General features: G+C 68.0%; 54 protein-coding genes and 1 tRNA gene (1 of these 55 running past the window's edge). 28 read left to right on the top strand and 27 right to left on the bottom strand.

Annotation, left to right across the window (positions count from 1 at the left end; all coding sequences use genetic code 11):
* The 5 genes from cbiD to mrdA form a co-directional block, all read left to right on the top strand.
* Positions 1-937, top strand: partial view of a cobalt-precorrin-5B (C(1))-methyltransferase CbiD gene (gene cbiD, locus KBY65_RS03570; RefSeq protein ID WP_255000549.1) — the 3' portion only. The gene continues 245 nt to the left of window position 1, outside the view; only the last 937 of its 1,182 coding nucleotides appear in the window; its start codon lies beyond the left edge, outside the window; its stop codon occupies positions 935-937.
* A gap of 47 nt (positions 938-984) precedes the next feature.
* Entirely contained in the window at positions 985-2,589 is a 1,605-nt protein-coding gene (gene guaA / locus KBY65_RS03565; protein ID WP_255000548.1) for a glutamine-hydrolyzing GMP synthase, read from the top strand.
* A gap of 107 nt (positions 2,590-2,696) precedes the next feature.
* Positions 2,697-3,278, top strand: coding sequence for a hypothetical protein (locus tag KBY65_RS03560; protein ID WP_094558988.1), 582 nt, complete (start codon positions 2,697-2,699; stop codon positions 3,276-3,278).
* Between the two features lie 50 nt (positions 3,279-3,328).
* The gene (locus KBY65_RS03555) at positions 3,329-3,712 is read left to right on the top strand and encodes a hypothetical protein (RefSeq protein ID WP_094558989.1); all 384 of its coding nucleotides are present in this window, start codon (positions 3,329-3,331) and stop codon (positions 3,710-3,712) included.
* Between the two features lie 2 nt (positions 3,713-3,714).
* On the top strand, positions 3,715-5,472 hold the full coding sequence (gene mrdA, locus KBY65_RS03550; RefSeq protein WP_255000547.1) for a penicillin-binding protein 2: 1,758 nt from the start codon (positions 3,715-3,717) through the stop codon (positions 5,470-5,472).
* A gap of 1 nt (position 5,473) precedes the next feature.
* Here mrdA and KBY65_RS03545 read toward each other — a convergent pair whose 3' ends face one another.
* The 3 genes from KBY65_RS03545 to KBY65_RS03535 form a co-directional block, all read right to left on the bottom strand.
* Positions 5,474-6,610: a glycosyltransferase family 4 protein gene (locus tag KBY65_RS03545; RefSeq protein ID WP_094558991.1), complete on the bottom strand. Its 1,137-nt coding sequence runs from the start codon at positions 6,608-6,610 to the stop codon at positions 5,474-5,476.
* A 16-nt stretch (positions 6,611-6,626) separates the two neighbouring features.
* Positions 6,627-7,820, bottom strand: a complete 1,194-nt coding sequence (locus tag KBY65_RS03540) for an NAD-dependent epimerase/dehydratase family protein (protein WP_254988398.1) — start codon at positions 7,818-7,820, stop codon at positions 6,627-6,629.
* A gap of 99 nt (positions 7,821-7,919) precedes the next feature.
* On the bottom strand, positions 7,920-8,750 hold the full coding sequence (locus KBY65_RS03535; RefSeq protein WP_315859730.1) for a thiazole synthase: 831 nt from the start codon (positions 8,748-8,750) through the stop codon (positions 7,920-7,922).
* 58 nt (positions 8,751-8,808) lie between these two features.
* Between KBY65_RS03535 and KBY65_RS03530 the strand changes: the two genes are divergently transcribed.
* Positions 8,809-9,426 (top strand): hypothetical protein, encoded by a 618-nt coding sequence (locus KBY65_RS03530; RefSeq protein WP_233128385.1) that lies wholly within the window; start codon positions 8,809-8,811, stop codon positions 9,424-9,426.
* Positions 9,427-9,445: 19 nt separating this feature from the next.
* On the opposite strand, the gene KBY65_RS03525 is transcribed toward KBY65_RS03530, so the two are convergent.
* Genes KBY65_RS03525 through rpmI form a run of 3 tightly spaced genes read right to left on the bottom strand, consistent with a single transcriptional unit; the run spans position 9,446 to position 10,606 of the window.
* Complete coding sequence (locus KBY65_RS03525; protein WP_094558994.1) at positions 9,446-9,988, bottom strand: tetratricopeptide repeat protein; 543 nt, start codon at positions 9,986-9,988, stop codon at positions 9,446-9,448.
* 19 nt (positions 9,989-10,007) lie between these two features.
* Positions 10,008-10,355, bottom strand: coding sequence for a 50S ribosomal protein L20 (gene rplT, locus KBY65_RS03520; protein ID WP_094558995.1), 348 nt, complete (start codon positions 10,353-10,355; stop codon positions 10,008-10,010).
* Between the two features lie 53 nt (positions 10,356-10,408).
* Complete coding sequence (gene rpmI, locus KBY65_RS03515) at positions 10,409-10,606, bottom strand: 50S ribosomal protein L35 (RefSeq protein ID WP_094558996.1); 198 nt, start codon at positions 10,604-10,606, stop codon at positions 10,409-10,411.
* A 77-nt stretch (positions 10,607-10,683) separates the two neighbouring features.
* On the opposite strand from rpmI, the gene KBY65_RS03510 reads away from it, so the two are divergent.
* Together KBY65_RS03510 and KBY65_RS03505 are read left to right on the top strand one after the other, a co-directional pair.
* Positions 10,684-12,282 carry a SpoIID/LytB domain-containing protein gene (locus tag KBY65_RS03510; RefSeq protein ID WP_255000545.1) on the top strand — a complete coding sequence of 533 codons (1,599 nt, stop codon included), beginning with the start codon at positions 10,684-10,686 and terminating at the stop codon, positions 12,280-12,282.
* Positions 12,283-12,306: 24 nt separating this feature from the next.
* On the top strand, positions 12,307-13,650 hold the full coding sequence (locus tag KBY65_RS03505) for a glycosyltransferase (protein WP_255000544.1): 1,344 nt from the start codon (positions 12,307-12,309) through the stop codon (positions 13,648-13,650).
* Positions 13,651-13,695: 45 nt separating this feature from the next.
* On the opposite strand, the gene KBY65_RS03500 is transcribed toward KBY65_RS03505, so the two are convergent.
* The 5 genes from KBY65_RS03500 to tig form a co-directional block, all read right to left on the bottom strand.
* Entirely contained in the window at positions 13,696-15,513 is a 1,818-nt protein-coding gene (locus tag KBY65_RS03500; protein WP_255000543.1) for a DNA polymerase III subunit gamma/tau, read from the bottom strand.
* 12 nt (positions 15,514-15,525) lie between these two features.
* A complete protein-coding gene (locus tag KBY65_RS03495; protein ID WP_255000542.1) occupies positions 15,526-16,173 on the bottom strand; it encodes a lecithin retinol acyltransferase family protein in 648 nt (215 codons plus the stop codon).
* A 26-nt stretch (positions 16,174-16,199) separates the two neighbouring features.
* Positions 16,200-17,579, bottom strand: coding sequence for an ATP-dependent protease ATP-binding subunit ClpX (gene clpX / locus KBY65_RS03490; protein WP_255000541.1), 1,380 nt, complete (start codon positions 17,577-17,579; stop codon positions 16,200-16,202).
* 78 nt (positions 17,580-17,657) lie between these two features.
* Positions 17,658-18,305: an ATP-dependent Clp endopeptidase proteolytic subunit ClpP gene (gene clpP / locus KBY65_RS03485; RefSeq protein WP_255000540.1), complete on the bottom strand. Its 648-nt coding sequence runs from the start codon at positions 18,303-18,305 to the stop codon at positions 17,658-17,660.
* A gap of 58 nt (positions 18,306-18,363) precedes the next feature.
* Positions 18,364-19,794 carry a trigger factor gene (gene tig / locus KBY65_RS03480; protein ID WP_255000539.1) on the bottom strand — a complete coding sequence of 477 codons (1,431 nt, stop codon included), beginning with the start codon at positions 19,792-19,794 and terminating at the stop codon, positions 18,364-18,366.
* A 216-nt stretch (positions 19,795-20,010) separates the two neighbouring features.
* Between tig and KBY65_RS03475 the strand changes: the two genes are divergently transcribed.
* The 3 genes from KBY65_RS03475 (at position 20,011) to KBY65_RS03465 (ending at position 24,082) form a co-directional block, all read left to right on the top strand.
* Complete coding sequence (locus KBY65_RS03475; protein ID WP_255000538.1) at positions 20,011-21,090, top strand: aspartate-semialdehyde dehydrogenase; 1,080 nt, start codon at positions 20,011-20,013, stop codon at positions 21,088-21,090.
* A complete protein-coding gene (dapA, locus tag KBY65_RS03470; protein ID WP_255000537.1) occupies positions 21,087-21,992 on the top strand; it encodes a 4-hydroxy-tetrahydrodipicolinate synthase in 906 nt (301 codons plus the stop codon). The genes KBY65_RS03475 and dapA overlap by 4 nt, the downstream gene beginning before the upstream one ends.
* A gap of 62 nt (positions 21,993-22,054) precedes the next feature.
* On the top strand, positions 22,055-24,082 hold the full coding sequence (locus KBY65_RS03465; RefSeq protein ID WP_255000535.1) for a ribonuclease J: 2,028 nt from the start codon (positions 22,055-22,057) through the stop codon (positions 24,080-24,082).
* A 19-nt stretch (positions 24,083-24,101) separates the two neighbouring features.
* Here the strand turns inward: KBY65_RS03465 and KBY65_RS03460 are convergent, their stop codons facing one another.
* Positions 24,102-24,719, bottom strand: coding sequence for a hypothetical protein (locus KBY65_RS03460; RefSeq protein ID WP_255000534.1), 618 nt, complete (start codon positions 24,717-24,719; stop codon positions 24,102-24,104).
* Positions 24,716-25,768: a tRNA lysidine(34) synthetase TilS gene (tilS, locus tag KBY65_RS03455; protein WP_255000533.1), complete on the bottom strand. Its 1,053-nt coding sequence runs from the start codon at positions 25,766-25,768 to the stop codon at positions 24,716-24,718. Before tilS ends, KBY65_RS03460 begins: the two co-directional genes overlap by 4 nt.
* A 25-nt stretch (positions 25,769-25,793) precedes the next feature.
* Between tilS and KBY65_RS03450 the strand changes: the two genes are divergently transcribed.
* Both KBY65_RS03450 and uvrB read left to right on the top strand, forming a co-directional pair.
* Positions 25,794-26,579, top strand: a complete 786-nt coding sequence (locus tag KBY65_RS03450) for a DUF561 domain-containing protein (protein WP_255000532.1) — start codon at positions 25,794-25,796, stop codon at positions 26,577-26,579.
* A gap of 16 nt (positions 26,580-26,595) precedes the next feature.
* Positions 26,596-28,602 carry an excinuclease ABC subunit UvrB gene (uvrB, locus tag KBY65_RS03445; RefSeq protein WP_255000531.1) on the top strand — a complete coding sequence of 669 codons (2,007 nt, stop codon included), beginning with the start codon at positions 26,596-26,598 and terminating at the stop codon, positions 28,600-28,602.
* Here uvrB and KBY65_RS03440 read toward each other — a convergent pair.
* From KBY65_RS03440 to KBY65_RS03430, 3 genes are all read right to left on the bottom strand, one after another.
* A complete protein-coding gene (locus KBY65_RS03440) occupies positions 28,599-30,416 on the bottom strand; it encodes an aspartate kinase (protein ID WP_094559010.1) in 1,818 nt (605 codons plus the stop codon). The genes uvrB and KBY65_RS03440 overlap by 4 nt on opposite strands.
* A 74-nt stretch (positions 30,417-30,490) precedes the next feature.
* Entirely contained in the window at positions 30,491-31,471 is a 981-nt protein-coding gene (gene holA, locus KBY65_RS03435; RefSeq protein ID WP_094559011.1) for a DNA polymerase III subunit delta, read from the bottom strand.
* Between the two features lie 11 nt (positions 31,472-31,482).
* Positions 31,483-32,244: a PIN domain-containing protein gene (locus tag KBY65_RS03430; protein WP_254988413.1), complete on the bottom strand. Its 762-nt coding sequence runs from the start codon at positions 32,242-32,244 to the stop codon at positions 31,483-31,485.
* Between the two features lie 115 nt (positions 32,245-32,359).
* On the opposite strand from KBY65_RS03430, the gene KBY65_RS03425 reads away from it, so the two are divergent.
* Entirely contained in the window at positions 32,360-33,037 is a 678-nt protein-coding gene (locus KBY65_RS03425) for a precorrin-8X methylmutase (RefSeq protein WP_255000530.1), read from the top strand.
* On the opposite strand, the gene mutS is transcribed toward KBY65_RS03425, so the two are convergent.
* The 3 genes from mutS to KBY65_RS03410 all read right to left on the bottom strand — a co-directional run bounded on the left by mutS (position 32,995) and on the right by KBY65_RS03410 (position 36,355).
* A complete protein-coding gene (mutS, locus tag KBY65_RS03420) occupies positions 32,995-35,643 on the bottom strand; it encodes a DNA mismatch repair protein MutS (RefSeq protein WP_255000633.1) in 2,649 nt (882 codons plus the stop codon). The genes KBY65_RS03425 and mutS overlap by 43 nt on opposite strands.
* Before the next feature lie 114 nt (positions 35,644-35,757).
* A complete protein-coding gene (locus KBY65_RS03415; RefSeq protein WP_255000529.1) occupies positions 35,758-36,147 on the bottom strand; it encodes a type II toxin-antitoxin system VapC family toxin in 390 nt (129 codons plus the stop codon).
* On the bottom strand, positions 36,140-36,355 hold the full coding sequence (locus KBY65_RS03410) for an AbrB/MazE/SpoVT family DNA-binding domain-containing protein (RefSeq protein WP_255000528.1): 216 nt from the start codon (positions 36,353-36,355) through the stop codon (positions 36,140-36,142). The genes KBY65_RS03415 and KBY65_RS03410 overlap by 8 nt, the downstream gene beginning before the upstream one ends.
* 143 nt (positions 36,356-36,498) lie before the next feature.
* On the opposite strand from KBY65_RS03410, the gene psbZ reads away from it, so the two are divergent.
* Together psbZ and ribH are read left to right on the top strand one after the other, a co-directional pair.
* Positions 36,499-36,687, top strand: coding sequence for a photosystem II reaction center protein PsbZ (gene psbZ, locus KBY65_RS03405; RefSeq protein ID WP_254927806.1), 189 nt, complete (start codon positions 36,499-36,501; stop codon positions 36,685-36,687).
* A gap of 63 nt (positions 36,688-36,750) precedes the next feature.
* Entirely contained in the window at positions 36,751-37,230 is a 480-nt protein-coding gene (gene ribH, locus KBY65_RS03400) for a 6,7-dimethyl-8-ribityllumazine synthase (protein ID WP_255000527.1), read from the top strand.
* A 113-nt stretch (positions 37,231-37,343) separates the two neighbouring features.
* Here ribH and KBY65_RS03395 read toward each other — a convergent pair whose 3' ends face one another.
* A complete protein-coding gene (locus KBY65_RS03395) occupies positions 37,344-37,853 on the bottom strand; it encodes a GNAT family N-acetyltransferase (RefSeq protein WP_255000526.1) in 510 nt (169 codons plus the stop codon).
* Positions 37,854-37,882: 29 nt separating this feature from the next.
* On the opposite strand from KBY65_RS03395, the gene rfbA reads away from it, so the two are divergent.
* Together rfbA and rfbC are read left to right on the top strand one after the other, a co-directional pair.
* Positions 37,883-38,767: a glucose-1-phosphate thymidylyltransferase RfbA gene (gene rfbA / locus KBY65_RS03390; protein ID WP_255000525.1), complete on the top strand. Its 885-nt coding sequence runs from the start codon at positions 37,883-37,885 to the stop codon at positions 38,765-38,767.
* Entirely contained in the window at positions 38,757-39,377 is a 621-nt protein-coding gene (gene rfbC / locus KBY65_RS03385) for a dTDP-4-dehydrorhamnose 3,5-epimerase (RefSeq protein WP_255000524.1), read from the top strand. The genes rfbA and rfbC overlap by 11 nt, the downstream gene beginning before the upstream one ends.
* Here the strand turns inward: rfbC and KBY65_RS03380 are convergent.
* Positions 39,334-39,768 carry a putative toxin-antitoxin system toxin component, PIN family gene (locus KBY65_RS03380; RefSeq protein ID WP_255000523.1) on the bottom strand — a complete coding sequence of 145 codons (435 nt, stop codon included), beginning with the start codon at positions 39,766-39,768 and terminating at the stop codon, positions 39,334-39,336. The two genes, rfbC and KBY65_RS03380, sit on opposite strands and share 44 nt — an antisense overlap.
* Positions 39,765-39,989, bottom strand: coding sequence for an AbrB/MazE/SpoVT family DNA-binding domain-containing protein (locus KBY65_RS03375; RefSeq protein ID WP_255000522.1), 225 nt, complete (start codon positions 39,987-39,989; stop codon positions 39,765-39,767). The genes KBY65_RS03380 and KBY65_RS03375 overlap by 4 nt, the downstream gene beginning before the upstream one ends.
* A gap of 97 nt (positions 39,990-40,086) precedes the next feature.
* Here KBY65_RS03375 and rfbD point away from each other — a divergent pair, with 97 nt between their 5' ends.
* The 4 genes from rfbD to secA all read left to right on the top strand — a co-directional run bounded on the left by rfbD (position 40,087) and on the right by secA (position 46,005).
* A complete protein-coding gene (gene rfbD / locus KBY65_RS03370) occupies positions 40,087-41,013 on the top strand; it encodes a dTDP-4-dehydrorhamnose reductase (RefSeq protein WP_255000521.1) in 927 nt (308 codons plus the stop codon).
* Entirely contained in the window at positions 41,010-42,092 is a 1,083-nt protein-coding gene (gene rfbB, locus KBY65_RS03365) for a dTDP-glucose 4,6-dehydratase (RefSeq protein WP_255000520.1), read from the top strand. Before rfbD ends, rfbB begins: the two co-directional genes overlap by 4 nt.
* A gap of 125 nt (positions 42,093-42,217) precedes the next feature.
* Positions 42,218-43,153 (top strand): GDP-L-fucose synthase family protein, encoded by a 936-nt coding sequence (locus tag KBY65_RS03360; protein WP_255000519.1) that lies wholly within the window; start codon positions 42,218-42,220, stop codon positions 43,151-43,153.
* Positions 43,154-43,218: 65 nt separating this feature from the next.
* Positions 43,219-46,005 (top strand): preprotein translocase subunit SecA, encoded by a 2,787-nt coding sequence (secA, locus tag KBY65_RS03355; RefSeq protein WP_255000518.1) that lies wholly within the window; start codon positions 43,219-43,221, stop codon positions 46,003-46,005.
* A 16-nt stretch (positions 46,006-46,021) separates the two neighbouring features.
* Here the strand turns inward: secA and cysE are convergent, their stop codons facing one another.
* Entirely contained in the window at positions 46,022-46,780 is a 759-nt protein-coding gene (gene cysE, locus KBY65_RS03350; protein WP_409996617.1) for a serine O-acetyltransferase, read from the bottom strand.
* 83 nt (positions 46,781-46,863) lie between these two features.
* Here cysE and KBY65_RS03345 point away from each other — a divergent pair.
* Positions 46,864-46,935 (top strand) — tRNA-Gly (locus tag KBY65_RS03345).
* 24 nt (positions 46,936-46,959) lie between these two features.
* Here KBY65_RS03345 and KBY65_RS03340 read toward each other — a convergent pair.
* Entirely contained in the window at positions 46,960-47,949 is a 990-nt protein-coding gene (locus KBY65_RS03340; protein WP_255000632.1) for a GntR family transcriptional regulator, read from the bottom strand.
* Positions 47,950-48,223: 274 nt separating this feature from the next.
* Between KBY65_RS03340 and KBY65_RS03335 the strand changes: the two genes are divergently transcribed.
* Positions 48,224-48,940, top strand: a complete 717-nt coding sequence (locus tag KBY65_RS03335) for a dienelactone hydrolase family protein (protein WP_255000515.1) — start codon at positions 48,224-48,226, stop codon at positions 48,938-48,940.
* A 19-nt stretch (positions 48,941-48,959) separates the two neighbouring features.
* Here KBY65_RS03335 and infC read toward each other — a convergent pair whose 3' ends face one another.
* Both infC and miaA read right to left on the bottom strand, forming a co-directional pair.
* Positions 48,960-49,556 carry a translation initiation factor IF-3 gene (gene infC / locus KBY65_RS03330; protein ID WP_255000514.1) on the bottom strand — a complete coding sequence of 199 codons (597 nt, stop codon included), beginning with the start codon at positions 49,554-49,556 and terminating at the stop codon, positions 48,960-48,962.
* Positions 49,557-49,591: 35 nt separating this feature from the next.
* On the bottom strand, positions 49,592-50,527 hold the full coding sequence (gene miaA, locus KBY65_RS03325; RefSeq protein WP_255000513.1) for a tRNA (adenosine(37)-N6)-dimethylallyltransferase MiaA: 936 nt from the start codon (positions 50,525-50,527) through the stop codon (positions 49,592-49,594).
* A gap of 140 nt (positions 50,528-50,667) precedes the next feature.
* Here miaA and gyrB point away from each other — a divergent pair, with 140 nt between their 5' ends.
* Both gyrB and KBY65_RS03315 read left to right on the top strand, forming a co-directional pair.
* Entirely contained in the window at positions 50,668-52,638 is a 1,971-nt protein-coding gene (gyrB, locus tag KBY65_RS03320) for a DNA topoisomerase (ATP-hydrolyzing) subunit B (protein WP_255000512.1), read from the top strand.
* A gap of 13 nt (positions 52,639-52,651) precedes the next feature.
* On the top strand, positions 52,652-52,960 hold the full coding sequence (locus tag KBY65_RS03315) for an SH3 domain-containing protein (protein ID WP_255000511.1): 309 nt from the start codon (positions 52,652-52,654) through the stop codon (positions 52,958-52,960).
* On the opposite strand, the gene KBY65_RS03310 is transcribed toward KBY65_RS03315, so the two are convergent.
* Positions 52,957-53,430, bottom strand: a complete 474-nt coding sequence (locus KBY65_RS03310) for a glutathione peroxidase (RefSeq protein ID WP_254987834.1) — start codon at positions 53,428-53,430, stop codon at positions 52,957-52,959. The genes KBY65_RS03315 and KBY65_RS03310 overlap by 4 nt on opposite strands.
* A gap of 70 nt (positions 53,431-53,500) precedes the next feature.
* Here KBY65_RS03310 and mgtE point away from each other — a divergent pair, with 70 nt between their 5' ends.
* A complete protein-coding gene (gene mgtE / locus KBY65_RS03305; protein ID WP_255000510.1) occupies positions 53,501-54,883 on the top strand; it encodes a magnesium transporter in 1,383 nt (460 codons plus the stop codon).
* A gap of 129 nt (positions 54,884-55,012) precedes the next feature.
* The coding region (locus tag KBY65_RS03300; protein ID WP_315860033.1) for a sigma-70 factor domain-containing protein at positions 55,013-55,154 on the top strand (142 nt) is incomplete at its 3' end.

Raw genomic sequence — 55,154 nt, 5'->3', positions numbered from 1 at the left:
GGCCATCGCCCGCTGCGATCCCGGCCCTGGCGTGCTCGATCTCACCCGCGACCTGGCCCTGTGGGTGCTGCTGCGTTGGCAAGAGGGGCCCGGCGACTGGCTCACCTTGCGGGCCGGCGCGGGCGTGGGGGTGCTGCAGGCCAGCGGCGAGCCCTGTCTGTCGACCTATGCCCGCCAGTTGCTGGAGGCCAATCTGCGCCCCCTTGTGCCGCCGGGGCGTCGTTTGGAGCTGCAGGTGGTGATTCCCGAGGGACGCCGGCTGGCGGAGCGCACCAGCAACGCCGCCTTCGGGGTGGTGGAGGGCCTGGCCCTGATCGGCACCCAGGCCGAGGTGCAGCGCAGTGCCGCCCCCGATCAGCTGGAGGCGGCTCTGGCGGCGCTGCGCCAGCGAGCGGCAGCTCCGCAGTTCGCTGGCGATCTGGTGCTGGTGATCGGCGAGAACGGCCTCGATCTGGCGCCGCGTCTGGGCTTGCCGCTCGAGCTGGTGGTGAAGGCGGGCAACTGGCTCGGCCCGTTGTTGGTGGCCGCGGCGGAAGCGGGGGTGCAACGGCTGCTGCTGCTGGGCTACCAGGGCAAGCTGATCAAGCTGGCCGGGGGCATCTTCCACACCCATCACCACCTGGCCGATGGCCGCGCCGAGGTGCTCACGGCCCTGGCGGCCCTGGCGGGCCTGGGGGGTGAGGCGCTGCAGGCCCTGCACGACGCCCCCACGGTGGAGGCGGCCCTGGCCGAGGTGGCCCAGCGCGATCGCCCCCGGGCTGATCAGCTCCGCCAGCGCATTGCCGCGGCGGTAGAGCAGCGCAGCCAGCGCTACCTGGCCCGCTATGGACAGGAGTCGATGGCGGTAGGGGCGGTGTTGTTTGATCGGTCCCGCCAGATCTGCGGCCAGGGCCCGGTGGGTCTGGATCTGCTCACGGCGCTGCGGGGTGTTGCCTGAGGGCGCCGCCTAGTGTGGTCCGAATGCCCCTGGGCCCAGCGTTGTCGATGTCTCAAACCGCGTCTCCCCGGCTCGACGCCGCCTCCCAGTCGACGCGCCATCCGGCGATTGTGATCCTGGATTTCGGCTCCCAGTATTCGGAGCTGATCGCCCGGCGGGTGCGGGAAACGGAAGTGTTTTCCCTGGTGATGGCTTACACCATCACCGCCGAGGAGCTGCGGGCGATTGCGCCGAAGGGGATCATCCTCAGCGGCGGCCCCAGTTCGGTTTACGAGGCGGGTGCGCCGGTGTGCGACCCCGGCATCTGGGAGTTGGGCATTCCGGTGCTGGGGGTTTGTTACGGCATGCAGCTGATGGTGCAGCAGCTGGGCGGCTCGGTGGTGGCCGCGGGTCGCGCCGAATACGGCAAAGCGCCGCTGCACGTGGATGATCCGGTGGATCTGCTCACCAACGTCGACGACGGCTCGACGATGTGGATGAGCCATGGCGACTCGGTGGAGCGCCTGCCGGAGGGGTTTGCGCGCCTGGCCCACACCGACAACACGCCCGAAGCGGCGGTGGCCGATCACCAGCGCCGGCTGTATGGCGTGCAGTTTCACCCCGAGGTGGTGCACTCCATCTGCGGCATGGCGATGTTGCGCAATTTCGTGTACCACATCTGTGGATGCGAAGCCGACTGGACCACTGCCGCCTTCATCGACGAAGCGGTCGCCGATGTGCGCGCCCAGGTGGGCGACAAGCGGGTGCTGTTGGCTCTTTCGGGCGGCGTTGACTCCTCCACCCTCGCCTTTTTGCTGCACAAGGCGATCGGTGATCAGCTCACCTGCATGTTCATCGACCAGGGTTTCATGCGCAAAGGCGAGCCCGAGTTTTTGGTGGAGTTCTTCGACAAGCGTTTCCACATCAACGTCGAATACATCAACGCCCGTGAGCGCTTCATCAGCAAGCTCGATGGCGTGACCGATCCGGAGGAGAAGCGCAAGCTGATCGGCACCGAGTTCATTCGCGTCTTTGAGGAGGAGAGCAAGCGCCTCGGTCCCTTCGACTACCTGGCCCAGGGCACCCTCTATCCCGATGTGATCGAGAGCGCGGGCACGGGCATCGACCCGAAAACCGGTGAGCGGGTGGCGGTGAAGATCAAGAGCCACCACAACGTGGGCGGCCTGCCCAAGGATCTGCAGTTCAAGTTGGTGGAGCCCCTGCGCAAACTGTTCAAAGACGAGGTGCGCAAGGTGGGCCGCAGCCTGGGCCTGCCTGAGGAGATCGTCGGCCGCCACCCCTTCCCGGGGCCGGGTCTGGCGATCCGCATCCTGGGCGAGGTCAACAGCGAGAAGCTCAACATCCTGCGCGATGCCGACCTGATCGTGCGTGAGGAGGTGAAGGAAGCTGGGCTCTACAACGAGATCTGGCAGGCCTTCGCCGTGCTGCTGCCGGTGCGCAGCGTGGGCGTGATGGGCGACAAGCGCACCTATGCCTTCCCGATCGTGCTGCGCTGCGTGTCGTCGGAAGACGGCATGACGGCGGATTGGTCACGCCTGCCCTACGACCTGCTGGAGACCATCTCCAACCGCATCGTCAATGAGGTGAAGGGCGTCAACCGGGTGGTGCTCGACATCACCAGCAAGCCCCCCGGCACAATCGAGTGGGAGTAGGAAGTGGGAGTAGCCCCGGCGGTCGACGTTCGATACCATCGGCTCCCAGCCCAGCCGTCGTGACTGCCGCCTCCGCGCCCCCCAGCTCGACACCCCCGGATCCCGACATGCAGCGCCGGTTGCAGCAGGACAGCATCGTGCTGGGCGGGAAAACGGTTTACCTCAACCCCTTTCTCTACTGGCGCCGCTTCGACGCCAACACCGACCGATGGCTGCGGGAGCCTGGTCAGTTGATGGAGGATCAGATCGCCAGCAATCGGGCGCGCTTCTACCCCGAGATCGACTGGGAGTTGCTTGATGACGCCGAACGGGCTGCCAAGGATGGCGCCGTGGAGATGTTTCTCAAGAGCCTGGAGCTGATCAGCACCTTCAACCCCGAGCTCACGGCCGGCCACCTGCTTGAGGTGGAGCGCAAGATGGCGGTCACCAAGAAGAAGTCGTTTGAGCGCTGGGTGGCCCGCTCCCTGCGCCGGCGCCAGCAGGAGGAGGACAAGGCCCGGCGCCGCTTCGATCGGGAGCGCACCCTGCGGGCCTGGGGCGAGTGGCTGGCCTTGGATGTGACCCGCCAGGCCCTGGTGCCGCTGGCCTCGCTGCTGGTGATCGCCGTGGGGGCAGGCTGGTGGTGGGGCAGCCAGCAGAATTGCCGCCAGGTGATCGTCGATCCGGGCATCCAGCGCCCGGCTCCCTAACGCCGACCCGGCGCGCGTCAGACTGGAGGTCCTGTGCCTGGATCGCCGCCATGGCCACCGACCCCCTCGATGCCCTCCGGCTCACCCTCATGCAGGACGTGCTGCCCGTGGGGCTGGCCGTGGTGGAGCGGGCCCGCAAAGGCGGTGCCCAGGAGGTGATGGCGGCCTTCGATGGCCGCTCCGCCGATCCCCTCGGCACGTTGCGCCAGGAAGGGGAGCCCGCCGCCAGCGAGCTGCGCCAGGGGCTGGATCGTGTGCGGCCCGGCCTGGGCAATCCCGTGATGAAGGTGGAGGTGCACGATGTCGCTGCCGAAACGGCTGATCCCCAGGACGCCCTGGAGCTGCAGCACGGGTTGGCCCGCATTGCCGAGCGGTTGGAGCAGCTGGAGCAGCGGCTCGGCAGCCCAGAGCGTTTGGCCGCCGGCAGCAACTGAGCATGGCGTTTGGTCCGGCAGCGTCGCGCCACACCGGCATGGGCCGTCAACCGGCTGTGTTGCTGGTGGTGGTGGTGCTGTTCAGCAGCGCCATGGTGGCGCGCCTGGCCTGGCTGCAGCTGGCCCACGGCGCTGAGAACCGCGCCCGGGCCGATGAAAACCGGATTCGGTTGATGCCCCGCAATCCAATCAGGGGCCGGCTGTTGGATCGCCATGGCCAGGTGCTGGCCACCAGTCGCCTCACCTACAACCTCTACATCCAGCCCCGGGAGGTGGGCGATGCCCAGTGGCCGGCCCTGCGGGAGCGGCTGGCGGCGGTGATCGGCGTTGCGCCGTCCCAGCTGGAGGAGCGGCGCCGCAGCGGCGCCAATGCGGAAGGATTTCGCATCGCCCTAGCCAGTGGCCTCAAGCCCGAGCAGGTGCTGCGCTTCCGCGAGCAGTCCGCCGGACTGACGGGCGCCGAGGTGGATGTGGACATCCTGCGCAGCTATCCCCATGGTCGGCTGGCGGCCCACGTGCTGGGTTACACCAGCGGCATCACCGAGGAGGAATACGACCAGCTGCAGGCCAAGGGCTACCGGATCCGCGATCGGGTCGGCCGCAGTGGGCTGGAGAAGCAGTTTGAACGCCACCTGCGCGGCGAGTGGGGTGGCCAGCAGGTGGAGGTGAATGCGGCGGGTCAGGTGCAGCGGATCCTGGGGGAGAAGCCCGCCCGGGCCGGCCAGGACCTGCGCCTCACCCTCGATCTGGCCTTGCAGCAAGCGGCGGAGCGGGCCCTCGATGGGGTGCGCAAGGGGGCGATCGTGGCGCTCGACCCCCAGACCGGGGCGATCCGGGCCCTGGCCAGCCGCCCCAGCTTTGATCCCAACGTCTTTTCACCTGGTCCCAGCAGCCGCGAGTGGGCCAATCTCAACGCCCCGGACGCGCCCTTGCTCAACCGCGCCTTCCAGGGCTTCCCCCCCGCCAGCACCTTCAAGATCGTCACCTCCGTGGCGGGGCTGGAATCGGGCCGCTATGCGGCCGATTCCAAGGTGATGACGATGAATTCGTTCTGCTACGCCGGCCTTTGTTACGGCGACCATGGCGCCCATGGGGCCATCGGCTTTCCCTTCGCCCTGGCGGTGAGCAGCAACACCTTCTATTACCAAGTGGGGCTGAAAGTCGGCCCCGATGAGCTGTTCAAGGCGGCGCGTCGCATGGGCTACGGCCGGGTCACCGGCGTGGAGCTGGTGGAGGAGGAGACCCCAGGGTTGCTGGGTGATCAGGCCTGGAAACGGGAGGTGCTGGGTGAGGGCTGGACGCCGGTCGACACCATCACCTCGGCGATTGGCCAGGGGGCCCTGCAGGTGACCCCGATCCAGATGGCCCGGCTCTACGCCGCGGTGGCCAATGGCGGCTGGCTGGTGACGCCCCACTTGGTGGAGCGCCCCGCCGAACGCACCTGGATCGGCCTCAAGCCAGCCACCCTTCAGGTGCTGCGGGATGGGTTGCGCCAGGTGGTGACCAACGGCACCGCCACCATGCTCAACGATCCCAGCCTGCCGCCGGTGGCGGGCAAGACCGGCACCGGCGAGGATCCACCCCGGCCCGACCATGCCTGGTTCGGCGGCTATGCGCCGGCCGACAAACCCACCTTGGTGATCATTGCCTTTGGAGAAAATTCCGGCGGCTATGGCGGCACCGTGGCGGTGCCGATGGTGAAGGCCCTGATGATGACCTGGTTCCGAGGCAGCCTGCCCAGCGCGGCCGCCCGAACCTGATTCAGGCCACCAGCTGCAGTTTCGGTTGCTCCAGCAGCGTGCGGTAGTAGCCGCGCAGCTGCTCGGTGGCCCCGGCCCAACCCCAGCGTTCGGCTTCCTCGCGGGCGTTCTGGCGCAATTGGGCCCGTTGGCTCGCATCCCCGAGCAGGCGTTCCACGGCGGCGGCCAGGCTGCCCTCCTGGTTGGGCTCGTACAGACAGCCGTTCACCCCGTCGCTAACGATGTCGGGAATGCCGCCCCGGTTGGCGCCCACCACCGGGCAGCCTGCAGCCATGGCTTCGAGCAGCACCAGCCCCAGGGTTTCGGTGCTCGACGGGAACAGGAAGGCATCACCGCTGGCGTAGGCGGCCGCCAGATCTTGGCCGGCCAGGTAGCCGACGAAATGGGTGGGGGTGCCGGCAAAGATCTTTTCCAGTTGCTGGCGGTAGGGGCCGTCGCCCACCAGGGCCAGGCGCGCATCGGGCATGGCGTCGAGCACCGGCCGGATCCGCTCGATCTGCTTCTCGGCCGAGAGGCGGCCGATGTAGAGCAGCAGCTTGCCCGTGTCGCGCTGGCCGTTGAGCAGCCGTGCCCGCATGGCGTCGGAGCGCAGCGAGGGCTGGAACAGCTCGGTGTCGACACCGCGTTGCCACAGGTCGGTGTGCTGGATGCCCTTCTCGCTTAGTTCCTGCACCATCGCTGTGGAGGTGCAGAGGTTGAGGCGGGCCTGGTTGTGGGCGGCCTTGAGCAGCTCCCACAGCAGGGGCTCCAGCATGCCCATGCCGTAGTGCTCGAGGTACTTGGGCAGGTGGGTGTGATAGCTGGCCACCAGGGGGTAGGCCTTGGTTTTCGCCAGCCAGATGCCGCCCAGGCCCAGCACCGCCGGGTTCACCACGTGCACCAGGTCGGGCTGGAAGCGATCGAGGGCTTCGGCCACCGCTGGCCGCGGCAGGGCCAGTTTCAGCTCGGGGTAGAGGGGCAGCGGCATGGCCGGCACCCCCACCACCCGGGCTCCCATGTAGGTGTCCGGCGCGCCTTCGGGACAGAAGATCAACACTTCATCGCCGGCGGCCACGAGGTGCTGCACCGTCTTGGTGAGGCGCGTGACGATGCCGTCCACCTTGGGCAGGAAGGTCTCGGTGAAAAAGGCGATCTTCAAGGGTGGGGGGCCGGCGTCAGACCGTTTGGATGGCCTGGGCCTGGGTGCGGGTCCAGGCGGACTGGCAGGGGATGCGGCTGCGGTCGCAGCGGTCGGCCCAGCGGCGGGCCACATCCACCACCTCCGCCAGCAGGCCGTCGTCGAGGGTGGTGGGGTTGAGGCCCAGCTCGATGAAGCAGCGGTTGTCGACGATCAGGTCGTTTTCGACGGCCTCATTGCGGGGGTTGGGCAGGTAGTTGAGCTCGGCACCCGTCAGGGCGGCCACCTTGCGGGCCAGTTCACCCACCTGGTGGCTCTCGGTCATCTGGTTGAAGATCTTGACCCGTTCGCCCCGGGCTGGCGGGTTCTCCAGCGCCAGCTGCACGCACTTCACCGAGTCGCGGATGTGGATGAAGGCGCGGGTCTGGCCGCCGGTGCCATGCACCGTGAGCGGGTAGCCGATGGCTGCCTGCATCAGGAAGCGGTTGAGCACGGTGCCGTAGTCACCGTCGTAGTCGAAGCGGTTGGTGAGGCGCGGATCCCGCTCGGTGGCTTCGGTGTTGGTGCCCCAGACGATCCCCTGGTGCAGGTCGGTGATGCGGATCTGGTCGTTTTTGTTGTAGTAGAGGAAGAGCAGCTGATCCAGCGTCTTGGTCATGTGATAGACGCTGCCCGGGCTGGCCGGGTGCAGGATCTCCTCCTCGAAGCGGCTGCCGTCGGGCTGGGGCACCTCCACCTTGAGATAGCCCTCGGGGATGGTGGCGCCGCGGTGGGAGCCGTAGCCGTACACGCCCATCGTGCCCAGGTGCACGATGTGGATGTCGAGGCCGCTCTCCACAATGGCGGCCAGCAGGTTGTGGGTGCCGTTGACGTTGTTGTCGACGGTATAGCGCTTGGTGGCGCTGCTCTTCATCGAGTAGGGCGCGGCCCGCTGTTCGGCGAAGTGCACCACTGAGTCGGGGCGCTCGGCCACCAGCAGATCCACCAGCCGCTGGTACTCATGGGCCAGGTCGAGGTGCACGAAGCGCATCGACTTGCCGCCCACCTGCTCCCAGGCCCTGAGGCGGTCGCCCATGGTGGCGATTGGGGTGAGCGAGTCGACCTCCAGGTCGACGTCGATCTTGCGGCGGCTGAGGTTGTCGATGATCACCACCTCGTGGCCCGCGTCGGCGAGGTTCACCGCGCAGGGCCAACCACAGAAGCCGTCGCCACCGAGAACGAAGACCTTCATCCCAACCCCCATTCCGACCTCATTCCGAAAAACCCCAGACCCCTGCAGGACGAGCGGATGCTCTGCCTCGCAAGCTACTACAGGCGTTCGGCAGGGAGCTCAGCTGCCCACCCGACCGGCGCTGGGGGAACTGGAGCTGGCCTGGCCCCGGACCGGCAGCCGGCCGGCGTGGAAGGCCGTGCGACCAGCTTCCGTCGCCAGGGCCATGGCGCGGGCCATGCCAGGGGGATCGCCCGCCAGGGCGATGGCGCTGTTGATCAGCAGGGCGTCGGCCCCCATTTCCATGGCTTGGGCGGCCTCACTGGGCACACCGATGCCCGCGTCCACCACCACCGGCACCGTGGCGTTTTCGATGATCAGGGCGATGTTGGCGGCGTTGCGGATCCCCTGGCCCGAGCCGATCGGTGAGCCCAGCGGCATCACCGTGGCGCAGCCCGCCTCCTCCAGCCGCTTGGCCAACAGCGGATCGGCATTGATGTAGGGCAGCACGGTGAAGCCTTCCTTCACCAGTTGCTCGGCCGCCTCAAGGGTGCCGAAGGGGTCGGGCAGCAGATGCTTCGTGTCGGGGATTACTTCCAGCTTCACAAACGTGTTGTCTTCCTGGCCGGCCAACTTGGCCAGTTCCCGCCCCAGGCGGGCTACGCGGATCGCTTCCTCGGCAGTGGCACAGCCGGCGGTGTTGGGCAGCATCCAGATCCGCGTCCAGTCGATGGCGTCCATCAGGCCTTCATGGCCGGCGGCCTGGCTTTGCACACGCCGCACCGCCACGGTGACGATCTCGCAGGCGCTGGCGGCAAGGCTGGCTTGCATGGCCTGCAGGCTTGGGTACTTGCCGGTGCCGGTCATCAGGCGGCTGCGGAAGCGGCGACCGCCGATCACGAGCGGATCCCGGTCGGTGTGCGGATCGCTTGGACGGACGGGGGTGACCACGGAGCAGGCCCAGATCTCGGCAACGGTCCTAGCCTCCCATCAGTTGTTAACCCTTGTCGTGTCCATCGCCGTGCTTCGGGCCGCCTGGCCGTTGGCTGCTCTGCCCCTGGCTGTTCTGCCCCTGGCGGCGTCTGCCGCGATGGCCGCCACCCCCCTGGCCAGCGACGCATTTGTGCCGTTCACGCCCCCTGTTGCGTCAATTCTGGGCGGTGAGTCGCTCAGCGGCCTCGGTGGCGCCGAAACCTTTGATCCTGTGGCCAGAGCTCAGCTGTTGGCGCGGGAGATGCCGCTCAACTGGAGCGGGCGCTATCAGTCGTTTGGCCAGTCCCAGGCCGTCAACGCCGAGCTGCGGTTGGCCAGTGTTGTGCCGATGGGCCAGATGATTGACCTACGCGGTGAGCTCACGCTGGGCGGTGTCACCACGCCGGTGCAGGGCAATCTCAATGCGGAGTCGGACCAGCTCGATTTATTGATGCTCTGCCAGTGCGAGGTGGCAGGTCTCGAGCCCGGCGGGGTGTTCACGGGCTTGCAGGGGCTGCAGCTGTCCGGTTGGCAGGCGCCTCGGCTCACCAACCCAGGCGGGCGTCTGGATCTGAGCCCGGTGAGCGCCAGCAGCGCAGGCAGCCCTGGCGGGATGGGCAGTGCTTCTGGTGCAGCGGTGCGCGGACTCTGGTGAGCGCAGGGGATTGGCCGGTTCAGGCGGCTTGGTTGAGGCCAGCCTTGCGCTCGAGCAGCTTCAAGCGTTTGCGCGCTGTTTTGTTGCTGGCATCCAGGGCGATCACCTGCTCGTAGGTGGCCCGGGCTTCTTCAAGCTTGAGCTGCTTTTCGAGGGCGTAAGCCAAATTGTTGAGCGCCACGGGATAGGCCGGCTTGGCCTCCAGGGCCAGGCGGTAGTGGCGAAGGGCGCCCTTGTAGTTGTTTTGGGCAGCTAACGCAAAACCCAGGGCGTTTTGGATCACGGCCTGGGCTTCGGGAGGTTCCTTGGAGGCTTCAGCCTTTTTCAAGGCCTGTTTCAGAGACTCGGCCGCCTGACCGTAGAGCCGCTTGCGCAGTTGGACGGAGCCGAGTTCGTAGAGCGTTGCTGCATCGGAGGGCTTGGCTGCATCCTTCTGTTCCAGCTTGGCGAGGGTGACCTCATCGGCCCGCACCCGCCAGATCTGACGGGCCACCACCACAGCGGCGACCCCGAGGAGAACAATCAGCCCAATCAGGTAGGCCTGCGGCAGGAGGGCGTCCAAGGAGACCTACGGGTGAAACTCAGTTGTTGGCGGCACCCACCACGCTGGTGAAGCTGGCCGGATCGACCACGGCGAGCTGGGCCAGCATCTTGCGGTTGATGCGCACGTCAGCCTTTTTCAGACCCCCCATCAGGCGGCTGTAGCTGAGGCCGTTGAGGCGGGCGGCGGCGTTGATGCGGGCAATCCACAGACGGCGGAAGTCGCGCTTGCGGCGGCGACGGTCGCGGTAGGCGTTGCACAGCGCCTTCATCACCCGCTGGTTGGCGGTGCGGAAGAGGGAGCCGTTGCCGCCGCGGAAGCCGCGGGCGAGGCGAAGGATCTTGTTACGGCGTTTGCGGGCAACGTTGCCCCTCTTGACGCGAGCCATGGCAGGGAATCAGAAAAAATAAAAACTTGAAGATGCGGCGGCAGGCCTGCAGGTCAGGCGTAGGGGAGCATGGCGCTCACGTTGTCCGCATCGCGCTCGTCAACCACTGCCATGGTGCCCAGGTAGCGCTTGCGCTTGGGGCTCTTGTGGTCGAGCAGGTGGCTGCGGAAAGCCCGACGACGCAGGAACTTGCCGCTGCCGGTGGCCTTGAACCGCTTGGCGGCTGCTTTGCGGGTCTTGAGCTTCGGCATGTCTCGCGTCGCGGCGGGCACAGACAAGCAGAGTACGACGTGGCAGTGCCTTCCACCAAGACCCCCGACCCACCGCGATGCCCTCCTCCCGGATCTCCCCGCCCCAATTGCTGATGCCGGCGGCGGTCTGGATGGGTTCGCTGCTGCTGGCCGGGGGCTGTCGGGCGGCGGTGCCTCCGGTCCCTTCGGCGGTGGTGCCCCCCTCTGCTCTGCATTGGCCCGTACCGCCGCCGCCGGCGGTGGCCGCTGCCTCACCCGTGCTCTGGGTGGCCCTGGCGGCCCATCTGCGCCCGCCGGCTCCCCTGGAGCTGCGCAGTGCCGCCGGCAACCTCACCCTGCAAACCGCCAGCGGCCAGCGGTTTCAGGCGCCCCAGCTGCAGTTGCACTGGCGCAGCGAGCCCCTGGCCGATCCCCTCACCTTGCGGCGCCAGGTGTGGGGCCCCTTCGCCAGTCATGAAAGTGCCCAGGAGGCCGCAGCCCGCTGGCGCCAGGCCGGGGCCAGCCCGGTGATCGCCCATCCGGGGGAGTGGGAGGTGTGGGCCGCCGCCGATGCGCCGGTGCCTGCGGGGGTGACCGTTCGCCGGCTGGAGCAGCTGCAGCGCCAGCGCCTGGTGTTGGAGCTGCGGCGCCCCGCTGGCCCGCTGCTGCTGGAGGGTCCGCTGCGACTCGAGGCGCCGGGGGGCCTGCGCTGGCAGGGGGGAGTGTTTGCCGGCCCGTTCCGGCTGCAGAGCGATGCCTACGGCAGCTGGACGCTGGTGGAGGAGGTGCCCCTGGAGCGCTATCTGCTCGGCGTGGTGCCCCACGAGATCGGGGCCGGTGCTCCCCCGGCCGCCTTGGCAGCCCAGGCGGTGCTCGCCCGCACCTGGGCCGTGCGCAACCAGGAGCGGTTTGCGGTGGATGGCTACCACCTCTGCGCCGACACTCAATGCCAGGTGTATGGCGATCCGCGCCAGGCCGGTGCGGCGGTGCGCCAGGCGATCGGCGCCACCCGCCACCAGGTGTTGGCTTGGCAAGGCGCCCCGATTCATGCGGTGTATCACGCCACCAACGGCGGCATTGCGGCTGGGTTTGAGGAGGTGTGGAGCGGCGACGCGCTGCCCTACCTGCGGCCGCGGGTGGATGCTTCGCCTGCTGTGCAGGCTCGCGTCGCCCTACCCCTAGATCCGGCCGGCGTGCCGGCGGCCCTAGCTGCCACCGCCCGGGCCTACGGCTTCGACCATCCCCGCTTCCGCTGGAGCCGCAGCCTCGATGCGGTCCAGATCCAGCAGGCCCTCAGCCGTGCCGCCCTGCCACTGGCTGCCCCCACCCGTGTGGCGGTGCTGCAGCGGGGGCCCAGTGGCCGGGTGCTGGCCTTGGAGATCGAGGCGAAGGGCTCGGCAGGTGCGCCGCAGCGCCAGGTGCTGCGCCGCGATGCCATCCGCCGCACCCTGCGGCAGTTGCCCAGCACGTTGTTTGTGGTGCGGCCTGATGGTTTGGGGCGCTGGCGCTTTGAGGGCGGTGGTTTTGGCCATGGCGCCGGTTTGTCGCAGGCCGGTGCCATCGATCTGGCCCGGCGTGGCTGGAGCCTGGCGCGGATTCTCGAGCACTACTACCCGGGCACCAGTCTGCAGCCCTTGGGCGCCTTGCCAGGTGCGAACCCCACGGGGCCCAACAGCCCTGCCGCAAGCTCCCCTTAGAGTTTGGCCACTTCCGGGATCGCCATGGCTGCGGGTGACCGTTCCACCGATCACCGTCGTGGCAAGTCCGCCCTCTTCCTGATCGGTTGTAGCTGGGCGGGCCTGTCCCCCCACTGGCTGGCCGAATCGCTGCGCCTGATTCCCGCCCTCAGCCTGGCGCTGCTGCTGGGCAGCTACAGCTTGCGCACCGTGTTGCTGCAGGCTTTCAGACCCGCGTCTCCCCCTTTCATAGACCCCTCCCATCCGCCTGAGTCGCTGCCGGCGGTGGATGTGGTGGTGGCCGCCCGCGACGAGCAGGCCGTGATCGGCCGGCTGGTGGAGCGCATCGCCCAGCTGCGCTACCCGGAGGGCCAACTGCGGCTCTGGGTGATCGATGACGCCAGCCGCGACCGCACCCCTCAGGTGTTGGCGGAGCTGCAGGAGCGCCATCCTTTTCTGCGGGTGCTGCGCCGGGAGCCCGATGCCGGCGGTGGCAAATCCGGCGCCCTCAACCTCGTGCTTCAGCAGCTGCAGGGGCGCTGGATGTTTGTGCTCGATGCCGACGCCGATCTCCAGAGCGACACCCTGGAGCGGCTCATCCCCTACGCCGAGGCGGGTGGCTGGTCGGCGGTGCAGCTGCGCAAGGCGGAGGTGAATGCCAACGCCAACTGGCTCACCCGGGCCCAGGCCATGGAGATGGCCCTGGATGCGGTGATCCAGCAGGGCCGACTGGCGGTAGGCGGTGTGGCGGAGCTGCGGGGCAACGGCCAGTTGCTGCGCCGCGATGCCCTGCTCAGCAGCGGTGGCTTCAACGAGGCCACGGTCACCGACGACCTCGACCTCAGTTTCCGGTTGCTGCTTGATGGTCAGCCGATCGGGATCCTGTGGGACCCGCCGGTGCAGGAGGAGGCCGTGCTCAGCCTGGCGGCCCTGTGGCGCCAGCGTCAGCGCTGGGCTGAAGGGGGCCTGCAGCGCTTCTTCGACTACGGGCCGGGCCTGCTCTCGGATCGGCTCAATGGCACCCAGAAACTCGATCTGGCCTGCTTTTTCCTGCTTCAGTACGTGTTGCCCGTGGTGGCGATCGCCGATCTGCTCGGCGCCGTGCTCACCCGCACCCCGCCGACGATCTGGCCCCTCTCATTTGTGGCCTTTGGTCTCTCGGGCGGCGCGATCCTGGCGGGCTGCCGCCGTCCCAGCGAAGGCCCGGCGCTGCCGGCGATGAATCCCTGGAACCTGGCCCTGGGCATCGCCTACCTGGCCCACTGGTTTGTGGTGATTCCCTGGACCAGCCTGCGCATGGCGCTGTTGCCCAAGACCCTGGTGTGGGCCAAAACCATGCACCTCGGCGAAGACGAGGACACCCCGATCGAGGATCCGGCCACCGCCTGAGCCAGGGGGACCGTTTGAGCCCTGGCTGGTTCAGACCGCCGTGGTTCAGGCCGCCGCTTCGTTGGAGGGAATGCCGTCGAGCGGGCCATCGAGTTCGATCACCTCGCCGTTGAAGAACTCGGCCAGCCGCCTCGCCTTTTCATCGAGGGGGGCGGCCGGCGCTGGAGCTTGAGCTGGAGCGGGGGTTGGAGCAGGCGTTGGAATCGCAGCCGCAGCCGGCTGGGCCATTGGGGTCTGGGCCACCGGCGCTGAGGGACTCATGGCCGCGGGAGTCGGGGTTGGGGCTGGGGCAGGAGTTGCGGCAGGAGCTGGGGGCGCAATCACCCGGGTGACCGCTGGCGCTGGGGCGGCGCTGGGGGGGGGCGTGTGTTCGCCCCCGCCTTCCAAAACCAGCTGCCGCGGGCTGCCCAGGGCCTTGGCCATGGCGGCCTCCAACAGGGAGGCGCGGCTCTGCACCATGGCCATCCAGTTGCCGGCCACCTGCACCACCGCCCGGCGCTCGTCGAGGCGCACCAGCTGGGCCTGCTGGGACAGCAGCATGCGGGTGGAAGGCAGCTCCAGCCCAGCCAGGATCTGTTGCCACAGCTCTGGCAGGTTGGTGGCGTTTTCGGCGGCCGGAGCGACTGCTGGTGCGGCTGCTGGTGGTGCCGGGGTGGCCGACAGGGGGGCGGCCGCGGCCACGGGAACCGGAATTGGAGCTGGGGCGGGTGCGGGGGTTGATGCAGGCGCGGAGACTGGTGCGGCCACCGGAGCCGCTGTTGCTGTGGCAACCGGTTCGGCCAGCAGGCCCAGCAGCAGCACCTCCAGCCACAGGCGCGGGTTGACGCTGTGGCGCAGCTGCTGCTCGCTGCCTTTGAGCTGGGCCTGCCACTGCAGCAGGCGCGCCTTGCCGATGGAGCGGGCTAGATCGGGCAGCTCGGTGCGGAACTGGGGCGACACGCTGGTTAGCTCGAGCCGGTCGGGGGCGGTGCCGGCCAGCACCAGATCGCGCAGCAGACTGACCAACCCCTGCAGCACCGCGGCGGGCTCCCGGCCCCGCTCCAGCAGCTCCCGGCTGCCCTCCAGCAGGGCGAGGGGTTCGGCGCCAGCCAGGGCCCGGGCCAGCGCCAGCAGCTCCTGCTCTGGCACTGCCCCCAGCAGCTCCCACACCGCCATGGCCTCGATCGGCGCCGGCAGCAGGCTGAGCTGATCAAGCAGGCTCTCGGCGTCGCGCAGGCCCCCCTGGGCCCGCTGGGCCACCACGTGCAGGGCTTCAGGGGTGATGCCGATCGACTCCTGCTCGGCGATCCAGCCCAGGTGCTGCTCCAGAGCCTGCAGGGGGATGCGGCGGAAATCGAAGCGCTGGCAGCGGCTGAGGATCGTGGGCAGCACCCGCTGGGGGTCGGTGGTGGCCAGCACGAACACCACCCGCGGCGGCGGCTCCTCGAGGGTTTTGAGCAGGGCGTTGAAGGCGGCGGTGGAGAGCATGTGGCACTCGTCCACCACGTACACCTTCCAGCGGGCCTGCACCGGTGCGAAGCGGGAGCGTTCGATCAGCTCGCGGATGTTGTCGACGCCGGTGTTGGAGGCGGCGTCGATCTCGATCACATCGAGGGCATTGCCGGCGGCGATGGAGGTGCACAGCTCGCACACACCGCAGGGCTCAGGCGTGGGCCCATCACTGCCGATGCAGTTGAGCGAGCGGGCCAGGATGCGGGCGCTGGAGGTTTTGCCGGTGCCGCGCGGGCCGCAGAACAGGTAGGCCGGGGCGATTCGGCCGGTGCGCAGGGCGTTGCTCAGGGTGGCGGCGATCGCCTCCTGACCCACCAGCTGGTCGAAGCGCTGGGGCCGGTACTTGTGGTGGAGGGGCTGGTAGCTGGACATCGCCGCTTGAGGTTACTGGTCCTGTCCCGGTTCGAACTGACGCCGCAGCCGCTCTTCCAGCTCCTCCACCTCCGTGAGCCGGTCGGCCAGGTTCTGGGCGGCCAGCTGCAGGCTTTCGAAGCGATCCTGGCCCCAGCGCGCCTCGGCCCGGCTCAGCTCCTCCTCCAGCTTCTGCTGCAGGCTCAGGCGCAGCTGGTCGAGTTGGGCCAGGCTGCGGCGGGCCAGCTCCTTGCCCTGCTCGAATTGGATGTTCTGGCGCAGCAGCAGCCGGGCGCCGGTGAGCACAGCAGCTGGCATCCATTGGCCGAGGGCCAGGGCCCCGAGGCTGCCGGTGCGCAGCCAGTCTTCGACCTGGGCGCTGCGGTGGCGGCCGGTTTTGCACCAGTGGGCGAAGTGCTCGCAGTTGTTGAACAGCAGGTTGTAGTTCTGCTCGCCCAGCCGGCCCATGGCCCGCCGCAGGGTCACTCCGGCTGGCGAGCAGGTGCCTGCGGCGTAGGGCACCGCCGCCATCGGTTCGCCGCGGCTGAACTCAGCCACCGGGCTGCGCAGAATTTCGCGGCCCTCCAGGTAGTGGGCCACGCTGCCGTCGCCCAGGTCGATGCCGTGGTGCAGGAACAGGCCGTGCTGGCGCGGCACCTGCAGGTGGTCGGCGGCGGACATCGGTGCAGGGGCAGCGGGGCCCGGCCTCAGGCGCTGGCCTGTTGGGCTTCGTCGAGGTTGCCGGCGCTCAGCGGCACCACCTTGCCCTTGCTGCGCTGCTCCACCAGCTCCCGGGTCACGGTGAAGGCCTTGACATCCTTGCGGGAGGGCAGGTCGTACATCAGATCGAGCATCAGCTCCTCCACGATGCCCCGCAGGGCCCGGGCGCCGGTCTTGCGGCGGTGGGCCTCGATGGCGATGGCTTCGACGGCCCCCGGTTCGAACTCCAGTTCGACGTTGTCCATGCTCAGCAGCGTCTGGAACTGCTTGACCAGGGCGTCGCGCGGTTCAGTGAGGATGGCCTCCAGGGCGGGCGTGTCGAGGGGTTCGAGCACCGCGCTCACCGGCAGGCGCCCGATGAATTCGGGAATCAGGCCGTAGCGCACCAGGTCTTCGGGTTCGAGGTGGCGCAACACCTCGGCCGCATGGCGATCCTTGCCGCTGCGGGGCCGGCTGCTGCCATCGGCGTTGAGGAAGCCGATGGCGTTGCGGCCCATCCGCTTCTGCACCACATCTTCGAGGCCCACAAAGGCGCCGCCGCAGATGAACAGGATCTGGCTGGTGTCGATCTGGATGCAGTCTTGATAGGGATGCTTGCGTCCACCCTGGGGCGGCACGTTGGCCACGGTGCCCTCCAGCATCTTCAGCAGCGCCTGCTGCACCCCCTCGCCGGACACATCGCGGGTGATCGAGGGGTTTTCGCTCTTGCGGGCGATCTTGTCGATCTCGTCGATGTAGATGATGCCGCGCTGGGCCTGCTCCACATCCAGATCGGCCTTCTGCAGCAGGCGCAGCAGGATGTTTTCCACGTCTTCGCCGACGTAGCCCGCCTCGGTGAGGGTGGTGGCGTCGGCCACCGCAAAGGGCACGTCGAGCATGTCGGCCAGGGTTTGGGCCAGCAGGGTCTTGCCGCAGCCGGTGGGGCCGATCAGCAGGATGTTGCTCTTGTGCAGGCGCGTGGCGGTCTGGTCGGTTTCACCCTTGCCATCGCCTTGCCAGGCCAGGCGCTTGTAGTGGTTGTACACCGCCACGGACAGGTTCTTCTTGGCTTCTTCCTGACCCACCACCTGGCGGTCGAGGAAGGCCTTGATCTCCTGGGGCTTGGGCACCTCTGCCAGGGTGGGGGCAGGCTTGGAGGTTTTCTTGGTAGGCGCCTTGCTGCGGCTGGTGTCCGGGGTATGGCGCCCGCCACTGCCACTGCCACCGCTGCTGCCCTGGCCGTCCACCAGTTCCTCATCCAGGATCTCGTTGCAGAGATCGATGCATTCATCGCAGATGTAAACGCCTGGACCAGCGATCAGCTTGCGCACCTGTTCCTGCGATTTGCCGCAGAACGAGCACTTCAGGTGGGCGTCGAACTTGGCCATTCGGGGCGACGACGGGCGGGCAGAGGGCCTGGATCCAGGATCGACGGGAAATGACGGTTCGTCAGCCGAACTTAAGGATCAAACCGGGCTCGAGTCAGTCACCACCCGGTCGATCAGGCCGTATTCAACCGCTTCCGCCGGCGAAAGGAAGTAGTCGCGGTCGGTGTCTTCGGTGATCTTCTCGAGCGGTTGGCCGGTGTGTTCAGCCATCAGGCCGTTGAGGGTGTCTTTGAGGAACAGGATTTCCTTGGCCTGGATTTCGATGTCGACGGCCTGGCCCTGGGCGCCGCCGAGGGGCTGGTGAATCATGATCCGGGCGTTGGGCAGGGCGAGCCGCTTGCCCTTGGTGCCCCCCGAGAGCAGGAAGGCGCCCATCGAGGCCGCCAGGCCGTAGCAGATGGTCACCACGTCGGGAGCCACCTGCTGCATGGTGTCGTAAATGGCCAGGCCGGCCGTCACCGAGCCCCCGGGCGAATTCACGTAGATCTGGATGTCCTTTTCCGGATCTTCGGCTTCAAGAAACAGCAGCTGGGCCACCAGGGAGTCGGCCACCTGGTCGTCGATGCCGGTGCCCAGGAAGATGATCCGCTCGCGCAGCAGGCGCGAGTAGATGTCGAAGGCACGGTCGCCTTTGCCCGACTGCTCCACCACCGTGGGCAGCACCCCGGGGGAGCCGCTGGGGCTCCAGCTGCTGTGGATGGGATGGCGGATGGTGGCGTCGATCACGCGCGGGGGAGGGCTCGTGGTTGCAATCTATGGGCTTTGACCCGGCACCGGGCCCGGATCAGGCGTCGGTGGTCGCGGCGGCCTTGCTTTCGGCCTTGGTTGCTTTCGCTTTGGCTTTCGCCTTGGGCTTGGCCTGATCACCGCTCATCGGAGCGTCCTCGGGAGCTTTTTCGGTGATGGTGCTGTTGGCTTCCAGCCACTCCAGCAGCTTGTCGCGCAGCAGGTCGTCGGCCACGGCCAGGCGCAGCTGTTCGGGATCGATGTTGCCCTGCTGGCTGAGGCCGCGGCTGATTTCCTTCACCTTGGTTTCCAGCTCCTGGGCTTCCACCTCGATCTTTTCGGCGGTGGCCAGGGCCTTGAGGGCCAGGCTGCGGCGCAGACGCTCCTCGGCCTCGGGGCGGGAGGTGTCCATCAGGCTGCGCACCAGGTCGGGGGTGAACAGCTTTTTGACGTCCATCCCCTGCTGGGCGATCTGGCCGGCGGTCTGCTCCACCAGGTTGCGGATTTCCTGCTGCACCAGGGTTTCGGGCAGCTCCACCTCGAGCTCTTCCACCAGGGCGGCGAGCAGGGCGTCGTGACGGCTGGCCTTGGCCCGGCGCTCGGCGTCGTCCTTGAGACGGGTTTCCAGATCGGCGCGCAGCTCCGCCAGGGTGGCCTTGTCGCTGGCCTGCTGGGCGAAGGCGTCGTCGAGGGCGGGCAGCTCCCGGCTCTTGAGGTCTTTGAGGCTGATCTCGAAGCGGGCCGCTCGACCGGCGGCGTCCTCCTGGGGGTAGCTCTCGGGGAACTGGCAGTCGATGGTTTTGCTGTCGCCCACCGCCATGCCGATCACGCCCTCAACGAAGCCCGGGATCATGCGGCCCTCCTCCAGCTCCACCTCCATGGCATCGCTGCTACCGCCGCTGATCGCCTCGTTGGTGTCGGTGTAAACGCCGCTGAAGCTGAGCACCGCCACATCGCCGCTGGCGGCGGGGCGGCCCTCCACCGGCACCAGGGTGGCGAGCTGCTTGCGCGATTGCTCGATCAACTCGTCCACGCGGGCGGGGTCGTAGGCAATCGCTTCGGCCTCGGCCTTGAGCCCCTTGGTGGCCTTGAGGCTGGGGGTGGGCTCGACGTCGAGCTCCAGGGTGATCGTGAGCGCGCTGCCGGGTTCGAAGCGCTCCAGCACGGCCTCAAAGCCCTCGCTCAGCTCCGGCCGGCCGATGGCCGCCACCGGCTCCTGCTCTAGGGCGTCGCGGAAGGCGGCATCCACCAGGTCTTCCAGGGCGGTGGCCCGGATGCGCAGGGGGCCGATCTGCTGCAGCAACACCGGGCGGGGCACCTTGCCCTTGCGGAAGCCGGGCAGCTTGATGCTGCGGCTCAGCTTCTCTACGGCCGCGTCGTAGCTGGCCTGGCTGCGGCCGCCGGGGATGGCCACCTCCAGGGCCACGCGGCTGCCCGGGCGGGGGGTGGCCTTGACGGTCAGCGTGGCGGTGGCGGCGGCAGAGCTCATGGAAAACAGTTGCAGCCTTTCATCTTAGAAACTGACCGTTCCGAGCTCTGAACGCGTATTGTTCGATCGGCGCACGACGAAGGCGATAGCTTCCCAATCAGCAAAGCTGCGGTCTGGATGCAGACCCGTTCTTTGCGGCAGCTTCTTGCCCCCGGCACGGGTCCGTTTCAGCCCGTTCCGCTTCCGCCATCAGCTTTTGATTCCATTCCCGCTCCCTTGACCGCCGCCCAGACCGCCCCTTCCCCCACCCCCATTTCCCTTCCCAACCGACCCCTGCGGGTGGCGGTATTAGGCGCCACTGGCGCGGTGGGTCAGGAGCTGCTGGAGTTGCTCGACGAGCGGCAGTTCCCCGTGGCGGAGCTGATCCCCTTGGCGTCGCCCCGCTCCGCGGGCCAGAGCCTGCACTGGCGCGACCAGGCGCTCACGATTCAGCCCGTGGAGGCCTCGGCCTTTGACGGGGTGGATGTGGTGCTGGCCTCCGCCGGTGGCTCGGTGTCGAAGCAGTGGGCCCCGGTGGCGGCGAGCGCCGGCGCCGTGGTGATCGACAACTCCAGTGCCTTCCGCATGGATCCTGAGGTGCCGCTAGTGGTGCCCGAGGTGAATCCGGAGGCTGCCTTCGGCCATCGCGGCATCATCGCCAACCCCAACTGCACCACGATCCTGCTCACCCTGGCCCTGGCTCCCCTGGCGGCCAAGCGGGCGATCCGTCGCGTGGTGGTGAGCACGTATCAGAGCGCCAGCGGGGCCGGGGCCCGCGCCATGGAGGAGCTGCGCAACCTCAGCCGCACGGTGCTCGACGGGGGCGAACCGGTGAGTGAGGTGCTGCCCCACTCGCTGGCCTTCAACCTGTTTCTGCACAACTCGCCGCTGCAGCCCAACGGCTACTGCGAGGAGGAGCTCAAGATGGTTAACGAGACCCGCAAGATCATGGGCACGCCCGAGCTGCGGCTCTCGGCCACCTGTGTGCGGGTGCCGGTGCTGCGGGCCCACTCGGAAGCCGTCAACATCGAGTTTCACGAGCCCTTCACGGTGGATGAGGCCCGCGCCCTGCTGGCGGTGGCGCCCGGCGTGGAGCTGCTGGAAAACTTCGAAGCCAACCGCTTCCCCATGCCCACCGACGTGACCGGTCGGGATCCGGTGGCCGTGGGCCGCATCCGCCAGGACCTCAGCGAACCCAACGCCCTGGAGCTGTGGCTCTGCGGTGATCAGATCCGCAAGGGTGCGGCCCTCAACGCCATCCAGATCGCCGAACTGCTGATCCAGGGCCCGACAGCCACGCCAGGAGGTGCCGCTTGAGCCACGCCTCTGGGTCGTCCGCGCCATTTGGGCGCGTGCTGACGGCGATGGTGACGCCGTTTGCCGCCGATGGTTCGGTGGATCTGGCGCTCACGGCCCGGTTGGCCGAGCACCTGGTGAGCCAGGGGTCCGATGGCTTGGTGGTGTGCGGCACCACCGGCGAGTCGCCCACCCTCAGCTGGGCTGAGCAGCATGCCTTGTTTGCGGCGGTGAAGGGTGCCGTGGGCGGCCGCGCCAAGCTGATTGCCGGCAGCGGCAGCAACTGCACCGCCGAGGCGGTGGAAGCCACCCGGGAGGCGGCGGCCCTAGGTGCCGACGGCGCCCTGGTGGTGGTGCCCTATTACAACAAGCCCCCCCAGGACGGCTTGGAAGCCCATTTCCGCGCCGTGGCCGCGGCAGCTCCCGAGCTGCCGTTGATGCTCTACAACATCCCGGGCCGCACCGGCACCAGCCTGGAGCCGGCCACCGTGGCCCGGCTGCTCGACTGCCCCAACGTGGTGAGCTTCAAGGCCGCCAGCGGCACCACCGAAGAGGTGAGTGCCCTGCGGGCCCTCTGCGGCGACCGCCTTGCCATCTACAGCGGCGACGACGCCCTCACCCTGCCGATGCTGGCGGTGGGGGCCGCGGGCGTGGTGAGTGTGGCCAGCCATCTGGCTGGGCCTCAGATCAGCGCCATGATCCGCGCCTTCCTCGCCGGCGATCTGGCCGAGGCCCTTGCCCTGCATGAGCAGCTGTTGCCCCTCTGCAAGGCGCTGTTCTGCACCACCAATCCCATCCCCGTCAAAGCCGCCCTGGAGCTCTGTGGCTGGCCGGTGGGTGCCCCCCGTCTTCCATTGCTTTCTGCCACCGCCGACGTGCGACAACGCCTCTCTGAAACCCTGGCCGCCCTGCGTCCTACCTGACGCCAAGGCTTGAGACCAGTTCCGTTCCGATTGTTTCCATTCCCCAAATCGTTTTTGTTTGTATGACCCATTCCAACGGCGCCAACCCATCCGGTATCAAGAAGCCGGCCCTGCGGGTGATCCCCCTCGGCGGCCTGCATGAGATCGGCAAGAACACCTGCGTGTTCGAGTACGGCGACGACATCATGCTGGTGGATGCCGGCCTGGCCTTCCCCAGCGATGGCATGCATGGCGTCAACGTGGTGATGCCGGACACCAGTTATCTGAAGGAAAACCAGAAGCGCATCCGCGGCATGATCGTGACCCACGGTCACGAAGATCACATCGGTGGCATTGCCCACCACCTCAAGAACTTCAACATCCCTGTGATTCACGGCCCGCGTCTGGCGCTGGCCATGCTCACCGGCAAGATGGAGGAGGCCGGTGTGATGGACCGCACCATCCTGCAAACCGTCGCCCCCCGCGATGTGGTGAAGGTGGGCCAGCACTTCTCGGTGGAGTTCATCCGCAACACCCACTCGATGGCTGACAGCTTCTCGCTGGCCATCACCAGCCCTGTGGGCACAGTGATTTTCACCGGCGACTTCAAGTTTGACCACACGCCGGTGGATGGCGAAACCTTCGACATGGCCCGCCTGGCCCACTACGGCGACCAGGGCGTGCTGTGCCTGTTCAGCGACTCCACCAACGCTGAGGTGCCGGGCTTCTGCCCCCCCGAGCGCTCGGTGTTCCCAGCGCTGGATCGTCACATCGCCCAGGCGGAAGGCCGGGTGATCATCACCACCTTCGCCAGCTCGATTCACCGGGTGTCGATGATCCTGGAGCTGGCCCTCAAGAACGGCCGCAAGGTGGGTCTGCTGGGCCGCTCCATGCTCAACGTGATCGCCAAGGCGCGCGAGTTGGGCTACATGCGCGCCCCCGACGATCTGTTTGTGCCGATCAAGCAGATCCGTGATCTGCCCGACCGCGAAACCCTGTTGCTGATGACCGGCAGTCAGGGTGAGCCCCTCGCCGCCCTGAGCCGCATTTCCCGCGGTGAGCATCCCCAGGTGCAGGTGAAGAGCTCCGACACGATCATCTTCTCGGCCAGCCCGATCCCCGGCAACACCATCTCGGTGGTGAACACTATCGACCGGCTGATGATGCTCGGCGCCAAGGTGGTGTACGGCAAGGGCGAAGGCATCCACGTGTCTGGCCACGGCTTCCAGGAAGACCAGAAGTTGATGCTGGCCCTCACCAAGCCCAAATACTTCGTGCCGGTGCACGGGGAGCACCGCATGTTGGTGGCCCATAGCAAAACCGCCCAATCGATGGGCGTGCCGGCCGACAACATCCTGATCATCGACAACGGTGATGTGGTGAAGCTCAGCCCCGATTCGATCAGCAAGGGCGATCCGGTGAAGGCCGGCATCGAGCTGCTCGATGCCTCCCGCAACGGCATCGTCGATGCGCGGGTGCTGAAGGAGCGACAGCAGTTGGCGGAAGACGGCGTGATCACCCTGCTGGCGGTGATCAGCACCGATGGGGTGATGGCCGCGCCGCCGCGGGTGAACATCCGCGGTGTGGTGACCACGGCCGATGCCCGCAAGCTCTCGATGTGGGCCGAGCGGGAAATCGGCTGGGTGCTCGAGAACCGTTGGAACCAGCTCTGCCGCAACACCGGCGGCAAGGCCCCCGATGTGGATTGGGTGGGTGTGCAGCGCGAGGTGGAGGTGGGCCTGCAGCGCCGCCTGCGCCGGGAGCTGCAGGTGGAGCCCCTGATCATCTGCCTGGTGCAGCCCGCTCCCGCCGGCACACCGGCCTACAAAGGCCGGGCCGATGCCGAGCCCGATAGCCGTCCGGCTCCCCGGGGTCGGGGTGGCCGCGATGGCGGCCGTGATGGAGGCGGCCGTGGCCGCGACGGGGCAGCTCCGGCACCCCAGCGTCAGCTTGCTGCCGTTGGCGCCCCGGCTGCCGCCGCGTCTGCCGCGCCTGCAGCTGCCCCCGCGGCGGCCACGGCTGTGGCTGTGAAAACACCGGCACCAGCCGAGCTCGAGCCCGCACCCGCCGGCCGCACCCGCCGTCGCCGCTCTGCCGCAGCCGTGGGCTGAGGCCCCGGTTCAGGCGGTCTCAGCGGATCACCACCCGCAACAGCCCCTTGGAGAGCTCGGCCATCTCCTCGGGGCTGAGCTTGTTGATCGGCTCGGCCGGGAGCTCCTGAACGGCAGCTGGCAGCTCCTGGCTGACGGCCACTTCGATCAGCTCGGGTTCTTCGATCACCTCCACTGCCAGCTGCGGCAGCTCCACCGCGAGCTCGGGCAGCGTTGATGGGGCTGCCGGATCAATGCCACCCAGTTGCTCCATCCAGGGCATGGCAGGCAGGGCGACGGGCCTCGCTTCTGCTGGGGCCGGCTCGGGTGTCGGCGGTGGGGTCACCGTTTGGCTGCTGCACTGCTGGAGTCCCAGGGTGGCGATCTCCACAAGCACCGGCTCCTGGGTGGCGGCCTGCACCCGGCTGTAGAAGCCGGATGCCGTAACGGCGTCTTGGTAGCCATACAGGTAGGTGTGACCGAGCAGCAGCTGCAGGCGCTGGCGCAGGGGATGGCCGGGGTCGTCGGGTAGCTCCAGCAGCAGTTCTTCGCTCCGCCGGGCCACGTCGTCCCACCGGCGTTCGCTGTACACCCGCTCAATCGCCTCGTAGCGCTGCTGCAGAGGGTCTGGTGTGGCGGCCATGGAGGCGGCGGTCATGGCGGCGGCTGTGGGGCAGGAGGGTCGAGCCACAGTGTGAAGCGATCCCAGCGCAGCTGCCAACCCGCGCCCAGATGGGCGCCGCCTGGAGCCTGGCCGGATTGCAGCCGCTGCCGCAGGTCCTCCAGCGGGCGGGCCGCCAGCACCTGCCCGGTGTGGCGCTCGAGCCAGCGGTGCAGCAGCTGGCGCTGGTTGGCGGGCGCCAGGGCCACCAGCAGCCGGCGTTGCAGGGCTGGCGTGGCTTGCGAGGCGCTGGTGCTGCCGAGGGCTTGCAGGGCCAGGTCCACCAGTTCGCCGCCACAGTCCACTTCGTCCACCAGCCGCTCGGCCTGGGCGCTGATGCGCACTGCGGCGCCGGGATGCAGGGCTTCCAGCACGGGCAGCACCTCGGCTCGGACGCGGTTGCGGCTGTAGCGGCGGTCGTTGTTGCACGGGTCGTGCAACAAGGGCAGATCCAGTTGCCCGCAGAGGCGGCCCGTGTCGGCGCGGGAGAAGGGCAGCAGGGGCCGGGCCAGCAGCAGCGGGCTCGGGCCGGAGGTGAGGGGGCGCAGGCTGCGCAGGCTGGCCAGGCCGCGGCGGTGGCTGCCGCGGGCCAGGTGCAGCAGCAGGGTTTCGGCCCGGTCGCTGGCGGTGTGGGCTGTCACCACATGGCTGGCCCCCAGCTCCCGGGCCCGGGCCTCCAGCTGGCTGTAGCGCCAGGCGCGGGCGCCGGCCTCACTGCGCTGATCTGTGGTGTTGGGCGCTGCGGGCGGTTGCTCCCAGCGATCGATGTGGAGGGTCAGCCCCTGGGCGGCGGTCCAGGCGGCCAGCTCGGCAGCTTGGCGGCCGGATTCGGGGCGCCAGCGGTGATCGCCGTGCCACAGCAGCAAGCGCCAGTGGTGCAGCCGCTGCAGGTCGTGCAGCAGGGCCAGCATTGCCATGGAATCCTGGCCGCCGGACACCGCCAGCAGCAGCGTGGCCCCTTCCGGCAGCAGCTCCGGGTGGCGCCGCAGGTGGCGGTGCAGGCGCAGGTGGTCGGGGCTCCAGCGTGGACCGGATGGGAGAATCACCCCACTATTCCAATGGTTGTGTCCCATGGTTGCGAAGTCGCGTCTCGATCAGCTGCCCAGCGCGCTGCAGGCCGCGTTGACCGAGCGTCGCCTGCTCAAGGTGATCGCCGGCCTCACCAACTTCGATGCCGCCGCCGTGGAGCGCATCAGCCAGGCGGCCGGCCAGGGCGGCGCCGACCTGATTGATGTGGCCTGTGATCCGGCGCTGGTGCGCCGCGCCGCCGAAGCCAGCCAGCTGCCGATCTGCGTCAGCGCCGTGGAGCCTGAGCTGTTCCCCGCCGCTGTGGCCGCCGGCGCCGCCATGGTGGAGATCGGCAACTACGACGCGTTCTACCCCCAGGGCCGGATCTTCGACGCCGCCGAGGTGCTGGAGCTCACCCGCCGCACCCGCGCGCTGCTGCCCCAGGTGGTGCTGAGCGTCACCGTGCCCCACGTGCTGCCCCTGGATCAGCAGGAGCAGCTGGCGGTGGATCTGGTGGCTGCCGGCGCCGACATCATTCAGACCGAGGGCGGCACCAGCGCCAAGCCCTTCAGCGCTGGCACCCTCGGCCTGATTGAGAAGGCAGCCCCCACCCTGGCGGCGGCCCATGCGATCAGCCGTGCCCTGCTCGCGGCCGGTTGCGAGGCTCCCGTGCTCTGCGCCTCCGGCCTGTCGGCTGTCACCCTGCCGCTAGCGATTGCCGCCGGCGCCGCCGGGGTGGGCGTGGGCTCGGCCGTCAACCGGCTGGCGGATCCGCTGGCGATGGTGGCGGTGGTGCGCAGCCTGCGGGAAGCCCTGGCAGCGCTGATCACCGCAGCTCCGGTGGCTTGACCCCGACAATGGGGGCATGGTTCCGTTCCAACTCCACGCCCCCTACAGCCCCAAGGGCGACCAGCCCACCGCCATCGCTGGGCTGGTTCAGGGCGTTGATGGCGGCGAGCGCTACCAGACCCTGCTGGGGGCCACCGGTACGGGCAAGACGTTCACGATCGCCAATGTGATCGCCCAAACCGGGCGTCCGGCGCTGGTGCTAGCCCACAACAAGACCCTGGCGGCCCAGCTCTGCAATGAGTTGCGGGAGTTTTTCCCGCACAACGCCGTTGAGTACTTCATCAGCTACTACGATTACTACCAGCCGGAGGCGTATGTGCCTGTCTCCGACACCTACATCGCCAAAACAGCGTCGATTAACGAAGAGATCGACATGCTGCGCCACTCGGCGACGCGCTCGTTGTTTGAGCGCAAGGATGTGATCGTGGTGGCCTCGATCAGCTGCATCTACGGCCTGGGGATTCCCTCGGAATACCTCAAGGCGGCCGTGAAATTCCAGGTGGGCGAAACGCTCAATCTGCGCGGCTCCCTGCGGGAGCTGGTGAACAACCAGTATTCCCGCAACGACCTGGAGATTTCGCGCGGCCGTTTCCGGGTGCGGGGCGATGTGCTGGAGATCGGCCCGGCCTACGAAGACCGCCTTGTGCGGGTTGAGCTGTTTGGCGATGAGGTGGAGGCGATCCGCTACGTGGATCCCACCACCGGCGAGATCCTGCAGAGCCTGGAGAGTATCAACATCTACCCGGCCAAGCACTTCGTGACCCCCAAGGAGCGGCTGGCCGAGGCGATCCAGGCGATTCGTACCGAAATGCGGGAACGGCTGGATGTGCTCAACGGCCAGGGCCGGCTGCTGGAGGCCCAGCGGCTGGAGCAGCGCACCACCTACGACCTGGAGATGCTCGAGCAGGTGGGCTACTGCAACGGCGTCGAGAACTACGCCCGCCACCTGGCGCGGCGGGAAGCGGGCACGCCGCCGGAGTGCCTGATCGACTACTTCCCCGACGACTGGTTGCTGGTGGTCGATGAGAGCCACGTCACCTGCTCCCAGCTGCAGGCCATGTACAACGGCGACCAGGCGCGCAAGCAGGTGCTGATCGAGCACGGCTTCCGCCTGCCCAGCGCCGCCGACAACCGGCCGCTCAAGGGTTCGGAGTTTTGGGAGAAGGCGAAGCAGACCATCTTTGTGAGCGCCACCCCCGGCAATTGGGAACTCGAGCAGAGCCATGGCCAGGTGGTGGAGCAGGTGATCCGCCCCACCGGTGTGCTCGATCCGATCGTGGAGGTGCGCCCCACCGAGGGGCAGGTGGACGACCTGCTGGGCGAGATCCGCACGCGGGCCGACAAGCAGGAGCGGGTGCTGGTGACGACGCTCACCAAGCGCATGGCCGAAGACCTCACCGACTACCTGGCTGAGAACGGTGTGCGGGTGCGCTACCTGCACTCGGAGATCCACTCGCTTGAGCGGATCGAGATCATTCAGGATTTGCGCAATGGTGAATACGACGTGCTGGTGGGCGTGAACCTGCTGCGCGAAGGCCTGGATCTGCCGGAGGTGTCGCTGGTGGCGATCCTCGATGCCGATAAGGAAGGCTTCCTGCGGGCTGAGCGCTCTTTGATTCAGACCATCGGCCGTGCGGCGCGCCACATCGAGGGGGTGGCGCTGCTCTACGCCGACAACCTCACCGATTCGATGGCCAAGGCCATCTCAGAAACGGAGCGTCGCCGTGCCATTCAGCACGCCTACAACGAGAAGCACGGCATTACGCCCAGCCCTGCCGGCAAGCGGGCCGGCAATTCGATCCTGGCCTTCCTGGAGGTGTCGCGCCGGCTAAACGACGACCAACTGGAGCAGGCCACCGAGCAGGCCGAGCACAACGAGGTGCCCCTCGATGCCCTGCCGGAGCTGATTCAGCAGCTCGAAGACAAAATGAAGACCGCCGCCAAGAGCCTGGAGTTTGAGGAGGCCGCCAACCTGCGCGACAAGATCAAGACCCTGCGCCAGAAGCTGGTGGGCAAGGCCTAAACGGCGGCTTCGGTGCCTTCGGCCCGGTGGCTGATCGCGCCACCCAGGCCAAAGGCGGCGTGCACGGCCTGCAGGGCCCGCACGCCGTCGGCTTCGGCCACCACGCAGCTGGTGCGGATTTCGCTGGTGGCGATCAGCTCGATGTTGATGCCGGCATCGGCCAGGCAGCGGAACATGCGGGCGGCGGTGCCGGGGGTGCAGGGCATGCCGGCACCGACGGCGCTGACGCGGGCGATGGCGGGCCCCTGCTCGAAGTGGGCGCCAGGCCACTGGCGCAGCAGGGGGGCCAGGGTCTGCTCGGCCCGGGCCAGATCGTCGCGCTTGAGCACGAAGCTCATGTCCCTGCTAGGGCCGTCATGGGTGCGCTCCGATTGGACGATCGCGTCGAGGCTGATGCCGGCATCGGCCAGGGTGCGGCACACGGCCGCGGCAGTGCCGGGACGATCCGGCAGGCGCTGCACCGCCACCTGGGCCTGGTCGCGGTCGAGGGCGACACCGCGCACGGCCGGATCGCCCAGATGGCAGAGGCCGGGATCGTGGCGCAGGTGCTGCTCCGGCAGCTCGAAGGCCTCGGCGGCGGCCCGCAGGGCCTTGGCAGCCTGGTGGCCGGCCACCAGCACGCTCACCTTCACCTCGCTGGTGGCGATCAGGCGCAGGTTGATGCCGGCGCGGGCCAGGGTGTCAAACAGGCGGGCGGCGACGCCCGGCCGGCCCATGATGCCGGCGCCGGAAATGCTGAGCTTGGCCAGGCCGGCTTCGGCGCTGAGCTGGGCGCCGCCATCGCCAAGCGCCGCCCCCATCCCGGCCAGCACCTCGCGGCACACCAGCTGGGCCCGGTCGCTCTCGGCGGCCGCCAGGGTGAAGGCGATGTCGTTGGAAGCCCCTTCGTGGGTGGCCTGCACGATCAGGTCGACGTTGAGGCCGGCCGCGCCCAGGGCTTCGAACAGCTGGGCAGCCACCCCGGGCCGGTCGGGCACATGGGAGAGGGCCAGAACGGCCTGGTCGGTGTCGAGCTCGGCGCCATCCACCGGCTTGCCCAGCTCCAGCCCCTCGTGGCCAATCGGCCGGGCTGTGCCGCTGGTAAGCAGGGTGCCGGGCTCCTCGTTCCAGCTGGAGCGCACCACCAGGGGCACGCCGTAGTTGCGGGCGATCTCCACCGCCCGCGGATGCAACACGGACGCTCCCAGGCTGGCCAGCTCGAGCATCTCGTCGCAGGTGACGGTGGCCATCAGCTGGGCATCGGCCACCTTGCGGGGGTCGGTGGTGAGCACACCGGGCACATCGGTGTAGATCTCGCAGGCGTCGGCCCCGAGCGCTGCGGCCAGGGCCACCGCCGAGGTGTCGGAGCCGCCGCGGCCCAGGGTGGTGATCTCGGGGGTGCCGCCGGCGCCGCTGCTGGTGCCCTGGAAGCCCGCCACCACCACCACCTGGCCTTCGGCCAGCAGGCGCTGCAGCCGTTCGGTGCGGATCTCGAGGATGCGGGCACGGCCGTGGGCCGACTCGGTGACGATCCCCGCCTGGGTGCCGGTCATCGACACCGCTGGCACGCCCTCGGCATGGAGCGCCATCGAGAGCAGGGCGATCGACACCTGCTCGCCCGTGGCCAGCAGCATGTCCATCTCCCGCTGGGGCGGATGGGCGCTGATCGCCCGGGCCAGGCCCGTGAGCTGGTCGGTGGTGTGGCCCATCGCCGACACCACGATCACCAGCTCATGGCCGTCTTCGCGGCAGCGGGCGACGCGGCGGGCCACCGCCTGGATCCGCTCCACATCGGCCACCGAGGTGCCACCAAATTTCTGAACCAGCAGGGCCATGGCGGGGGCGACGGTGGTGGGGGTCTGGGACAGAAGGGTTGATTATCCGTCCTGGTCTGTGGTGGGGGTTGGGCTTAGGAGCTGAGCAGGAAACCGTCGCGAAAGGCGTCGCCGGCTTCGGTGCCGCGTTTGAGGGCGGCTTCGACATCGAGGAGCTGGCTGAGCAGGCGCAGGAAGACGGCGGGCTGGCGGCCGCGGATCTGTTTGCGCATCACGTAGATGCGTTTGGGGTTGCCAATGCCGGCGGCCTTGGCGATCACGGCCACGTCCTGCTCGCCGGCCCGCTCCAGCAGCGTCACCCAGAGCCAGCCGCGGATCTGACTGGTGAGGGCGGCCACGATGCGCAGGGCCGGTTCGTTGGCCTCCAGCAGGGCATCCAGCCGGGCGATGGCCTCGGCCGGCTGGCCCGCCAACAGCGCATCGCCCACCGCCAGGGCGCTGGTGCTCTGGCCGCCCACCAGGGCCTGCACGGCGGCCAGAGAGATCGGCGCGCCCGGTGTCGCGTAAAGGCTCAGCTTTTCGAGCTCACTGGCCAGGCGGGCGCTGTCGCTGCCCACGGCGTCAGCCAGGGCTTCGGCTGCGGCCGGCTCCAGCTTCAGCCCCAGCTCCTGGGCGGTGCGGCTCACCAGCTCCACCTGGCCGGCGCCGTCCCAGATGGCCGGCAGGGCAAAGCTCTGCTCGCTGGCCTCGCCGGCCTTCACCAGCTTCTGCAGGGCCTTGGTGGTGCGCAGGCGGGCGTCGGGTTTGCCGGGGCTGACCAGCAGCAGGTGGCAGCTGTCGGCCACCTGGGCCAGGGCCGCCTCAAAGCCTTCCGCCAGCTCGGCCGGGCACTGGCTGCAGAACGGGCTGCGCTGCAGCAGCACCACCCGGGCCCCGGCGCCGAAGGGGGGCGTGCGGGCTTCCTCCAGCGCCTGGGCCGCCTGGGCGCTGTCGTTGCCATCGAGGCGGCTCAGGTTGAGGCTGGCCCAGCTGGGATCGAGCTGCTCCTGCACCAGCGCCTCCACGGCACGGTTGCGGGCCGCCTCGTCGTCGCCCCAGAACAGGTGAATGGGCATGGGGTGGGGGCTCAGAGGCGCAGGGCGCTGAGCACGGGGTGCTGGCCAGTTTGGGCCAGGGCGGGATGGTCGGTGACCAGCACCGTCGCATCGGTGTGGATGGCGGTGGCCAGTTCGATGGCGGCGCTGTCATCGAGCTGGGGCTCCTGGCGGCGCAAGCGCACGGCCGCTGCCGCAATGGCTGCATCGGCGGGCACCAGCTGCCAGTGCTGGGGGTTGTCAAACGCCTTGGCGTAGCGCTGGGCCAGGGCCTCGTCGCCTTGGGCCAGGGGCCCCTCGAGCACCCGGATCAGGCTCACGGCGCTCACGACCCCGATCCAGTAGCCCGCGGCGATGCCCTGCATCAGGGGTTGGAGATGCTTGCCGGCGTTCTTGGCATCTGCCAGGAACGCCACCAGGGCCGTGCCATCGAGGGCGATTCGCGAGCCCTGGGCCAGCAGCCGCGGATTGAAGGTGCGTTGCCCTGGAGCCTGAGGGCCGAGGTTTTGAACCGGCTGAACGAAGGCCGGTGGCGGTGGCGCCGGCCGCGCCGGGTGGCGCTGGTTGGGGTCCCAGCAGCCGCGGCCGCTGCCCTGCAGGGCCATCAGGCTCTGCACCTGCTGCTGGCGCCTGCGGGGATCGGTGGGTGCTCGCCCCGCCAGCGGCACCAGGGCGGCCATGGGGGTGCGATGCCGCTGGATGACGAAGCGCTCGCCGGCGGCGGCCCGCTCCAGCAGTTCCGGGAGCCGGCGGCGAGCCTCCTCCACGCCCAGGGTTGTGTCGGGGTTGGTCACGGTGCTGCGGCGGGGTCGCCGCCGGGTGTGTGCCTAATTCTGTACAGGCTGTACAGAATTTAGGAGCGCTCGCGCCCACAGGGCACAACCTGGGCTGAGTTTGCTGCCGTTGTTCATGCCCTCAGAAGGCGAGCAGGCGTTTGAGCAGGCCTTTGATCACCCGATCTTTCGCGAGAGCCTGCGGCTGATTTGGGAGCTGCCGGGGGTGGCGGCGGCCCTGGCTCCACTGACGCCCTTGCAGCAGGACGTGCTGTTGCGGCTGATCCACAGCAGCGGCGACCCGAGCCTGGTGGCCGAGCTGCGTTGGTCGCTGGGGGCTTGTGAGGCGGGGCTAGCAGCCTTGGCCGCCGGGGCGCCGATCCTTACCGACACGGCGATGGCGGCGGCGGCGGTGGCGCCAATGGCGCGGCGCACCTTCGGCCATCCGGTGCGCAGCGTGCTCGATTGGGCGCCGGATCAGGCGCCGGCGGGCTCCACGCGCACAGCGGCGGGCATGGCCGCGGCCCTGGCGGAGCTTCAGCAGCCCGCGGTGGTGCTGATCGGCAGCGCGCCCACAGCTCTGGAGGTGTTGCTGGCACAGGGTGCAAAGCCGGCCCTGGTGATCGGCATGCCGGTGGGGTTTGTGGGGGTGGCGGAGAGCAAGCGTCACCTGGCTGCGAGTGGCCTGGCGCACATCCGGCTCGAGGGCTCCAAGGGCGGAGCCGGACTGGTGGCCGCGGCCTGCAACGCCCTGCTGCGGGCGGCCTGGCTTCAGGCGGCGAGCGCGCCGTCTGCCCCGCCGGCTTCCTCCTGATCCACGCGCACGACGCTGTTGGCTTCGATGCGGCCCAGCACCTGGCGGGCGCGCAGCACCACCGCGGCGGGCACACCGGCCAGGCGGGCGGCCTCGATGCCGTAGCTGCGGCTGGCGCCGCCGGGGGCCACCTGATGCAGGAACAGCAGGGCGTCGCCGGTTTCCTGCACCAGCACCTGGGCATTGGCGACGTTGGGCAGCAGCTCCGCCAGCGCGTTGAGCTCGTGGTAATGGGTGGCGAAGATGCTGCGGGCGCCGAGGCCGCCGCGCTCGGGCGGGGTGGCCAGGTGTTCGGCCACGGCCCAGGCGATCGAGAGACCGTCGAAGGTGGCGGTGCCGCGGCCGATCTCGTCGAGCAGCACCAGCGAGCGTGGCGTGGCGTGGTGAAGGATGTTGGCGGTTTCGGCCATCTCCACCATGAAGGTTGACTGGCCGGCCGCCAGGTCGTCGCCGGCGCCGACGCGGGTGAAGATGCGGTCGGCGATGCCGAGGCGGGCCGATTTGGCGGGGATCCAGCTGCCCATCTGGGCCATCAGCTGCAGCAGGCCGGTCTGGCGCAGGTAGCAGCTTTTGCCGCTGGCGTTGGGGCCGGTGAGGATGATCAGGTCGGGGGTGGCCCCAAGGCGGATGCTGTTGGCGGTGAAGGGCTCCTCCACCAGCAACTGCTCCACCACCGGGTGGCGGCCGGCCTCGATGTGGAGCAGGCGGGCTTCGGGGCCGCTGGGGTCGGTGATCTCGGGGCAGCAGTAGCCGCTGGTGGCGGCCACCTCCGCCAGCGATGCGATCGCATCGAGCTCGGCCACCAGCCGGGCGGCGTGGCGGATGGCGGCGGCCTGCTCGCCCACCTGGGCCCGCAGGGCGCAGAACAGCTCGTATTCGCGCTGGGCGGCGCGGGCCTTGAGCTGCTGGATGGCGCCCTCGCGGTGGCGCAGGGCCGGGGTGACGAAGCGCTCCTCGTTGGCCAGGGTTTGGCGGCGGATCCAGTGCTGGGGTACCGCTGCCGCCTTGGCCTTGGACACCGCCAGGAAGTAGCCGAAGGTGCGGTGGTACTGGAGTTTGAGGGTGCTGACGCCGCTGAGCCGGCGCTCTTCGGCCTCCTGCTGGGTTAGCCAGGCGTCCTGGTCGTCGAGCTGGTTGCGCAGCTCGTCGAGGCTGGGGTCGACGCCGTCGTGGATCAGGCCGCCTTCAGTGAGCGATAGGGGTGGGGTGTCGAGCAGGGTGTGGCGCAGCGCGGCGGCCAGGGTGTCGAGCTCGGGCCAGGGGCGGGCCAGGGCCTGTAGCGGGGCGCTGGTGGCCTGGGCGAGCTGGGCCGCTAGCTGGGGCAGGCGCTCCAGACCATCGGCCAGGGCCACCAGATCACGGGCCGAGGCGCTGCCGGCGCCGGCTCGGCCGGCCAGGCGCTCCAGGTCGCCCATGGGGCGCAGCAGCCGGCGGATCGCCAGCCGCAGGCTGCGCTGCTCCACCAGCTCGCTGACGCCCCCCTGGCGCTCCAGGATCGCGGCGCGTTCCACCAGCGGCGCCTGCAGCCAGCGGCGCAGGCAGCGGCCGCCCATGGCGGTGTGGGTGCGATCCAGCGCCCACAGCAGGGAGCCCTGCAGCTGGCCGCCCAGCTGGGTTTTGGTGAGCTCCAGGTTGCGGCGGGTGGCGGCATCGAGCACCAGCTGGTCGCCGGTGTGCCAGGTGGTGGGGGGATCCAGGGGCACCTGCTGCTCCTGCAGGGTGCTGTCGAGGTAGGCCACCAGGCCGCCGGCCGCCCGCAGCGCCAGCGGCAGCTCGCCCAGCCCCAGGCCCGCGAGGCTGGCCAGGCTGAAGCGTTGCTTGAGGGTGGTGCTGGCTTCCAGCGCTTCAAAGGGGGTGCGGGGCAGGGGCGTGAGCCGCAGCGCGTCGGGGCACCAGGCGGGGCTGGTGGCGTCTGAGCTGGCGGCAGCGGGCCAGAGCACCTCGGCGGCTTCCACCTGCAGCAGCTCCTGGTGCAGGGCGTCGCTGCCTTCGCGCTCGGTGACCCGGAATTCGCCCGTGCTGACATCGGCCACCGCCAGACCCCAGCGGGCGGCTGAGCTGCCGGCGCCCTCCAGCACCACGGCGCACAGCCAGTTGTTGCGGCGGGCCGCCAGCAGGCCTTCCTCGAGCACGGTGCCGGGGGTGAGCACCCGGGTGATGCCGCGCTTGAGCAGTTCGCCCTTGGCGGGGGTGGTTTCGAGCTGGTCGCACAGGGCCACGCACAGGCCGCGGCGCACCAGTTCGCCGCAGTAGCGCTCGGCGGCATGGTGGGGGATGCCCGCCATCGGCACCCGGCCGATGCCCTTGCCGCCCTCCTTGCCGGTGAGGGTGAGCTCCAGCAGGCGCGAGAGGGTGATGGCGTCTTCGAAGAAGCACTCGAAGAAGTCGCCGAGTCGGTAGAGCAGCACCCGGTCGGGGTGGGCGCGCTTGAGCTCCACGTAGTGGCGCAGCATCGGCGTGAGCTGCTCCGGTTCCACCAGGCCGTGGTGGTGCCAGGCGGGTAGGTCGGTGTTGCTATCGGGAGGAGCTGCCGGCGCAGCTTCTGGGGCCGGCTGGCGCTGGCGGGGGCGGGGCCGCGCTGAGCCTGTGGGGGGCTGCTCGGGCAGACCGAGGGCGGCGGCGAGCGAAAGCTGCTGGTCGGCTTCCGCGGCCACGGCGACGGGGTTGCTCAGGGGGAGCTGATGGTAGGTGCGCTGGCCCGATCAGCTCTGCCGGACTATTCAGCTTGTTTTGAGAATGAACTCCACGTCGGGAATTCCCTCGAAGTCGGCGTCCTGGGTGAGCAAGGTGGCCTGGTGGGCCCAGGCGGTGGCCAGCATCACGCTGTCAGCGGGCGGCAGCTTCCATTGCAGACCCAGTTGGGCTGCCTGCAGAGCCAGCGCGGCATCCAGGGCAATTTCTGTGCCCTGACGCATCAGGGCGATCGCCTGAATGGCTGGCCCCTCGCCGTGGCCACGCAGCATCCAGCGATACACCTCCAACACACTCAGGCTTGGCACCACCAGGCCCTTCGGCTGCTCGATGGCCGGGGCGAAAAAGCTGGCATTCGGGCCATCGGTGAAATATTCGATCCAGCCTGATGAATCCACCAGCCAGAGGGTTTCAGCCATGGCCGAGCTGGCGATCCAGGTCGCGGTCGAAGCTGTTCGGTCCGGCCACGAAGCCCCGCAGTGAGCCAGGTGCTGCCAGGGGCACCAGCTCGATTCGGCCTGGAAGCGGCACCACCTGGAGCTTCTGCCCCGCCTTCAGGCCCATCTGCTCGCGCACGCCGCGGGGGATGACCAACTGAAACTTCGGCGACATCGTGGTGACATCCATGGCCTATCGATCACGCTTGCGTACAACGTAGCCCTGATCGATCTTCTTGGGGGCTGGCATCGAGTTGTGAAGCAACGGTGCTGGAGGCCTGGGCCTGCGTGTGAGAATCCCCCAACTGACCGGCACAGCGCCGCTGCTGATCCATGCAGATCCTCAACACCCTCACCGTTCTGGCCCTGGTGGTGCTGTCGTTCGCCCTGATCGTGGCGGTGCCGGTGCTCTACGCCAGCAGTGAGGATTCGGGCCGCTCCAACCGCTTGATCCTGCTGGGCGGCATCGCCTGGGTGGCTCTGGTGCTGCTCAACTGGGGCGTGAGCTTCTTTGTCGTCTGAGCAGGGTGGTCTAAATATGTTCAGTCCGCCTGCGTAGCCTGAAGGCATTCGCATCCCCATCCAGTGGCCAGCTTCGAGGGCACGTTCACCGGTGCCAGTGGTCTCCGCATCGCCATTGTGGTGGCGCGGTTCAACGATCTGGTAACTGGCAAGCTGTTGAGCGGCTGTCTGGATTGCCTGACCCGGCACGGGATTGATACCGGCGCCACCAGCTCCCAGCTCGACATTGCCTGGGTGCCCGGCAGCTTTGAGATCCCCTTGGTGGCCCAGCGCCTGGCGGCCAGTGGTCGTTACCAGGTGGTGATCACCCTGGGGGCCGTGATCCGCGGCGACACCCCCCACTTCGACGTGGTGGTGGCGGAGGTGAGCAAGGGTGTGGCGGCCGTGAGCCGCGCCACCGGCGTGCCGGTGATCTTCGGCGTGCTCACCACCGACACGCTGCAGCAAGCCCTGGAGCGGGCCGGCATCAAGAGCAACCTGGGCTGGAACTACGGCCTGCAGGCGCTGGAGATGGGCAGTCTGATGACCGAGTTGCCCGGCTGACCGCGCCAGGCTGCAGGGCGCCTTGGAGGGGTGGCCGGGAACCTGGGACGGGTTTTGTGGGCTCTCCGGAATTTTGTACAGCCTGTACAGAATTTTTGACAGCGTGATTTCAGTCAGCTTGGAGTGTCGCTGAGCCCTGAAGTTTCGCGGAATCCAGGAGGTTGGGCTGCCCCTGGTTTCACCAGCAGGGCCTGGGGGGCGGCGTCAACAAAGCCCAGCTGCTCGTAGAAGCCGGCGCTGTTGGTGGTCATCAGATAAATGCGCTCGACGCCGCGCAGGGCGGGTGCGGCCAGCAGGGCCTCCACCACCCGGCGGCCGAGACCCTGGCCGTGCAGATCTCCCGCCACCACCACATCCCAGAGCACGGCGCGATAGATCCCATCGCTGCTGGCCCGACCGAAGCCCACCAGGCGCTTGCCCTGCCACAGGCTCACCACCACGGTGCTGCCGGCAAGCAGCCGGCGCAGATCCGCAACGCTGCGCCCCTGGGCCCAAAAGGCGTGCTTGTTGAACAGGCGCTGCAGCTTCCACAGGCCCCGGGTGGGGCGCAGGCCCGGCCCCAGGCCAAACCAGCGCAGGCCCGGAGCACCCGGGGCGTGGATCAGGAGCCGCAGTGCTGCCATGGCAACATCTTCCCAGCGGAGTGTGCTCCATGAGCCGCAAGGGCATCATCCTGGCCGGCGGCACGGGCACCCGGTTGCATCCGATCACCCAGGCGGTGAGCAAGCAGCTGCTGCCGGTGTACGACAAGCCGATGATCTATTACCCGCTCAGCACGTTGATGCTGGCGGGGATTCGGGAGGTGCTGATCATCAGCACGCCGCAGGACCAGCCTTCTTTTCAGCGGCTGTTGGGCGATGGCTCGGCCTGGGGCATGACGATCGCCTACGCCGTGCAGCCCAGCCCCGATGGCCTGGGCCAGGCGTTTCTGATCGGCGCTGAGTTTCTCAATGGGGCACCAGCAGCCCTGGTGCTGGGCGACAATCTCTTTCACGGCCACGACCTGATTCCCCAGCTGCAGGCGAGCAACGGCGGCGGCGCGGGCGCCACGGTGTTTGCCTATCCGGTGCGGGATCCGGAGCGCTACGGCGTGGTGGAGTTTGCGCCGGATGGGCGGGTGCTGAGCCTGGAGGAAAAACCCAGCAAGCCCAAGTCGCGCTATGCAGTGACCGGCCTCTACTTCTATGACGGCTCGGTGGTGGAGCGGGCCCGCCAGATTCAGCCCTCTGCTCGCGGCGAGCTGGAGATCACGGATCTCAACCGGATGTATCTCGAGGACGGATTGCTGCAGGTGGAGCTGATGGGCCGGGGCATGGCCTGGCTCGATACCGGCACCTGCGATTCGCTGCACGAGGCCGGCAGTTACATCCGCACCTTGGAGCACCGTCAGGGGTTGAAGGTGGGCTGCCCTGAGGAGGTGGCCTGGCGACTGGGCTGGATCAGCGCCGACCAGCTCGCCGCTCTGGCCGCCCCGCTGCGCAAGAGCGGCTATGGCGACTATCTGCTGCAACTGGTTGAGAGCCCCCATGCAGGCTGAATGCCTCACCACGGCGTCCGGCGTCACCCTCGAGGGGCCCCTGCTGCTCACCCCACGGGTGTTTGGCGATCCGCGGGGCTTCTTCTTTGAAAGCTGGAACCAGCAGGCCTTCAACGCCGCTGCGGGCGACACCGCCTTCGTGCAGGACAACCATTCGCGCTCCAGCCGCGGCGTGTTGCGGGGCCTGCACTACCAGTTGCCGCCCCATCCTCAGGGGAAGCTGGTGCGTTGTGTGGTGGGGGAGATCTTTGATGTGGCGGTGGACATTCGCCGCGGTTCGCCCACCTTTGGCCAGTGGGTGGGGGCGGTGCTCAGCGCCGAGAACCACCAGCAGCTCTGGGTGCCGGCGGGCTTTGCCCACGGCTTCCTCACCCTCAGCGAGCAGGCCGAGGTGCTCTACAAGACCACCGATTTCTGGAATCGCGACTGCGAGCGCGCGCTGCGTTGGGACGATCCGGATCTGGCGATTACCTGGCCAGTGGAGGCTTTAGCGGGGCGGCTGCCGCAGCTCTCCGAGAAGGATGCCGCGGCGCCGTTGCTGGGGGAGCTGGCCAACGGTGACCTGTTCAGCTGGAACCAGCCAGCCATGTCTGGAAGTCGGCTGGGCTGAGGATCAACAGCGGAATCACCGACTCCTCAAGGGCCAGCAAGTCGGCATCGCCACTCACCAGCACAGGGGTGGCTGCAGCCAGAGCCAGATCAAGGAAGACCTGATCATGGGGATCTCGCACGCGGTGGGAGCTTGTGGGGATCGGACCCGTCCAGCTTGTACACCACGGCAGCAGATCTTCCAGTAGGCGCTCTCGATCTGCTGGTTTCAGTTTGAATTTGGGATAGGCCAACACCCGCAACAGCTCTCGCACCGTGGGTTCAGCCACAACAGGAATCAACGCGCCGCGCTGCCAGCAAGGCCGCAACCAACTGAGCTGGCCATTGGCGAACAACAGCGCTGAAAGCAACACGTTGGTGTCGAGCACTGCTCGGATCGGATCACGTCTCACGCCTGCCGGGCCCAGTTCACGGCATCGGTCACATCGGCTTCGCTGATCCCGAGCTCCGCCAGACGGGCACGCACCGCTGTGGCTCCACCGGGGTGGAGCGGCGTGAGCACGATGCGGCCGTTGTCGTAGGTGACGTCGTAGTAGTCGGCCAGACCCGCTTGTTCGACCACCGTTTTGGGCAAGGTGAGCTGGTTTTTGCTGGTGCGCTTGGCAACAACCATGGCTCTGCCCTGTGAAGGAATCCTTACTCTAGGAGCTTCCTTGTTGCTGCTTGCCTGTTCCGCCCACAATGGCTGCGATGTTGCCCCTGCCCCAGCCATGAAGGTGCTGCTCACCGGCGCCACCGGCCAGCTGGGCCAGGCGCTGATTGCCACGAAGCCCCCGGGGGTGGAGTTGATCGCCACCAGCCGCAGTGGCGGTGCCGGGCTGCTGGCCTTGGATCTCGCCACCCCTGAGGCCTGCCGTGCCGCGGTGCACGCGCACTGCCCGGATTGGGTGCTGAATGCTGGTGCCTACACGGCCGTGGATCGGGCCGAGAGTGAGCCAGCACTGGCCCAGGCCGTGAATGCCGATGCTCCGGCTGCGTGTGCTGAAGCCCTTGCCGCGACAGGCGGCCGGCTCTTGCAGGTGAGCACCGACTTCGTGTTCAACGGCGCCCAGGGCAGCCCTTACCGGCCCGAGCAAGACGTGGATCCCCTGGGGGCGTATGGCGCCAGCAAGGCGGCGGGGGAGGCGGCGGCGTTGCAGTTGCCCGGGGCTCGGGTGCTGCGCACCGGCTGGGTGCATGGCCCGGTGGGCCACAACTGCTGCCTCACAATGCTGCGCTTGCACCGGGAGCGCCAGCAGCTCGGCGTGGTGGCCGACCAGGTGGGTTGCCCCACCAGCACCGCCACCCTGTCGGCGGCCTGCTGGCGGGCGATCGGCGTGGGCCTGGAGCCTGCTGCTGAAGCTGCGCTGCCACGGATCCTGCACTGGAGCGATGCTGGCGTGGCCAGCTGGTACGACTTCGCCGTGGCGATCGGCGAGCTGGGGGTGGTGGCTGGCCTGCTGGAGCGTGCCGCCCGCGTGTTGCCGATCAGCACCGCCGACTATCCCACCCCGGCCCGACGCCCCAGTTACTCCTTGCTCGACTGCACGACCAGCCGGGCGGCCCTGGGGATGGAGCCGCTGCATTGGCGGGCTGCGTTGGCGCAGGTGCTGTCTGATGCCTCTCCTACCCTGAGCCCATCAAGGCAAGCTGCGTGACCACCCCCTTGCTAGCCAGTGGCGTTCAGCGGGTGCTGGTGACCGGCGGTGCCGGCTTCATTGGCGGGGCGCTGGTGCGGCGGTTGTTGCGGGACACCGGGGCCACGGTGTTCAACCTTGACAAGCTGGGCTACGCCAGTGATCTCACCAGCATTGAGCTCTCCCTCGCCGAGCTGGGTGCACTAGCGGAGGGCCGGCACCAGCTGCTGCGGGTGGATCTGGCCCATGCCGATGCCACGGCTGAGGCGGTGCGGCAGGCCGATCCGGATCTGGTGTTCCATCTGGCGGCCGAGAGCCATGTGGATCGCTCGATCAGCGGACCGGGCGCCTTCATCGAGAGCAATATGCAGGGCACCTTCCACCTGCTGCAGGCGGTGCGGGCCCACTGGGAGCAGCTGCCCCCGGAGCGGCAGGAACGCTTCCGCTTGCACCACATCAGCACCGATGAGGTGTTTGGTTCCCTGGGGCCCACGGGCCGCTTCTCAGAAACCACTCCCTACGACCCCCGCTCCCCCTATTCGGCCAGCAAGGCCGCCAGCGATCACCTGGTGAACGCCTGGCACCACACCTACGGCCTGCCCGTGGTGCTCACCAACTGCTCAAACAATTACGGCCCTTGGCAGTTTCCCGAGAAGCTAATCCCGGTGGTGATCCTCAAGGCGCTGGCTGGTGAGCCGATTCCGTTGTATGGCGATGGGGCCAATGTGCGCGACTGGCTCTACGTGGACGATCACGTGGATGCGCTGTTGCTCGCGGCCACGCGCGGATGCTTGGGAGAGAGCTATTGCATCGGCGGCGCCGGCGACTATGGCAGCCCGAGCGAGCGCAGCAACGTGCAGTTGGTGGATGCGATCTGCGCGCTCTTGGATGGTCTTCGCCCCGCTGGGGTTCCTCACAGCCGGTTGATCACGCCCGTGGCGGATCGCCCTGGCCACGACCGGCGCTATGCCATCGATGCCAGCAAGATCAGCAGGGAGCTTGGCTGGCGGCCGGGCCACAGTTTTGAGCAGGGGCTGGAGAGCACGGTGTGCTGGTTTGTCGCGAATCTCGATTGGTGCCAACGGGTGCAGAATCGCTAGCACCATCATTTTTCCCTGGCAGTGGGGGATGCCGGAACCACACCTGTGGCCAATTCAGGCACCTGTTTATGGGCATAAAAGCATACTTGCGGCACATAAAAAAGTCGGACTGAGCTCGCTTCTCGGTGCTGATGGCCAACGTGGTGCTGCTTTTCACCTGTCTGGATTCTGTACAGGCAGTACAGAATCCAGAGCTTTGGGAGTGCCCGCAGGCGGTTCAGCGTTGGTTTGCCGAGCACCGCCCCGAGGTGGTCGTGTTGGCGGCCGCCAAGGTGGGAGGCATCCATGCGAACGCCACCTACCCCGCCGATTTGCTGCTGGACAATCTCAAAATTCAGCAGCATGTGATCGAAAACGCCTGGCGTCATGGCACCCGGCGCCTGCTGTTTCTGGGCAGCAGCTGCATCTACCCGAAGTTTGCCCAGCAGCCGCTCCGCGAGGAGGCCCTGCTCACCGGCGCCCTCGAGCCCACCAATTCGTGGTACGCCATCGCCAAGATCGCCGGCATCAAACTGTGCGCCGCCTTGCGCCAGCAGCATGGCTTTGATGCCATCAGCCTCATGCCCACCAACTTGTATGGCCCGGGCGACAACTACCACCCCACCAACAGCCATGTGCTGCCCGCGTTGATTCGTCGCTTTCACGAGGCGGCCGAATGCGGCGCTGCCACCGTGACCTGCTGGGGGACAGGCACCCCCTTGCGCGAGTTTCTGCACGTGGATGATTTGGGTGAGGCCTGCGTGTTTGCCCTGGAGCACTGGGATCCTGCTGCGGCCCATGCCCCCCGCGACGACCAGGATCAGCGCCTCACCCATCTCAACGTGGGCACAGGTCTCGATACGACGATTCGCCAGCTTGCCGAGGCCGTGGCCGAGGCCACGGGCTACCAAGGCGAGATCCTTTGGGACGCCAGTCAGCCCGACGGCACTCCCAAAAAGCAGCTCGATGTGAGCCGCTTGGCGGGCCTGGGGTGGCGGGCCCGGATTCCAGTCTCGGAGGGGTTGCGTAGCACCGTGGCCCTGTTCCGTGAACAGCTCCTGCAGCAGCAGGTGGGCCTCTGATGCCGCCGGCTGGATGCACCGCACTGCCTCAGTAGGCTGGCCGGAGCTCCGTTCGGCCCGTTTCCATGCTCAAGCTCCTGCTGGGTGACCCCAATGCCCGCAAGCTGAAGCGCTACCAGCCGATCGTGTCCGACATCAACCTGCTCGAGGAGGAGATCGCCCCTCTTTCGGACGACGAGCTGCGCGGCCTCACCAGCGAATTCCGCCAGAAGCTGCAGCAGGTGGCCGGCAACGCCGCCAAGGAGCGGGCCCTGCTCGATGAGCTGCTGCCCCAGGCCTTCGCCGTGGTGCGCGAGGCGGGCAAACGGGTGCTGGGCATGCGCCACTTCGATGTGCAGCTGATCGGCGGCATGGTGCTGCACGACGGCCAGATCGCCGAGATGAAAACCGGCGAGGGCAAAACTCTCGTGGCCACCCTGCCGGCCTACCTCAACGCCCTCACCGGCCGCGGCGTGCACGTGGTGACGGTGAACGACTACCTGGCCCGGCGCGACGCCGAGTGGATGGGCCAGGTGCACCGCTTCCTCGGGCTTTCGGTAGGCCTGATCCAGCAAGAGATGGACCCGGCCACCCGCCGCGCCAACTACGCCTGCGACATCACCTACGCCACCAACAGCGAGCTGGGCTTCGACTACCTGCGCGACAACATGGCGAGCGACATCGCCGAGGTGGTGCAGCGCGCGCCCAACTTCTGCGTGATCGACGAGGTGGACTCGATCCTGGTGGATGAGGCCCGCACGCCGCTGATCATCTCCGGCCAGATCGAGCGCCCCCAGGAGAAATACCGCCGCGCCGCCGAGGTGGCCGAGGCCCTGGAGCGCGCCGCCGAGATGGGCAAAGACGGCATCGATCCTGAGGGCGACTACGAAGTCGACGAGAAGCAGCGCAACGTCACCCTCACCGACGAGGGCTATGCCAAGGCCGAGGCGATGCTGGGCGTGAGCGATCTGTTCAACCCCGACGATCCCTGGGCCCACTTCATCACCAACGCCCTCAAGGCCAAGGAGCTGTTCACCAAAGACGTCAACTACATCGTGCGCAGCGGCGATGCGGTGATCGTCGATGAGTTCACCGGCCGGGTGATGCCTGGTCGCCGCTGGAGCGATGGCCTGCACCAGGCGATCGAGGCCAAGGAGCAGCTGGAGATCCAACCCGAAACCCAAACGCTCGCCTCGATCACCTACCAAAACTTCTTCCTGCTCTACCCGCGCCTGGCCGGCATGACCGGCACCGCCAAAACCGAGGAGGTGGAATTCGAGAAAACCTACAAACTCGAGGTCACGATCGTGCCCACCAACCGGGTGCGCTCCCGCTCCGACTGGACCGATCAGGTGTACAAAACCGAAACCGCCAAATGGCGCGCTGTGGCGCTGGAAACCGCCGAGGTGCACCAGAGCGGTCGGCCGGTGCTGGTGGGCACCACCAGCGTGGAGAAATCGGAGTTGCTCAGTGCTCTACTGGCCGAGCAGGAGATTCCCCACAACCTGCTCAACGCCAAGCCGGAAAACGTGGAGCGGGAGGCCGAGATCGTGGCCCAGGCGGGCCGCGCCGGGGCCGTCACCATCGCCACCAACATGGCGGGCCGCGGCACCGACATCATCCTCGGCGGCAACAGCGACTACATGGCGCGCCTCAAGCTGCGCGAGATCCTGCTGCCCAAGCTGGTGCGGCCCGAAAACGAGCACCGACCGATTCCCTCCGCCAAGGCCAGCCGCGACGCCCGGGCTCTCGGCAGCCTCTACCCCTGCACCCTCACCGAAGGGACCGAGCAGGCCCTCAGCCAGTTGGCTAAAGCCCTCGTGGCGGCCTGGGGCGACCGCAGCCTCACCCTGCTGGAGCTCGACGACCGCATCGCCCAGGCGGCCGAAAAAGCCCCCACCGACGACCCCCAGATCCAGGCCCTGCGCGACTGCATCGCCCAGGTGAAGGACGAATACGACGCCGTGGTGAAGCAAAACGAGCAGCAGGTGCGCGAGGCCGGTGGCCTGCACGTGATCGGCACCGAGCGCCACGAATCCCGCCGCGTCGACAACCAGCTGCGCGGCCGCGCCGGCCGCCAAGGCGACCCTGGCTCCACCCGCTTCTTCCTGTCGCTGGAAGACAACCTGCTGCGCATCTTCGGTGGCGATCGCGTGGCCGGATTGATGAATGCCTTCCGGGTGGAGGAGGACATGCCGATCGAATCCGGCATGCTCACCCGCTCGCTGGAGGGGGCTCAGAAGAAGGTGGAAACGTACTACTACGACATCCGCAAGCAGGTGTTCGAATACGACGAGGTGATGAACAACCAGCGCAAGGCCGTCTACACCGAGCGGCGGCGCGTGCTCGAGGGCCGCGAGCTCAAGGCCCAGGTGATCGGCTATGGCGAGCGCACGGTGGACGACATCGTGGAGGCCTATGTGAACCCTGAGCTACCACCGGAGGAGTGGGACCTCACCCGCCTGGTGGACAAAACCAAGGAGTTCATCTATCTGCTGGAGGATCTCACCCCAGATCAACTCCAGGGCCTCGGCGTCGAAGAGCTCAAGGCCTTCCTGCAGGAGCAGTTGCGCAATGCCTACGACATCAAGGAGGGCCAGATCGAGCAGCAGCGGCCCGGGCTGATGCGCGAGGCCGAGCGCTACTTCATCCTCCAGCAGATCGACACCCTCTGGCGCGAGCACCTGCAGGCGATGGATGCCCTACGGGAATCCGTGGGCCTGCGCGGCTACGGCCAGAAGGATCCGCTGATCGAATACAAAAACGAGGGCTACGACATGTTCCTCGAGATGATGACCCAGATGCGCCGCAACGTGATCTACTCGATGTTTATGTTCCAGCCGGCTCCGGCTCCTCAAGGGGCAACGGCCTGAGGTCAGCTCTGGGCCCTCAGCTCGTAATCCCGGGGTTATCGCCTAGGAATTCCAGGATTTCGCGGTCTTTGAGGTTTTGGGCGGCGCCGGCGCAGGGCTCAAGTAGGGGGCGGCCGGCGGCCAGCTCCCGCAGGCAGCCCTGGGTGCGGGCCAGCTCCGTTTCCAGGGCGTCGATGCGCTCCATCAGGTTGCGGATCACGCGGGCTTCCGCATCGGGCAGAGCGGAGTGGGCCAGGGGATCGATGCGCACGCCGCTCTGGTGGATCACCCGGCCAGGGATGCCAACCACCGTGCTGTCGGCTGCCACATCGCGCAGCAGCACCGAGCCGGCGCCGATGCGGGTGTTGGCGCCCACGGTGATCGCCCCGAGCACCTTGGCGCCAGCGCCCACCACCACGTTCTCCCGCAGGGTGGGGTGGCGTTTGCCGTGGGCCTTGCCGGTGCCCCCCAGGGTGACGCCCTGATACAGCAGGCAGCGGTCGCCAATCAAGGCCGTTTCGCCGATCACCACGCCCATGCCGTGGTCGATGAACACACCATGGCCGATGCGCGCCCCCGGGTGGATCTCGACGCCGGTGAGTAATCGTCCCAGCTGGCTCAGCACCCTCGCCATGAGCGGCAGCAAAGGCAGCCGCTGGCTCCACAGCCAATGGCTGAAACGGTGCAGCGTCAGGGCATGCAGGCCCGGATAGCAGAGCAGGATCTCCAGCGTGCCGCGGGCCGCCGGATCGCGCTGTTTGATGATCGCCAGGTCGGCCTGCAGTGCCTTGAGCATGGAGCCATCCTGCCGGAGCTTGTGGGGTTTGACCGAGGGGCCCCCCGTCATGCATGATCCTCAAGTCGACGCGCTCGACGCCCGCGGATGTAGCTCAGTGGTAGAGCATCTCCTTGCCAAGGAGAGGGTCGAGAGTTCGAATCTCTTCATCCGCTTGAAATGGCCCTTCAGCCTCTAAATCAGGCAGGTAGGAGCCCAATTTCTTTGCGCAGGCCGTCGATGGTGGCGGCCCCCAGGTAGCTCTGGGCGCAGTGCACCACCGGCATCCGCATCAGCTGGGAGCGGTTCTGGCGCAGGCTCTGCTCCACCAGCGGCAGGCTCGGGCGGTCGCAGAGCACGTGACTGGCGGCCCGGAGCAGGGCCAGCAGGCGGCTGCCGGTGTCGGGGTTGGCGGTTATCACCAGCAGCTCGTTGCCGCGCATGCTGTGGAGGATCACCTCAGCGGCCCGCAGGATGCCCGGGCTGATGCTCACCAGGCCCACGCAGCTGCCCTGACGCAGCTCCTTGAGCAGATCGAGTTCGTGGCGGAAATCGTTGAGGTCCACCGCCACCGCGCGCACGCCGTGGAGCTTGGCGATCTCCTCCACCGGCTGCAGGAAGTAGCGGCTGGTCACCACCGTGCCGTTGTTGGATTCGGTGAGCACCGCCGCCAGCTCCTCCATTGGCACCACCTCCACCGGCACCTGCAGATTGGGGGTGAGCTCCTCGGCGATCAGGTGGGAGGCGCCGAGGTCTTCCCGGGGGGTGCTGACCAGCACCCGGGCGCCGCAGCGCAGCCGCCAGTCGATCTCGCGGGTGAGCAGATCGCGGCTTTGCTGCAGGGTGCAGCCGGCATTCAGCAGCCCGTCGACGCTCTCGCGCACCTGGCGGTCGATGTCGGGCAGCGAGCGGCCGCGGGGCCCCGGTGGCGGCTTGATCTCCTTGGGCTTCTGCTGGTCGCGCACGTAGATGCCCGAGCCGGCCATCGCCTCCACGACGCCGTCAGTTTCCAGCTGCCGATACACCTTGCTGATCGTGTTGCGGTGCAGGCCGGTCTGCATCGCCAGCTGCCGGGTGCTGGGCAATCGGTGCCCCGGTGGGTAGTGACGGGCCGCAATGGCAAAGCAGATCTGGTTGTAGAGCTGCGTGGAGGCCGGAATGTCGCTTTCCTGCTGAATGTGGAATCGCACGCCGGGGTTTGGGCCAATTGGGCTGGTGGCCACGATAAGTAGCATCTGCCCTGGGGACAATCCCCCCGTTGGCATACGCGCGTGTGCCGGTTGGCTCCCTATGGCGGTTGCGTTGACCTGGGTTGACGTGCTGTGTGGGATCGGCGCTCCGGAAATCTGTACAAGCTGTACAACTCTCTGAACGCGCCGGCAACAGCCCGTACCCCGCCCCCACCAGCCCATGTCGAAGTTCCCAGCCCCGTCCCCAGCAGATCTCCCCGCGCCTGCAGGCCCCGTGCAGGCTGGCTGGCAACAGTTCTCGCCCCAGCTGCGCGGCTGGTGGGCCCGGCCGCCGGCGGACCGGGTGCCCCGGGCGGCGGTGCTGGTGCTGCCGGAGGTGTTTGGGGTGAATGGCTGGGTGCGCAGCGTGGCGGAGCGGCTCGCGGGCCACGGCTACGCGGCGCTGGCGCTGCCGATCTTTGCCCGCACCGCCCCCGATCTGGATGTGGGCTACGACGCCGCAGGCCTGGAGGAGGGCCGCCGCCACCGCGACCAGCTCACCGCCGCCCAGTTTCTCGACGACGCCTGCGCCGCCATCGCCTGGCTCCAGGTGCAGCCGGGCCTGGAGCAGCGGCCGGTGGGCTGTGTGGGCTTCTGCTTTGGCGGTCATCTGGCCCTGCTGGCGGCCACCCTGCCTGAGGTGGTGGCCACCTGCGATTTCTATGGCGCCCGGGTATCGACCGATCGCCCCGGCGGCGGGTCGCCCACCCTCGCGGTGGTGCCGCAGATCAGCGGCAAGCTGCTGTGCTTCTGCGGCGACCACGACCCGCTGATGCCACCCGAGGAGCCGCCCGCGATCCGCGCCTCCCTGGCGTCAGCCGGCCAGCCGCCCCTGATCGTGGCCGCCGGGGCCGGCCATGGCTTCATGTGCGAAGCCCGTGCCGATTTCCACCCCGCGGCGGCGGCCGAGGGGTGGAGCCAGATGCTGGCGTTGTTTGAGGAGCGGCTCTAGCGCGCCGGCTCAGCAGCAGTTATTCCGCAGCAGCGCTCGCTGGGGCCTTGCCGTTGGCCTTGGGGGCGGCGGCCTTGCGGGGGCTCAGGAACATGATCATGTTGCGGCCCTCCCGCTTGGGGGGCTGCTGGATCTCGGCGTTGTCTTCCAGGTCTTTGGCCATGCGCATCAGCAGCACCTCGGCCAGGGCGGTGTGCTGGATCTCGCGGCCGCGGAAGATCACGGTGCACTTCACTTTGTCGCCGTCTTTGAGGAAGCGCTGTGCCTGGCCGATCCGCACCTGGTAGTCGTGCGAATCGATCTTGTAGCGCATCTTCACCTCTTTGACTTCGGTTTGGTGCGACTTTTTCTTGGCCTCCTTGGCCTTCTTCTCCTGCTCAAACTTGTATTTGCCGTAGTCCATGATCCGGCACACCGGCGGATCGGCCTTCTCGCTCACCAGCACCAAGTCGAGCTCGCGGTCTTTCGCCACCTCCAGCGCCGCTTCTCGGGTGATCACCCCCAGTTGACTGCCGTCGGCATCCACCACCCGCAAATTGGGGTAGCTGATGCGGTCGTTGATGTTGGGCAGCTCCCGCACGGGAGCACGGCGGTCAAAACGGGGACGGGGAGGCATTCAGGGGTGTGAAGGATCGCGAAATCGCTAACGCTTCACCCTAGACCGCGTGCGACCACTTGTAAGGCCTGGCTCAATTGTTCTTCAGGGCTGCGGCCCTCCAGCCAGATGGGCGCGTGCCGCCGCCGGAACCAGGTGCGCTGCCGCTTGGAAAACTGGCGGGTGCGCTGCTCTGTGAGCGCGATGGCGTCGGCTTCGTTGAGCTCACCCGCCAGCTGCTGCCGCGCTTCGGCGTAGCCGATCGTGTCGAGCAGGGGCAGCTCCGCCCCGTAGCGCCTGATCAGGGCTTCGGTTTCGGCCACCAGCCCCTCGCTGTAGAGGGCCCGGGTGCGGGCGGCGATGCGGGTCTTGAGATCCCCTGGATTGAGGCCCAGCTCCAGCACCCGCCAGGGCGGCGGCGTCGCCCCCTGCTGGCTGGAGAGGGGTCGCCCGGTGGCATACAGCACCTCCAGGGCCCGCTGGGTGCGCACGGCATCGGCGGCGGCGATGCGGCCGGCGGCGATGGGGTCGCCCTGGCGCAGCAGCTGGTGGCAAAGGGGCTGGCCGAGGGCCGCCAGCTGCGCCCGCAGCTGGGGCTGGGGCGGCACCGCCGGCGGCTCCATGCCTTGGGTGATCGCCTGCAGGTAGAGGCCGCTGCCGCCCGCCAGGAGCGCCACAGGTGGCCCGCTCGCCCGCGGGCGGCCCAGCTCGGTATTGAGCTGGGCTTCGGCAAGGGCCCGAAATTCCTGCAGGTTGATTGGTTGATCCGGATCGCGCAGATCCAGCAGCTCATGGCGGGCCAGGGCCTGCTGAGCGGCCGTGGGTTTGGCGGTGCCCACATTCATGTGGCAGTAGAGCTGGCGCGAATCCACGTTCAACACCGCCAGATCCAGTGCCCGGGCCAGGGCGATCGCCAGGTCGGTTTTGCCGCTGGCGGTGGGACCCAGCAACACGATCACCAGTGGCTGACGGGGTGGCTGAGTGCGGCTCATGGGTCCACCTTGCCAGGGGGTGCCCCGCCGGGTTGGCGGTGGTAAATTGCCTTTCGTGAAGGGCTTTTGGGTCTGTTTCACGCCTTACTTGCCCCGGGATCTCGCCGTCCTGTGCCGATTCCCTGGGGAACCCTTCCTGCATGAGCGCTGAAAGCCAAGCTTCCACCAAAATTCAGGCCGCCTATGGCGCCGAGCAGATCCAGGTTTTGGAAGGCCTGGAGCCGGTGCGTAAACGCCCGGGGATGTACATCGGCTCCACCGGGCCGCGGGGCCTGCACCACCTGGTGTACGAGGTGGTCGACAACGCGGTGGATGAGGCCCTGGCCGGCCACTGCGACCAGATCCTGGTGGTGCTCAACGACGACGGCTCCTGCGCCGTCACCGACAACGGCCGCGGCATCCCCACCGACATCCACCCCCGCACCGGCAAGAGCGCCCTGGAGACGGTGCTCACCGTGCTGCACGCCGGCGGCAAGTTCGGCTCCGGTGGCTACAAGGTGTCCGGCGGCCTGCACGGCGTGGGTGTGTCTGTGGTCAACGCCCTCTCCGAGTGGGTGGAAGTCACCGTCTACCGCCAAAACCAGGTGCACACCCAGCGCTTCGAGCGCGGGGCGCCGATCGGCATCCTGCAATCCGCTCCCGGCGAGCAGGGTCGCACCGGCACCTCGGTGTGCTTCAAGCCGGATATCGAGATCTTCTCGACTGGTATCGAGTTCGACTATCACACCCTCTCCTCGCGCTTGCGCGAGCTGGCCTACCTCAACGGCGGCGTGCGGATCGTCTTCCGCGACGACCGCGCTGCGGCCCGCAATGCCGCCGGTGAGTGCCACGAAGAGATCTACTTCTACGAAGGCGGGATCCGCGAATACGTTGCCTACATGAATGCGGAGAAGGATCCGCTGCATCCGGAAATCATCTACGTCAACCGCGAAAAGGACGGTGTGCAGGTGGAGGCGGCACTGCAGTGGTGCGTGGATGCCTACTCCGACAGCATCCTGGGCTTTGCCAACAACATCCGCACCGTCGATGGCGGCACCCACATCGAGGGTCTGAAAACGGTGCTCACCCGCACCCTCAACACCTTCGCCAAAAAGCGCGGCAAGCGCAAAGACGCCGACACCAACCTCGCCGGTGAAAACATCCGCGAGGGCCTCACAGCCGTGCTGTCGGTGAAGGTGCCGGATCCGGAATTCGAGGGGCAAACCAAAACCAAGCTCGGCAACACTGAGGTGCGCGGCATCGTGGACACCTTGGTGGGCGAAGCCCTCAGCGAATACCTGGAATTCAACCCCTCGGTGATCGATCTGATCCTCGAGAAGGCGATCCAGGCCTTCAATGCCGCCGAAGCCGCCCGCCGGGCCCGTGAGCTGGTGCGCCGCAAGAGCGTGCTGGAGAGCTCCACCCTGCCCGGCAAGCTGGCCGACTGCAGCTCCCGCGACCCCTCCGAATCGGAGATCTACATCGTGGAGGGCGATTCCGCTGGTGGCTCCGCCAAGCAGGGTCGCGACCGCCGCTTCCAGGCGATCCTGCCGTTGCGCGGCAAAATTCTCAACATCGAGAAAACCGACGACGCCAAAATCTACAAAAACACCGAGATCCAGGCCCTGATCACGGGGCTTGGTTTAGGGATCAAGGGTGAAGACTTCGACGAGAAGAGCCTGCGCTATCACCGGATCGTGATCATGACCGACGCCGACGTCGACGGCGCCCACATCCGCACCCTGATCCTTACCTTCTTCTTCCGCTACCAGAGGGCCCTGGTGGAAGGTGGCTACATCTACATCGCTTGCCCGCCGCTCTACAAGGTGGAACGCGGCAAAAATCACACCTATTGCTACAACGAAAACGACCTCAAGAAGACCATTGAGGGCTTCGGCGAGAAGGCCAACTACACGATCCAGCGTTTCAAGGGTTTGGGCGAAATGATGCCTCAGCAGCTCTGGGAAACCACCATGGATCCCACCACCCGCATGATGAAGCGTGTGGAGATCGAAGATGCCCTCGAAGCCGATCGCATCTTCACAATCCTGATGGGCGACAAAGTGGCTCCACGCCGGGAATTCATCGAAACCCACAGCGCCAGCCTCGATTTGGCCCAGCTGGATATTTGATGCTGCTTTCCGCATGAGGCAGTCACCTGCAGCCTGGCGCTGGGCGGCCCTGCTCGGTTTTGCCTTGATCACTCCGGTGGCGCTGCCGGCGGGCGGGGCTGATCGCCGCTCGCCCGAGGTGCGGCGGCGCACCATGGGCGGTCCCCTGCTGTCCACGGGGGCGATGGCGCTGCGCGTCGCCCCTGAGCAGCAGGCGCCGGCTCTTCAGGGTCTGTCTGCCGATCAGCCGCTGCGGGTTGTGCGCAGCTGGCGGGGTGGATCTGGCCAGCGTTGGTTGCAGGTGCAGGCCGGCGATCGCCGTGGCTGGCTGGCGGCCGGCTAGCCCGCAGCCAAAGCCGCTTCGATGGCGCTCTTCAGCTCAGCCGAATCGGGCTCCACGTTGCTCTTGAAGCGGGCCAGGACCGTGCCGTCTTTGCCGATCAGGAACTTCTCGAAGTTCCAGGCCACGGGGCCGGCCGGCTCAGCCTGGCTGAGGGTTGTGTAGGGCTCCTCGGCCATGGTCACCTTGTCGAGCAGGGTGAAGCTGGCGCCGTAGGTGGTGGAGCAGAACTGCTGGATCTCCGGCAGGCTGCCGGGTTCCTGGGCGCCGAAGTCGTTGCAGGGGAAGCCGAGCACCGCCAGGCCCTGGGGGCCGTAGGTGTCCTGGAGCGCCTGCAGGCCGGCGTACTGGCGGGTGAAGCCGCAGCGGCTGGCCACGTTTACAACCAGCAGCACGTTGCCGGCCCAATCGCCCAGGCTGCGTGCGCCGCCTTGGGCATCGCGCACGGTCACGGTGCTGACAGAGATCGCCATGGGTGCGGGAATCAACAAGTGACCGGACCCTAGCGGCCCATAAACTCGAGATTGAGGCGTCGCGGGGGCCATGAGCGAAGCCAACGGCGTCCAGGTGGCCGAGGTGGTGGCACAGCAGCTGGAAACCCTGCTGGAGGCCGGCAACTACGACGGCGCCAAGCTGCTGCTTGGGCCCGTGCAAGAGGTGGATGCGGCCGAAGCGATCGGCAGTTTGCCGCGCACCCTGCAGGCCCTGGCCTTCCGCTTGCTGCCCAAGGACGAAGCCATCGCGGTGTACGAGTACCTCGATGCCGCGGTGCAGCAAACCCTGCTGGAGCGGCTGCGCTCGGGCGAGGTGCTGGAGCTGGTGGAGGAGATGTCGCCCGACGACCGGGTGCGGCTGTTTGATGAGCTGCCCGCCAAGGTGGTGCGCCGCCTGCTGGCCGAACTCAGCCCGGCTGAGCGCCGCGTGACGGCCCAGCTGCTGGGCTACGCGCCGGAAACGGCGGGTCGCCTGATGACCACCGAGTTCATCGACCTCAAGGAGTTTCACAGCGCCGAGCAGGCCCTGACGATCGTGCGCCGCCGCGCCCGCGACACCGAAACCATCTACGCCCTCTACGTGACCGACGGCTCGCGCCACCTCAGCGGCATGTTGTCGCTGCGGGATCTGGTGGTGGCCGATCCGGAGGCGCGCATCGGTGATGTGATGACCCGCGAGGTGGTGAGCGTGGGCACCGACACCGACCAGGAGGAGGTGGCGCGGGCGATTCAGCGCTACGACTTTCTGGCGATTCCAGTGGTGGACCGGGAGCAGCGGCTGGTGGGGATCGTCACGGTGGACGACGTGATCGACGTGATCGAGCAGGAGGCCACCCGCGACCTCTACGCCGCCGGGGCGGTGCAGGCCGGCGATGAAGACGACTACTTCCAGAGCAGCCTGTTCACAGTCGCCCGCCGCCGCGTGGTGTGGCTGCTGGTGCTGCTGGTGGCCAACAGCGGCACCGCGGCCGTGATCGCCTCAAAGGATGCGGTGCTCCAGCAGGTGGTGGTGCTGGCGGCGTTCATTCCGCTGCTGATCGGCACCGGCGGCAACGTGGGCGCCCAGAGCTCCACGGTGGTGATCCGCGGCCTCAGCACCCAGCGGCTGCAGGCGATCGGGGCGGGCCGAGCGGTGGCGCGGGAAGCCCTGGCCGGGCTGCTGCTCGGGCTGCTGCTGGCGGCGGCGGTGGTGCCCTGGGCCTGGCTGGTGGGCGGCAACGTCACCGTGGCGATCTCGGCTGGCTTCAGCTTGGTGGTGATCAGCACCCTGGCAGCCACGGCCGGTTCGGTGTTGCCACTGCTGTTCGCCCGGCTGGGACTGGATCCGGCGCTGATGTCGGCGCCTTTCATCACCACCGTGGTGGACGTGGCCGGGGTGTTCATCTACCTGCAGACCGCCTCCTGGCTGCTGCAGCGGGCCCCAACTGGCTGAGTTTTTGGGATTTGTGAGAGGAGTTCACACTTCTTCAGGTTAGGCTTTACACATCTTCAAAGCCTTGCCGTCGTGGTTGTCGCTACTGCCATCGCCACCGCCGCCATCCCCGCCTCGCCGGCTCGCTCGATGCCCCAGGCCGATGGCGATCTGGTGCGCAGCTACCTGCGGGACATCGGCCGGGTGCCGCTGCTGAGTCACGAGCAGGAGATCACGCTGGGGCGCCAGGTGCAGGAGCTGGTGGCGCTGGAGGAGCTGGAGCTGGAGTTGG

Origin of the sequence: Cyanobium sp. Alchichica 3B3-8F6 (assembly GCF_024346435.1) — a bacterium.
Taxonomy (GTDB): domain Bacteria; phylum Cyanobacteriota; class Cyanobacteriia; order PCC-6307; family Cyanobiaceae; genus Cyanobium_A.
This window is presented reverse-complemented; position numbering and strand designations above follow the sequence as displayed.

Bases quoted from the DNA above. Each gene is read 5' to 3' on its own strand.
- holA (WP_094559011.1), bottom strand. From the start codon at position 31,471: ATGCCCATTCACCTGTTCTGGGGCGACGACGAGGCGGCCCGCAACCGT.
- KBY65_RS03510 (WP_255000545.1), top strand. From the start codon at position 10,684: ATGCCCTCCTCCCGGATCTCCCCGCCCCAATTGCTGATGCCGGCGGCG.
- miaA (WP_255000513.1), bottom strand. From the start codon at position 50,527: ATGAGCCGCACTCAGCCACCCCGTCAGCCACTGGTGATCGTGTTGCTG.
- KBY65_RS03425 (WP_255000530.1), top strand. From the start codon at position 32,360: ATGCCCTCAGAAGGCGAGCAGGCGTTTGAGCAGGCCTTTGATCACCCG.
- rpmI (WP_094558996.1), bottom strand. From the start codon at position 10,606: ATGCCGAAGCTCAAGACCCGCAAAGCAGCCGCCAAGCGGTTCAAGGCC.
- mrdA (WP_255000547.1), top strand. From the start codon at position 3,715: ATGGCGTTTGGTCCGGCAGCGTCGCGCCACACCGGCATGGGCCGTCAA.
- mgtE (WP_255000510.1), top strand. From the start codon at position 53,501: ATGAGCGAAGCCAACGGCGTCCAGGTGGCCGAGGTGGTGGCACAGCAG.
- tig (WP_255000539.1), bottom strand. From the start codon at position 19,794: ATGAGCTCTGCCGCCGCCACCGCCACGCTGACCGTCAAGGCCACCCCC.
- rfbC (WP_255000524.1), top strand. From the start codon at position 38,757: ATGCAGGCTGAATGCCTCACCACGGCGTCCGGCGTCACCCTCGAGGGG.
- psbZ (WP_254927806.1), top strand. From the start codon at position 36,499: ATGCAGATCCTCAACACCCTCACCGTTCTGGCCCTGGTGGTGCTGTCG.
- guaA (WP_255000548.1), top strand. From the start codon at position 985: ATGTCTCAAACCGCGTCTCCCCGGCTCGACGCCGCCTCCCAGTCGACG.
- KBY65_RS03415 (WP_255000529.1), bottom strand. From the start codon at position 36,147: ATGGCTGAAACCCTCTGGCTGGTGGATTCATCAGGCTGGATCGAATAT.
- KBY65_RS03315 (WP_255000511.1), top strand. From the start codon at position 52,652: ATGAGGCAGTCACCTGCAGCCTGGCGCTGGGCGGCCCTGCTCGGTTTT.
- uvrB (WP_255000531.1), top strand. From the start codon at position 26,596: ATGGTTCCGTTCCAACTCCACGCCCCCTACAGCCCCAAGGGCGACCAG.
- KBY65_RS03460 (WP_255000534.1), bottom strand. From the start codon at position 24,719: ATGACCGCCGCCTCCATGGCCGCCACACCAGACCCTCTGCAGCAGCGC.
- gyrB (WP_255000512.1), top strand. From the start codon at position 50,668: ATGAGCGCTGAAAGCCAAGCTTCCACCAAAATTCAGGCCGCCTATGGC.
- KBY65_RS03505 (WP_255000544.1), top strand. From the start codon at position 12,307: ATGGCTGCGGGTGACCGTTCCACCGATCACCGTCGTGGCAAGTCCGCC.
- rplT (WP_094558995.1), bottom strand. From the start codon at position 10,355: ATGGCTCGCGTCAAGAGGGGCAACGTTGCCCGCAAACGCCGTAACAAG.
- KBY65_RS03375 (WP_255000522.1), bottom strand. From the start codon at position 39,989: ATGGTTGTTGCCAAGCGCACCAGCAAAAACCAGCTCACCTTGCCCAAA.
- KBY65_RS03395 (WP_255000526.1), bottom strand. From the start codon at position 37,853: ATGGCAGCACTGCGGCTCCTGATCCACGCCCCGGGTGCTCCGGGCCTG.
- KBY65_RS03440 (WP_094559010.1), bottom strand. From the start codon at position 30,416: ATGGCCCTGCTGGTTCAGAAATTTGGTGGCACCTCGGTGGCCGATGTG.
- KBY65_RS03450 (WP_255000532.1), top strand. From the start codon at position 25,794: ATGGTTGCGAAGTCGCGTCTCGATCAGCTGCCCAGCGCGCTGCAGGCC.
- rfbD (WP_255000521.1), top strand. From the start codon at position 40,087: ATGAAGGTGCTGCTCACCGGCGCCACCGGCCAGCTGGGCCAGGCGCTG.
- cysE (WP_409996617.1), bottom strand. From the start codon at position 46,780: ATGCTCAAGGCACTGCAGGCCGACCTGGCGATCATCAAACAGCGCGAT.
- KBY65_RS03540 (WP_254988398.1), bottom strand. From the start codon at position 7,820: ATGAAGGTCTTCGTTCTCGGTGGCGACGGCTTCTGTGGTTGGCCCTGC.
- secA (WP_255000518.1), top strand. From the start codon at position 43,219: ATGCTCAAGCTCCTGCTGGGTGACCCCAATGCCCGCAAGCTGAAGCGC.
- KBY65_RS03465 (WP_255000535.1), top strand. From the start codon at position 22,055: ATGACCCATTCCAACGGCGCCAACCCATCCGGTATCAAGAAGCCGGCC.
- KBY65_RS03310 (WP_254987834.1), bottom strand. From the start codon at position 53,430: ATGGCGATCTCTGTCAGCACCGTGACCGTGCGCGATGCCCAAGGCGGC.
- KBY65_RS03495 (WP_255000542.1), bottom strand. From the start codon at position 16,173: ATGTCCGCCGCCGACCACCTGCAGGTGCCGCGCCAGCACGGCCTGTTC.
- KBY65_RS03555 (WP_094558989.1), top strand. From the start codon at position 3,329: ATGGCCACCGACCCCCTCGATGCCCTCCGGCTCACCCTCATGCAGGAC.
- KBY65_RS03410 (WP_255000528.1), bottom strand. From the start codon at position 36,355: ATGGATGTCACCACGATGTCGCCGAAGTTTCAGTTGGTCATCCCCCGC.
- infC (WP_255000514.1), bottom strand. From the start codon at position 49,556: ATGCCTCCCCGTCCCCGTTTTGACCGCCGTGCTCCCGTGCGGGAGCTG.
- KBY65_RS03500 (WP_255000543.1), bottom strand. From the start codon at position 15,513: ATGTCCAGCTACCAGCCCCTCCACCACAAGTACCGGCCCCAGCGCTTC.
- clpX (WP_255000541.1), bottom strand. From the start codon at position 17,579: ATGGCCAAGTTCGACGCCCACCTGAAGTGCTCGTTCTGCGGCAAATCG.
- rfbA (WP_255000525.1), top strand. From the start codon at position 37,883: ATGAGCCGCAAGGGCATCATCCTGGCCGGCGGCACGGGCACCCGGTTG.
- KBY65_RS03560 (WP_094558988.1), top strand. From the start codon at position 2,697: ATGCAGCGCCGGTTGCAGCAGGACAGCATCGTGCTGGGCGGGAAAACG.